Origin of the sequence: Streptomyces sp. NBC_01216 (assembly GCF_035994945.1) — a bacterium.
In the GTDB taxonomy this organism is placed as follows: Bacteria; Actinomycetota; Actinomycetes; order Streptomycetales; family Streptomycetaceae; genus Streptomyces.
Map to the genome: position 1 here is coordinate 5,418,624 of NZ_CP108677.1, position 57,150 is coordinate 5,475,773.

The following is a 57,150-nucleotide window of genomic DNA, read 5'->3' on the forward strand; positions in this document are numbered from 1 at the left end:
CTGACGTACCGCCCGTCGTTGTGCACCAGGGCTCCGGGGGCGAACGGCCGCAGCACCACCCCGTCGAGTCCCGGGGTGCGGTGCAGTTCGGCGTACGAGGTGGTGAGCAGTGGTCCGAACCGGTCGAGCCGGTAGCCGCCGACGTCGTCGGTGAGCATCCGGCCGCCCACTCCCGGACCGGCCTCCAGGACCGTCACACCGACTCCAGCGCTGGTCAGCCGGTGGGCGGCGGACAGCCCCGCGATGCCGGCTCCGACGATGACGACGTCCGTGTGGTGTGCGTGGCGTGCGGTACTGAGCACGTGCCCCTCCCCAGGTCGGCGCGGCTGGTGGGGGGCCTATGCCCCCAACAGACCCTCGGAATGCCCGAGTTCGCATTCAGGGACCGACAAGCCTAGGCAGCGCTCCCACGCCCGCCAGCCGCGCGCGCCGGGGTGCACGCAGCACGTGGTCGCACATGTGTACGCCCCTGTGCTCCCGGGGCGTGCGCCGTTCTCCCCGCCCCGTGATCCGCCGGCCCGCCGCCCCGGCAGGCTCAGACCGCCGCGCGGATCGACTCGTCGATCGTCGGGAACGCGAAGTCGAACCCCGACTCCAGCAGCCGCCGCGGCAGCACCCGCTGACTGCCCAGCACGTCCTGCGCGAAATCCCCGAGGACCCCGCGCAGGACCGGCGCCGGAACCGTGAAGAGCGTCGGGCGGCGCAGCACCCGCCCCATCGCGGCCGTCACCTCGTGGTTGGTGACCGGCTCGGGGGCCGTCAGGTTCACCGGCCCCGCGAGGTCGCCGTCGATCAGATGGCGCAGCGCCGCCACCTCGTCGTGCAGCGAGATGAAGCTCCAGTACTGGCCGCCGTCGCCGAGCCGGCCCCCGATCCCGGCTCGGAAGACGGGGAAGAGCCGTCCCCACGCCCCGCCCTCGCGGGCCACCACCAGCCCGGTGCGGGCGTACGCGACACGGATGCCGGCCTCCTCGGCCGGGGCCGCCGCGGCCTCCCACTCCACGCACACCGACGGCAGGAAACCCGCGCCCGCGGGCGCGCCCTCGTCCACCGCGCGGGAACCGGTGTCGCCGTAGTAGCCGAGCGCCGTGCCGCACACCAGGACCTTCGGCGGTTCGGCGAGCGAGGCGAGCGCCTGGGCGACCGCCGTCGTCCCCAGCACCCGGCTGTCGCGGATCTCCTTCTTGTACGCCTCGGTCCAGCGACGCGCGCCGACACCGGCTCCGGCCAGGTGGACGAAGGCGTCCACGCCGACGAGGCCGGCGGTGTCCACGTACGACCGCCGGGGATCCCACTCGACCTCGTCGGCGGCCCGTGCCGGGCGTCGGACGAGACGGAGGACCTCGTGGCCGTCGGCGCGCAGGGAACGCACCAGGGCCGTGCCGATGAGTCCGGATGCGCCGGTGACGGCCACCCGCGTGCGCGAAGGAGAGCGTTGCATGGGGCCCATCCTGCCCTCCGGTCCGTCGCCGGGACAGCGTGGCGGCCCGCCCGCGCGGCACCCGGCCGGGGGCGCCCGACGGACGCTCAGCGCGCGGGACCGCCCGCGGGGTCCGCTCCCGTGTCCGTCGCGGCGTTCCGGCCGGGCTCCGGGCCAAGCAGTCGCATGCCGCCCATCAGCTCCCGGAGGCACCGCACCGCGAGCCCGGCCGGGGCGCCCTCTCCCCGTACCGGCGCGTCCGTCTCCGCCCAGCTCTCCAGGGCGATCCGGATCGCGTCGGTCGCCGCCGCCGCCGCGAGCCGCACCGCCAGCGGGTCGGCGTCCGGTCCGGCGAGCGCGGCGACGACCTCGCGCAGCCTGTCCTCGGACTCCTGGTTCACCCGGTACCACACCGCCCGGAGCGCCGGGTCCTCGGCGGCGGCCCGCAGCAGGCCGCGCGTGCGGCGCAGGCCCTCGGCGGCCTCCTCGTCCGCCCCCGCGAGTGACTCGGCGACCGACCGTTCCAGCGCGTCGGGCAGGCATTCGCCCGGTGCGGCCGCGGCCAGCCGCTCCCGCCAGCGGTCCGCGCCGCCGGCGAGCAGCGGGGCGACGGCGTCCTGCTTGGAGCGGAAATAGCGGTAGAAGGTGCGCAGGGCGACCCCGGCCCGCTGTGCGATGGCCTCCGCGGTGGTGCCGTCGGGGCCGCGTTCGGTGAAGAGCTCGGCCGCGGCCCGTGCGATGTCGAGCTGGGTCGCGGCCTTGCGGCGCTCGGTCAGGGAGGGGGGCTTGGTGCTCACCGCACGAAGCCTACGCTTTCCTCTGCCAGGCGTGCACGAGATGCAACTATGGCAAATCATGTCACTCAGGCGTACCTTGTCATCGGCGTCGAGAGGCGTCGAGCAGCACCCGGAACGCTCGGGACACCCCGCCGTCGAGAGGTCGGACAGGACATGAACCGCTACGAAGGACGCCGCGCACTGGTCACCGGCGGAGGCTCGGGCATCGGCCAGGCCACCGTCCTGCGGATGCTCTCCGAGGGTGGTCGCGTCGTCGCCGCCGACGTCAGCGAGGCCGGTCTGAAGGACACCGTCGCCAAGGCGGGCGAGCACACCGGCCGTCTCACGGCGCTCGTCCTGGACGTCGCCGACGAGACCTCGGTACGCGAGGGCGTCGCCGCCGCCGTCGCGACGCTCGGCGGCCTGGACGTGCTCGTCAACGCGGCCGGAATCCTCCGCTCCTCACACACCCACGAGACCGGACTCGACCTGTTCGAGCAGGTCGTCCGCGTCAACCTCACCGGCACCTTCCTCGTCATCCGCGAGGCGATACCCGCCCTCCTGGAGGGCGACGGCCCGGCCGTGGTCAACTTCTCGTCCACGTCGGCGGTGTTCGCCCACCCCTACATGTCCGCCTACGCGGCCAGCAAGGGCGGCATCCAGGCCATGACCCACGCCCTCGCCGCGGAGTACGCCCGGCAGGGCATCCGCTTCACCGCCGTCCAGCCCGGCTCCATCTCCTCCGGCATGACCGACGGCACCGGCGCCAGTCGGCAGAGCGTCGGGCCCGGCCTGCCCGAGGACGCCGACCTGTCCCTCTTCATGAAGCTCGCTCCCGCCCTCGGCCAGGGCTTCGCCGGACCCGAGACCGTCGCCGGCGTCGTCGCGATGCTCGCCTCCGAGGACGGCAGGTTCGTCACCGGTACCGAGATCCGCGTCGACGGAGGCACGCACTTCTGACACCGGCGGCCGGTCGCACCGACCACGCCCCACACCGGCCGTGCCACGCACCGGCGGGGGACGGCGACGCTCGCCGGCCCCGGGCGGCTCAGAGCCTGTCGGCCGGGGCCACCCGACAGGCTCTAACCTCCGAAGCGCTCCCACAGCCGGGGGAATCGGGCCGCGAGCACCCCGTCGTCGTCCAGGTCGAAGGAGCTGCCCTCCGGTTCGGCCGGCTGGGCCGGAATCCCCAGGTCCGGTGCCTCCGCTCCGGTGAGCTGCTCATACGCCTCGTCCGCGGCGAACCCCAGCTCCTCGCCGTCCCCGTCGATCTCCTCGTCGAACTCGCCGATCAGCTCCGCCAGCGCGTCCGGATCGTGCATCGCCCCCTCGAAGACCTCCCGGCCCTGGCCGATCAGCCAGCACCGGAAGTAGTCGAAGGCGTCGTCGCTCGCGCCGCCCAGCAGCACGACCGCCGCGCCCCACAGCTCCCAGGAGTACGCCCGGTGGTAGCGGGCCTCGAAGTGTCGCGCGAAGTCGAGCACGGAGTCCGGGTCGAGCCGCAGGAGGCGCTCCACGAGCAGGTCGGCCTGCTCCTCGGGGTCGCCCTCGGCGGCCTCGCGGGTGGAATCGATGATCTCCCAGAACTCCGTCTCGTCCATCACGGACCAAGCATCGACCTTGGACGAGGGCGACGCACCCGGAAACAGCCAAAATGAATCCGGACAGGAGATGCCGTACTTTCCTGCCACGCTCGGTTCATGACGACGCACACCAAGCCGCTCAGCGGCAGGACCGCACTGGTCGCGGGCGCCACACGTGGCGCGGGACGGGGTATCGCCGTGGAGTTGGGCGCGGCGGGCGCCACGGTGTACGTGACCGGGCGCACCACGCGCGAGAAGGTCAGCGAGGTCGGCCGGACGACGGAGACCATCGAGGAGACGGCCGAGCTGGTGACGGCGGCCGGCGGCGAGGGCATCGCCGTGCCCACCGACCATCTGGAGATCGACCAGGTCGAGGCGCTCGTCGCGCGCATCGACAAGGAGCGGGGCCGGCTCGACATCCTCGTCAACGACGTCTGGGGCGGCGAGCACCTGCTCGAGTTCGGCAAGAAGATCTGGCAGACCGACCTGACGGACGGTCTGCGGATGATGGAGCTCGGCGTGCGGACCCACGCCATCACCTCACGCCTGGCGATTCCGCTGCTGATCCGCCATCCCGGAGGACTCGTCGTCGAGGTCACCGACGGCACCAGCGAGTACAACACCCGGTTCCGGGAGAACTTCTTCTACGACCTCACCAAGAACGCCCCGATCCGGATGGCCTTCGCTCTCGCCCACGACCTGAAGGACGTCGGCGGCACCGCCGTCTGCGTCACCCCCGGCTGGTTGCGTTCCGAACAGATGCTGGCAGCCTTCGGCGTGACCGAGGAGAACTGGCGGGACGCGATCGGGAAGGTCCCGGGCTTCGAGGTCGCCGAGTCCCCGGTCTACATCGGCCGCGCCGTCGTCGCCCTCGCCGCCGACCCCGACCGGTCCCGCTGGAACGGCCGGTCCCTGGACAGCGGCCGGCTCGCCAAGGAGTACGGCTTCACGGACGCGGACGGCTCGCAGCCGGACGCCTGGGGCTTCATGCTCGCCAAGGAGCAGGACGAGAACCTGTCGGTGGAGGGCTACCGGTAGAGCTCCGCGAGGGCGCGTGACGCCTCGGCGAAGCGGTCCCGCAGGGCCTCCGGGCCGAGGACCTCCGCCTCCGGGCCGAGGGAGAGCAGTTGACCGAAGGCGACCTCCTCGTCCTCCACGAGGAGCGTCGCCGTGACACGGCCCTCGGAGTCGGTCGAGCCGGCCGCCAGCGCCTCCTCGGCCGCCGCGCGGTCCGTCACGTACGGCAGCCGGCGCGCTCCCGCGGGCGAGAGACGGACGACGACCTCGGCGCGCAGGATCGAGCGGGCGAACTCCGCCGCTCGCTCCGCCCAGAAGGCCGGCAGGTCGAAGCCCTCGTCCCGTACGAAGCGCTCCCCGGTGACGGTGACGGCTGTGAAGCGGTCCACCCGGTACGTACGGAACGACGAGCCGGAACGCGCGCACACGTACCAGACCCCCGCCTTCAGGACGAGTCCGTGCGGGGCGAGGTCGCGCTCCACCTCGCGGTCGCCCCGCCGATACCGGGCGGTGAGGGTCCGGTCCTCCCAGACGGCCTCGGCGATCGGCGGCAGCATCTCCGGCCTCCGGGGCTGCTGGTACCAGCCCGGCGCGTCGAGCAGGAAGCGCCGCGCCGTCGAGTCCGGGGCGTCGCGCAGCGAGGGCAGCAGGGCTGCGGACACCTTCAGCCGGGCCGCCGAGGCCGCGTCCTCCAGGCCCATGTCCCGCAGCGCGTCCGGCAGCCCGGACAGGAACAGCGCCTCGGCCTCGCCGCGCGCCAGACCCGTCAGCCGGGTGCGGTATCCGCCGATCAGCCGGTATCCGCCGGCCCTGCCCCGGTCCGCGTACACCGGAACCCCCGCCTGCGAGAGGGCGAGGGCATCGCGGGTGATGGTCCGTTCCGACACCTCCAGCTCCTCGGCCAGTTCGGCCGCCGTCATCGACGTACGGGACTGGAGCAGCAGGACCATCTTGATCAGCCGGGCGGCGCGCATGGCCGCCATTGTGTCCCGCACCCGCACTCGCCGCCGCCCGGCGCTCCACCGAGCGGGAAGCGTGCCTGCGGGCTAACGTGCCCTCAGGTCAGCTTTGGAGCAGGGACACGCGCGACGACCAAGGACAGCTCATATGACCGCACAGCCTCGCGAGCAGTGGACGACACGAGCCGGATTCCTGATGGCGGCGATCGGCTCCGCCATCGGACTGGGCAACATCTGGAGATTTCCGGCTGTCGCCTACGAGAACGGCGGTGGAGCCTTTCTGCTGCCGTACCTGATCGCTTTGCTCACCGCCGGCATCCCGTTGCTGATCATGGAGTACACGATCGGCCGCAAGTACCGGATGTCACCCCCGGCGGCGCTCCGCCGGATGGCCCGGCCCGCCGAGGTCATCGGCTGGTGGCAGGTGGTGATCTCGTTCGTGATCGCCACCTACTACGCCGTCATCATCGCCTGGGCCGTGCGCTACGTCGGCTTCTCCGTGGGGCAGCAGTGGGGCGACGACCCCGAGGCATTCCTGTTCGGGGACTTCCTTCAGACGGCCGAGTCACCGGGCTTCATCTCGACCTACGTTCCGGGGGTGGTCTGGCCCCTGATCGCCGTCTGGGTCGTCGTGCTCGTCATCCTGGCGTTCGGTATCCGACGCGGTGTCGAGCGCGCCAACAGGGTGTTCATCCCGCTGCTCGTCGTCTTCTTCGTGGGCCTGGTGATCCGGGCCCTCACCCTGGACGGCGCCTCCGCCGGGCTGGACGCCCTCTTCTCACCCGACTGGTCGGAACTGTCGAACGGCAGTGTCTGGGTCGCCGCGTACGGGCAGATCTTCTTCTCGCTGTCGATCGGCTTCGGCATCATGGTGACCTACGCGTCGTACCTCGGGCGCAGGGCGGACATCAGCGGCTCCGCGATGGTGGCGGGCTTCGCCAACAGCTCCTTCGAGATCCTCGCGGGCATCGGTGTCTTCGCGACGCTCGGCTATCTGGCCACGGCCTCGGGAGTCGCGGTGGACGAGGTCGCGAGCGCGGGCCTCGGGCTGGCGTTCGTCGCGTTCCCGGCCGTCATCTCCGAGATGCCCCTGGGCGGCCTGTTCGGCGTCCTCTTCTTCTGCTCCCTGGTGGTCGCGGGACTCTCGTCGCTGATCTCCATCGTCCAGGTCGTCGTCTCCGCGGTGCAGGACCGGACCGGCATGCGACGGCTTCCCGCCGTCTTCGGTATCGGAGGACTGGTGGCGATCGTCTCGATCCTGCTGTTCCCGACCGACGACGGGGTGTTCCTGCTGGACGCCTCCGACCACTTCATCAACGCCTACGGCATCGCCCTCGCGGCCCTGGTCGCCCTCGTCGTCATCGTCTGGCTGCTGCGCAAGCTGCCCGAACTGCAGCGGAACGCGGACGCCACCTCGGCGATTGCCCTCGGGCACTGGTGGCGGATCTGCCTCGGCGTCATCACCCCGCTGGTGCTCGGCTGGATGATGGTCGACAGCCTCCGCAACGAGTTCGACGAGAACTACGAGGGGTACTCGACCACCTTCCTGCTCACCGCCGGGTGGGGGGTCGCGATCGGCGCACTGCTCATCGGCATCGTCCTCGCCCTGATTCCCTGGAAGGCGGGCGGAGAGGACATCGACCTCGATATGGAGGCACCGGTGGAAAGGAAGGAGCCCTGATGTCGGCAGGCGCCATCGTCATGATGATCATCGCCATCACCATCGTGTGGGGCGGGTTGATCGCGGCCATCATCCGGCTGCGACGGCACGCCCCCGAGCCGGAGCCCGCGCCGCCGGGGGTGACACCGGCCGAGTGAGGCCGGACGAACCCCCACGGGGGCGGACCCGCCGTCATGGCGGGTCCGCCCCCGTGGGAGGTACGGGACCGGTGCCGGTCCCCGGGGCCCTACAGGCCGTAGCGCTCGCGCGCCTCCTTCACGGCCGAGGCCGGGACCTCGCCGCGGCGGGCGAGCTGCGCCAGGGCCGCGACCACGATCGACTCGGCGTCGACGCCGAAGTGACGGCGCGCCGCGTCCCGGGTGTCCGACAGGCCGAAGCCGTCCGCGCCGAGCGAGGAGTAGTCCTGCTCGACCCACTGCGCGATCTGGTCCGGCACCTGGCGCATGTAGTCGGAGACGGCCAGGACCGGGGAGTCCACACCCTCCAGTGCCGTGCGGAGGTACGGCACCTTCTCCTCGCCACGCAGCAGCGCAGCGTCGGCTTCCAGGGCGTCGCGCCGCAGCTCCGTCCAGGAGGTCGCGGACCACACGTCGGCGCCCACACCCCACTCCTCGGAGAGCAGCCGCTGCGCCCGCAGCGCCCAGTGGATGGCCGTGCCGGAGCCGAGCAGCTGGATGCGGGGGGCGTTCGCGGGCAGCGTCAGACCCGCCGACTCCGCTGTGTTGAAGCGGTACAGACCCTTGACGATGCCCTCGTCCACACCGGACGGCTTGGCCGGCTGCGGCATCGGCTCGTTGTAGACGGTGAGGTAGTAGAAGACGTCCTGGTCCTCGCCCTCCGCCGCCTCGCCGTACATCCGGCGCAGGCCCTCCTTGACGATGGCCGCGACCTCGTAGGCGAACGCCGGGTCGTACGTCAGGGCTGCCGGGTTGGTCGCCGCGATCACCGGGGAGTGGCCGTCGGCGTGCTGGAGGCCCTCGCCCGTCAGCGTCGTGCGACCCGCGGTGGCACCGACCAGGAAACCTCGGCCCAGCTGGTCGCCGAGCTGCCACATCTGGTCGGCGGTGCGCTGCCAGCCGAACATCGAGTAGAAGATGTAGAAGGGGATCATCGCCTCGCCGTGCGTCGCGTACGACGACGACGCGGCGATGAAGTCGGCCATCGAGCCGGCCTCGGTGATCCCCTCGTTGAGGATCTGGCCGTTGACGGCCTCCTTGTAGTACATCAGCTGGTCGCGGTCGACCGGCTCGTACGTCTGTCCCTTCGGCGAGTAGATGCCGAGCGACGGGAACAGCGACTCCATGCCGAAGGTCCGGGCCTCGTCCGGAACGATCGGGACCCAGCGCTTGCCGGTCTCCTTGTCGCGGACCAGGTCCTTGACCAGCCGGACGAAGGCCATCGTGGTCGCCACCGACTGCGCGCCGGAGCCCTTGTCGAATGCCGTGAACGCCTTGTCGGCCGGGGCCGGCAGCGGGGCGAGCGCGTGGGTGCGGCGGGCGGGGGCCGGGCCGCCGAGGGCCGCGCGGCGCTCCTGGAGGTAGCGGACCTCGGGGGAGTCGGCGCCGGGGTGGCCGTACGGCACCACGCCGTCGACGAACCGCGCGTCGGGGATCGGCAGGCCGAGCAGGTCGCGCATGTCCTTGAACTCGTCCACCGAGAGCTTCTTCATCTGGTGGTTCGCGTTCTTGGAGGCGAAGCCCTCGCCGAGGGTGAAGCCCTTCACGGTCTGCGCGAGGATCACCGTCGGCGCGCCCCTGAACTCCAGGGCGGCCTTGTACGCGGCGTACACCTTGCGGGGCTCGTGGCCGCCGCGGGACAGGTGGAAGCACTCCAGGATCTTGTCGTCGCTCAGCAGCCGTGCCATCGCGACGAGCGCCGGGTCGGAGCCGAAGAAGTCCTGGCGGATGTAGGCGGCGTCGCGGGTCTGGTACGTCTGGACCTGGGCGTCCGGGACCTCACGCAGGCGGCGGACGAGGGCGCCGGTGGTGTCGAGCCGGAAGAGCTCGTCCCAGGCGTTGCCCCACAGCGACTTCACGACGTTCCAGCCGGCGCCGCGGAACTGGGCCTCCAGCTCCTGCACGATCTTGAAGTTGGCGCGGACCGGGCCGTCCAGGCGCTGAAGGTTGCAGTTGATGACGAAGGTCAGGTTGTCCAGACCCTCGCGGGCCGCCAGCGCGAGGGCGGCGGTCGACTCGGGCTCGTCCATCTCGCCGTCACCCAGGAACGCCCACACGTGCGAGGCGGAGACGTCCTTGATGGCGCGGTTGGTCAGGTAGCGGTTGAAGCGCGCCTGGTAGATCGCGGAGAGCGGGCCCAGCCCCATGGAGACGGTCGGGAACTCCCACAACCAGGGCAGCCGGCGCGGGTGCGGGTAGGAGGGGAGGCCCTTGCCGCCCGACTCCTGCCGGAAGTTGTCGAGGTGTTCCTCGGTGAGGCGCCCGTCGAGGAAGGCGCGGGCGTAGATGCCGGGGGAGGCGTGTCCCTGGATGTAGAGCTGGTCGCCGGAGCCGTCCCCCTCCTTGCCCTTGAAGAAGTGGTTGAAGCCGGTCTCGTAGAGCCAGGCGGCGGAGGCGAAGGTGGCGATGTGTCCGCCGACCCCGTGCTTGGCGCCCCGGGAGACCATCGCGGCCGCGTTCCAGCGGTTCCAGGCGGTGATCTTCCGCTCCATCTCCTCGTCGCCGTCGACGACGGGCTCCGCGGAGGTGGGGATGGTGTTGACGTAGTCCGTCTCCAGCAGCTTGGGCAGCGCCAGGCCGGCGCCCTCCGCGTGCTGGAGCGTGCGGCGCATCAGGTAGGCGGCCCGATGAGGGCCGGCGGCCTCGGTGACGGCGTCCAGGGAGGCCGCCCACTCGGCGGTCTCCTCGGTGTCACGGTCCGGGAGCTGGTCGAGCTCGCTCGGAATCTTGCCTACGGGACCGGTCATGATCGCCGCCTTCCGGACAGGTGGGGGTGGAGAAGGGGTGCCGTGTCCGGCAGGACAGGGCGAAGGGCCGGGGTGCGGCCCGCCGAAGACTGTATGTCGCCGATCGATGATCGATCAAAGGGTTGAAGGGGAAAACCCCTTCGAATCGAGAAAGTCGGCACAGGGTGCCGCGAAAGAGGGCACCCGGTGCCTCGTTTTCGCAGGTGAGGAGCCGGATGAGAAGGTGCGCGCACGAATGAGCGAGGCCCCGTCGGGGCGGGGCCTCAGGCGTCACGGGCCAGGAGGGACTCTCGCGACACGCTGAGAGCCTGTCGGGTGGCCTCTGGTCGGGCGGTCACGCCCTGGCACGCGCGCTGCCGGTGTTGCCGGATGCCCCGGTAGCTCCGCCGCAGCGGCATCCCGGCGCCGTGGAATCGCGCGCACCAGGCCGCGTCCGCCTGTCGATCGAAGATCACCCGACAGGCTCTTAGGCGCGCGGGGCGCAGCCCAGGACGTGGGCCTTGACGAGCGAGCCGATGTCCGGGTCGCCGCGTCGGAATGCCTCCACGAGCTCCTGGTGTTCCTCGGCGTAGGACTTCTGGACCGTGCCAAGCCAGCGGATCGACAGTGCCGTGAAGACCTCGATGCCCAGGCCCTCCCAGGTGTGCAGTAGCACGCTGTTCCCGGCCGCCTTCACCAGCTCGCGGTGGAAGGCCACCGTGTGCCGCACCTGCGCCGTCCCGTCCGCCGTACGGTCGGCCTCGTACAGCGCCGTCACGTGCGGTTCCAGCGTCGAGCAGTCGGCCGCGAGCCGCCCGGCGGCCAGCTCGGCCGCGATCTGCTCCAGCCCGGCCCGGACGGGGTAGCTCTCCTCCAGGTCGGCGGCGGTGAGGTTCCGCACCCGCACGCCCTTGTTGGGCGCCGACTCGATCAGCCGCAGCGACTCCAGCTCGCGCAGGGCCTCCCGGACCGGTGTCTGGCTGACCTCCAGCTCGGTGGCGATCCGCCGCTCCACGATCCGCTCCCCCGGCTTCCAGCGCCCGCTGACGATGCCCTCCACGATGTGCTCGCGGATCTGCTCGCGGAGCGAGTGGACGACAGGGATGGTCATGGAGCAGCTCCTTAGGGAGGGCGTTGACCTTTAGACAATACGGCGGCGCCCCCGTCCGGAAACACTGCCGGACGGGGGCGCCGCTGGTGAGGCTTGTTACAGCTCGGTAGCTTGCGCTTCCGGGCCGCGGGCCTCAAGGTCTCACAGCCCGAGCTCGACCTCGAACTCGCCGGCCTCGAGAATCGCCTTCACCGCGGTGAGGTAGCGGGCGGCGTCGGCGCCGTCCACCAGACGGTGGTCGTAGGACAGCGTCAGGTAGGTCATGTCACGGACGCCGATCACGGTGCCCTCGGCGGTCTCGATGACGGCCGGGCGCTTCACCGTCGCGCCGATGCCCAGGATGGCGACCTGGTTCGGCGGAACGATGATCGTGTCGAACAGCGCACCGCGCGAGCCGGTGTTGCTGATCGTGAAGGTCGCGCCGGACAGCTCGTCCGGAGTGATCTTCCCGGCGCGGACCTTGCCCGCGAGGTCGGCGGTGGCCTTGGAGATACCGGCGATGTTCAGGTCGCCCGCACCCTTGATGACCGGGGTCATCAGACCCTTCTCGGAGTCCACGGCGATGCCGATGTTCTCCGAGTCGAAGTACGAGACGGTGCCCTCGCCCTCGTTGATCCGGGCGTTGATGACCGGGTGGGCCTTCAGCGCCTGGGCCGCCGCCTTCACGAAGAACGGCATCGGGGACAGCTTGACGCCCTCGCGGGCGGCGAAGGACGCCTTCGCCTGCTCGCGCAGCTTCATCAGCTTGGTGATGTCGACCTCGACGACCGAGGACAGCTGGGCCTGGCCGTGCAGCGCCTTCATCATGTTGTCGCCGATGACCTTGCGCATGCGCGTCATCTTGACGGTCTGACCGCGCAGCGGGGACGCCTCGAGGGTCGGGGCCTTCGACGCGGCCGGAGCGGCGGCGGGGGCCGGGGCGGCCTTCTTGGCCTCGGCGGCGGCGAGCACGTCCTGCTTGCGGATACGGCCACCGACGCCGCTGCCCTTGACGGCCGTCAGGTCGACACCGTTCTCGGTGGCGAGCTTGCGGACCAGCGGGGTCACGTAGGCGCCGTCGTCCGCCGGCTCGGAGACCTGCGGGGCCGGGGTGGCGGCGGGGGCCGGAGCCACCGGGGCGGGGGCCGCGGGGACCGGAGCCGGAGCGGCAGGGGCCGGGGCAGGGGCCGGGGCAGGCGCCGCAGCAGCAGCAGCAGCGGGGGCCGGGGCGGCGGCGGGGGCCGGGGCGGGGGCCGGGGCGGCACCCGCGGCACCGATGACGGCCAGCTTGGCGCCGACCTCGGCGGTCTCGTCCTCGGCGACGACGATCTCCAGCAGGACACCCGACGCGGGGGCGGGGATCTCGGTGTCGACCTTGTCGGTCGATACCTCGAGCAGCGGCTCGTCGGCCTCGACGGTCTCGCCGACCGACTTGAGCCAGCGGGTGACGGTGCCCTCGGTGACCGACTCGCCCAGCGCGGGCAGCACGACGTCGGTGCCGGAGGCGCCACCGGCCGGAGCGGCGGCGGGCGCCTCGGCCGCGGGGGCCGGGGCGGGAGCGGCCGGAGTCTCGGCGGCCGGAGCGGCCGGAGCCTCCGGAGCGGGGGCGGCGGCGGGCTCGGCGGCCGGGGCGGCGGCGGGCGCGCCCGAGCCGTCGTCGATGATCGCCAGCTCGGCGCCGACCTCGACGGTCTCGTCCTCGGCGACCTTGATGGAGGCCAGGACACCCGACGCGGGGGCGGGGATCTCGGTGTCGACCTTGTCGGTCGATACCTCGAGCAGCGGCTCGTCGGCCTCGACGCGCTCGCCCTCGGCCTTGAGCCAGCGGGTGACGGTGCCCTCGGTGACGCTCTCGCCGAGCGCCGGCAGGGTTACGGAAACCGACATGGTTTCAGTTGCTCCTAACGGTGGAGTCTCCCCGGCTCGCGCGGAGCGTCGAGCGAGGGGAAGTGCGGAATGTGGTCGTCGCGCCCGTGTGAGCTGGTGCGTCAGTCGTGGGAGTGGAGAGGCTTGCCCGCGAGGGCCAGGTGAGCCTCGCCGAGTGCCTCGTTCTGCGTCGGGTGGGCGTGGATGAGCTGCGCGACCTCGGACGGCAGCGCCTCCCAGTTGTAGATCAGCTGCGCTTCGCCGACCTGCTCGCCCATACGGTCACCGACCATGTGGACGCCGACCACGGCACCGTCCTTGACCTGGACGAGCTTGATCTCGCCCGCGGTCTTGAGGATCTTGCTCTTGCCGTTGCCCGCGAGGTTGTACTTGAGGGCGACGACCTTGTCCGCGCCGTAGATCTCCTTGGCCTTGGCCTCGGTGATGCCGACGGAGGCGACCTCGGGGTGGCAGTACGTCACCCGCGGAACGCCTTCGTAGTCGATCGGTACGGTCCGCAGACCGGCCAGCCGCTCCGCCACCAGGATGCCCTCGGCGAAGCCGACGTGCGCGAGCTGGAGGGTCGGGACGAGGTCGCCCACGGCCGAGATCGTCGGCACGTTGGTGCGCATGTACTCGTCGACGACGACGTGGCCGCGTTCCATCGCGACGCCCTGCTCCTCGTAGCCCAGGCCGGCCGAGACCGGGCCGCGGCCGATCGCGACCAGCAGGACCTCCGCCTCGAAGGTCTTGCCGTCGGCCAGGGTCACCTTGACGCCGCTGTCGGTGTACTCGGCGGACTGGAAGAACGTACCGAGGTTGAATTTGATGCCGCGCTTGCGGAAGGCGCGCTCAAGAAGCTTGGAGCTGTTCTCGTCCTCGGCCGGGACCAGGTGCTTCAGGCCCTCGACGACCGTGACCTCGGTGCCGAAGGACTTCCACGCGGACGCGAACTCGACGCCGATGACACCGCCGCCGAGGATGATCGCGGACTCGGGGACGCGGTCGAGCGTCAGCGCGTGGTCCGAGGAGATGATCCGGTTGCCGTCGATCTCCAGGCCGGGCAGCGACTTCGGTACGGAGCCGGTGGCCAGGAGGATGTGACGCCCCTCGACGCGACGGCCGTCCACGTCCACTGAGGTCGGGGAGGAGAGGCGGCCGTGACCCTCGATGTAGGTCACCTTGCGGGAGGCGACCAGACCCTGCAGGCCCTTGTACAGGCCCGAGATCACGTCGTCCTTGTACTTGTGCACGGCCTTGATGTCGATGCCCTCGAAGGATGCCTTGACACCGAACTGCTCCGCCTCGCGCGCCTGGTCGGCGACCTCTCCGGCGTGCAGCAGGGCCTTCGTGGGGATGCAGCCGTTGTGCAGGCAGGTGCCGCCGAGCTTGCTCTTCTCGATCAGTGCGACGTCCAGGCCCAGCTGCGCTCCGCGCAGCGCCGCGGCATAACCGCCGCTACCGCCGCCGAGGATCACTAGGTCGAAAACGGTGCTGGCGTCGTTCGCCACGTCACGTCCTCCATGCATGTGCGCCGGTCGCCGGTCTCCGATGACCGGGCGGCGGCTGGTGTTCGGCCGCTTGTATGTCGGCCCTGTGGTGGGGGCCCTGTCCTGCCGGGAACCCATCTTCGCACTTGTTGACGGAAGGCGGGACGCGGGGCCGGTGTGTGAGACCGGGTGATCATCCGTACGCGCGGGTCACCGGGGTGGCGGAACGTACGGATTTCGTCCCGGGCGTACGTCCGCGCGCCGGAAACGGTGCCCGCCCCGGAGACACACGGCTCCGGCGCGGGAGACGCGGACGGCCCCGGGAAAAGGCTCCCGGGGCCGTGCCGTCGGCGGCCGGCCGGTCAGACCGTGCCGTCGGCGGTGCGCTCGGCCAGCTTCACCAGCGTGCGGACCGCGGAGCCGGTGCCGCCCTTGGGGGTGTAGCCGTACGGCGCGCCCTCGTGGAAGGCCGGGCCCGCGATGTCGAGGTGAGCCCAGGTGATGCCCTCGCCGACGAACTCCTGCAGGAACAGGCCGGCGACCAGGCCGCCGCCCATCCGCTCGCCCATGTTGGCGATGTCGGCGGTCGGGGAGTCCATGCCCTTGCGCAGGTCGGCGGGCAGCGGCATCGGCCAGGACTGCTCGCCGACCTCCTCGGCGATCTCGTGGATCGCGGTCCGGTAGTCGTCGTCGTTGGCCATGATGCCGAAGGTGCGGTTGCCCAGGGCCAGGACCATGGCTCCCGTCAGGGTCGCCACGTCGATGATCGCGTCCGGGTGCTCCTCGGAGGCCCGGGTCAGCGCGTCGGCCAGGACGAGCCGGCCCTCGGCGTCGGTGTTGAGCACCTCCACCGTCTTGCCGCTGTACATGCGCAGCACGTCACCGGGGCGGGTGGCCGAGCCCGACGGCATGTTCTCGGCCAGCGCCAGCCAGCCGGTGACGTTGACGGCGACGCCGATGCGGGCGGCGGCGACGACCGCGGCGAACACGGCGGCGGCGCCGCTCATGTCGCACTTCATCGTCTCGTTGTGACCGGCCGGCTTCAGGGAGATGCCGCCCGAGTCGTAGGTGATGCCCTTGCCGACCAGAGCGAGCGTCTTCTCCGCCTCCGGGTGGGTGTAGGCGATCCGGACCAGGCGCGGCGGGTTCTCGGAACCGACGCCGACGCCGAGGATGCCGCCGTACCCGCCCTTGGCCAGCGCTTTCTCGTCCAGGATCTGGACCTTGAGGCCGTGCTCCTTGCCCGCGGCCTGCGCCTCGGCGGCGAAGGCGGCCGGGGTCAGGTCGTTCGGCGGCATGTTGATCAGGTCGCGGGCGCGCTTGATCTCCTCGGTCAGCGCCTGGGCCCGCTCGGCGGCGGCCTTGTGGGCTTTGTCGCGCGGCTTGGCGCCGAGGAGGGCGACCTCGGCGAGCGGCTTGCGCGCCTCGCCGTTCTTGGCGTCCTGGTAGGCGGTGTAGGCGTAGGCGCCGAGCAGCGCGCCCTCCGCGACCGCCCCGGCGTCCTCGGCGGTGGCGATCGGCAGCGCGAACGCGGCCTTCTTCGAACCGGCCAGGGCGCGCGCGGCGGTACCGGCGGCGCGGCGCACGGTCTCGGTGTCGAAGCCCTCGCCGTCCTCGGGGGCGGTGCCCAGGCCGACGGCCAGGACGACGGGGGCCTTCAGGCCGGCGGGGGCGGGCAGCTTGGTCGCCTCACCCTCGGCACCCGACGCACCGAGGGTCTCGAGGACGGCGGCGAGCTTTCCGTCGAACGCCTGGTCCACGGCCTCGGCGCCCGGGGCGACGACCAGGGCCTTGCCGGACTTGGCGACGCCGACGACGAGGATGTCGGCGCGCAGCGTCGCCGCACCGGCGGTGCTGAGAGTGAGAGCAGTCACGGTGGTGAAATCTCGCTTCCATTGAGTTCTGTGGCGGTCGAGGGATGGGCCGACCGTGCCCGCCGCATAGTATTTCGGCCCGGAGAGCGCCGAGAACGAGCCTACGCTCGCTGTTCGCGTCCGCTCACGGCGACGGTGACGCGCTCGTCCGAGGTGTCTCCTCCACGTGTACCGCCGGGGCGGTGCCCGGGCCAAGGCCCGGGGCGTGATGCCGTCGCGCGAGGGGTGCCGCGGCGCGGGGCCCGCCGGGCCGGCGGCGCGGGCCTCTCACGAGGGGGTCCTCGCCCCCCGGGGAGGATGCCCCGGTCCTCTCGCCGTGGCCGGTGCCCCTTCTTCCGGTGGCGGTGCGGTCCGAGGCCGCCGGGACCGTGCCGGGGCCCGGCGACAATGGCGTGAAAGCGGCGGCCGTCAGCCCAGCGTCAGCGCGACCAGCACCGCGGTCGCCGCCGTCTCCTCCACCGCCCCGAACACGTCGCCCGTCACTCCGCCGAACCTCCGCACACACCGGCGCAGCAGCAGCGCAGCCGCGCCGAGGCCCGCTCCCGCGGCCAGCACGTACCGGACGGCGTCATACGGGGAGAACAGCGCGCCCGCCGCCGCGCACAGCAGCAGGACCAGGCCGGTGACCAGCGTCGCGGCACGCGCCGGGACGGTCGAGGCGACGATCGCGCCGAGCCCTTCCGGGCGGGCCGCCGGGACACCGGCGCGGGAGGCGTGGGTGAGCGCGAGACGGGCGACGGTGGCGGCGAGGGCGGCGGCGACCGTGCCGGGCGCCCAGCCCTCGCCGTACAGCCGGGAGAGGGCCGCGACCTGGGCGAGCAGTGTGAGGAGCAGCACGACGACGCCGAACGGTCCGATGTCGGACCGCTTCATGATCCGCAGGGCGTCCTCCGCGGGCTTCGCGCTGCCGAGCCCGTCCGCGGTGTCCGCCAGACCGTCCAGGTGCAGACCGCGGGTCAGCAGCGCCGGTACGGCGGTGGTGATCACGGCCGCGAGGAGCGGGCCCGCGCCGAGCAGCAGGAACACGCCGCCGAGCGCGGCCGAGAGGAGACCGACGACCAGGCCGGCCAGCGGGGCCCACAGCATGCCGGAGCGTGCCGCGTCCCGGTCCCAGCGGGTGATGCGGGCGGGAAGCACCGTGAGGGTGCCGAAGGCGAAACGCAGGCCGTCCATCGGGGCAGCGTAATCGGCGCCTCCGGCCGGTAAATTACGCGTATCCGACCAAAACATACAGAACAGAAGCGGGTGGCATGGGTCACTGGTTCACGCGCAACTTCATCGAGCCGGGCAAACTCCCGACGCTGCTCGCTCTGGTCTCCTTCCTCCTCACCTTCGTGATCACCCGGACGATCACCCGGCTCATCCGGGCGGGGAAGGGGCCGTTCCGGAACGTCTCCTCCGCCGGCGGGCTGCACATCCACCATGTCGTCCCGGGGGTCGTCCTCACCGTCCTCGGCGGCTTCGGCGCCGTCGCGAGCGACCGGCACGGGGCCGGGGCGGTGCTTTTCGCCATCGTCTTCGGGATCGGCGCGGGGCTCGTGCTCGACGAGTTCGCGCTGATCCTCCACCTCGACGACGTGTACTGGTCCGAACAGGGCCGCCAGAGCGTCGAGGTCGTGGTGCTCACCGCCGCGCTGGTCATGCTGGTCCTGGCCGGCTTCTCGCCCCTCGGAGTCAACGACGTCAGCAGTGACGAACGGCAGAGCCGCGTCACCCTGATCGCCGGCGTGCTGGTGAACGTCCTGTTCATCCTGATGTCGTTGGTGAAGGGGAAGTTCCGCATCGCCGTCATCGGGGCGCTCGTGCCGTTCGTCGCCGTCGTCGGTGCCGTCCGGCTGGCCCGCCCCGGGTCCTGGTGGTCCCGCCACTTCTACCGCCGCCGCCACCGGGCCCGAGCCCGCTCGCGCCTGCGTACCTACCGGCACGACCGGCGCTGGAACCGGGTGCGGCGAAAGGTTCAGGACGTGATCGGAGGCTTCCAGGAACGCGTCCCGACGCGGGACTCCGGGCCCCGCTCCGGTGCGGGCCCCGGCCCCGAGGGCGGCTGACCGCCGGCCCGCCGCCTGCGCCACCGGAGCCGGTCGGCGACCGCCGTGATCAACAGGACGGCCGTGATCGCCGCCAGGTGCTCCTTGCCCGCGAGGTTGTTCTTGACCAGCACCTCGGCGACCATCGCGACGATCACCGCCGCGCCGGTCCAGTACGCCCGGTAGCGGTGGCACACGTACACCGCCAGACCCACCACGGCCGCCGACGGGCCGGTGTCGGTCACCCGGGCGTCCGAGGCGGGCAGACCGAACGGGCTGTCGGGACCGAGCGCGACGGCGGCCCGCGCGTACAGGGTGCCGGCCGACGTCGCCGCGTAGGCGATCACCAGGGTCCGCCACCGCCCCAGCGCGAGCTCGGCGATCCCGAACACCACCAGGACCTGTGCCAGGGCGCCCCACACCGGCAGGTCGAGCGCCGGGACGAAGAGCGACAGCGGGGTCCGCAGCAGCGCCGCCCACCAGGGGTCCTCGGCCCGGACCGCGCCGACGTCCTGGACGGCCCGGTAGCCCCAGTCCTGGTTCTGCGCGATCTGGAACAGGCCGATGAGGCAGACCGCCGCCACCGTCATCGGTATCGCCCGCCAGGTGCGGGCGGTCAGCCGGGTCCGGACGACGGCCGCCAGCGGCCCCCACTCGCGGCGGGCGAAGCCCCGCGCCGCGGCTCTCACCGGCGGCCTTCCAGATGCCTGCGGTGCATCCACTTGGGCAGACCGGGAGCCTCCAGGAAACCCTCGGCGCGGCCGGCCGCGAGTCCGATGCGCAACAGGTCGGCGCTCTTCTCGAAGAGCATGAATCGAGGCTCCCAGATCGGTCGGTACTTGGCGTTGGCTCGGTACAGCGACTCGATCTGCCACCAGCGGGAGAAGAAGCCGAGCAGGGAACGCCACATGCGCAGCACGGGTCCCGCCCCGAGCTTCGAGCCGCGTTCGAAGACGGAACGGAACATCGCGAAGTTGAGGGAGACCTGAGTGATCCCGATCTCCTCGGCGCGCTGGAGGAGCTCGATGACCATGAACTCCATCAGGCCGTTCTCGGAGTCCCGGTCACGGCGCATCAGATCCAGCGAAAGTCCCCTCGGTCCCCAGGGCACGAAGGACAGCACGGCCCGCAGCGTGCCGTCCGCGTCGGCGCACTCCAGCATCACGCAGCGGCCGTCGCGCGGGTCGCCGAGCCGGCCGAGCGCCATCGAGAAGCCACGCTCGGTCGCCCCGTCGCGCCAGTCGTCGGCCTTGCGCAGCAACTCGTCCATCTCCTCGGCGGGGACGTCCTCGTGCCGCCGGACGCGGACCCGGTATCCGGCCCGCCTCACCCGGTTGAACGCCTGCCGGACCGTGCGCATGGCACGGCCGTCGAGGGTGAACTCCGCGGTCTCCACGATCGCCTCGTCACCCAGCTCCAGAGCGTCCAGACCGTGCCGGGCGTAGACGGTGCCCGCCTCCTCGCTCGCGCCCATCACGGCCGGGATCCAGCCGTGCTCCCGGGCCTCGGCGAGCCAGGGCTCGATGGCCCCCGGCCATGCCTCCGGGTCGCCGATCGGGTCGCCCGAGGCCAGCGAGACCCCGCCGACGACCCGGTAGGCGACGGCCGCCTTCCCGCTCGTCGACCAGACGACGCTCTTCTCCCGGCGCAGCGCGAAGTAGCCCAGCGAGTCGCGGTCGCCGTGCTTGTCCAGCAGGACGCGCAGCCTGCCCTCGTCCTCCTCGGTCAGCGGGTCGACCGCCCGGCGCGAGCGGAACGCGGCGTAGAGCACGGCGACGAGCAGCAGGGTGGACATCACGTTGACGGTGACGTCGACCCAGCCCGGGGCGGCGATCCCGTCGTAGGCCGTGTCGTCGGCGGCCAGCGTGATCAACCGCATCACGCCGTACCGCCAGCGGTCCAGGAAGGAGGAGCCGCCGGAGGAGGTGTCGGTCACGGTGACCAGCCCCGCGGCGAGCAGTGAGGTCACCAGCAGACCGCCGGTCGCCACGATCGCCGCGAGCAGCGGGTTGGAGCGGTCGCCCTTGGCGTAGAACTCCTTGCGGCCCAGCAGCAGCGCGAGGACGAAGGCCGCGGTGAGGGTGAGCGAGACCCAGTTCTGGGCGTGCCCCCGGATGTCGGGAAAGAGCATCGCGAGTGCGAACAGCAGCAGGAAGATCCCGCTGAGCACCATGTTGAGAATCCACGCGGCGCGCTTGCGGCGGCGCATGGTGACCGCCAGGAAGAGCGTGAAGACGCCCGAGGCGAAGCCCGCGGTCAGCAGGTACGGCGTGAAGTAGTCGTCCGTGTTGTGCCGGCGGAGGTCCTGCCCGAGCGAGACCCAGACGGCGCTCAGGAAGTTGATGAACGTGACGACACGCAGATACCAGACGGCGAACGCGGCGCTGCGCCGCGACCGGGCGGTTCCCCCGGGTGCTCCTTCGGCGGACAAACGGACCTCTCCCATGAAAAGCGATCATATGGGGCATCGCTCCTCGTGTCGGGGCGCCGGAGAGGGCCGCCGCACGTGGCGGAGCCGTCTCCGTCGCCCCGGCAGGCTCTCTCAGTCCACCCCGCCCGGAACGTCCACCGGCTCCCCGGGAGTGGTCGGCTCCTGGGAAAGCGGCTCCTCGGGCCGCTCCGGCAGCTCCGCCGCGAGTGCCGCGGCGGCCTGGACGAGGGGCAGAGCGAGCAGTGCCCCGGTTCCCTCACCCACCGAGACGCCGTGGTCGAGCAGGGGGTTGAGCGCCATCCGGTCCAGCGCCTTGGCCTGGGCCGGCTCACCGCTCACCTGGCCCGCCAGCCACCAGTCCGGCGCCCGGAACGCCGCCCGCTGCGCCACCAGCGCGCAGGCCGCGCCGACCACACCGTCCAGGAGCACCGGCATCCGGCGCACCGCGCTCTGCAGCAGGAACCCGGTCGTCGCGGCCAGATCCGCCCCGCCCACCGCCGCCAGCAGCTCCAGCTGGTCGCCGAGCACCGGCCGCGCCCGCCGCAGCGCGTCCCGTACGGCCGCGCACTTGCGCATCCAGGCCAGATCGTCGATCCCGGCGCCGCCCCGGCCGGTGACCACCGAGGCGTCCGTCCCGCACAGCGCCGCGATCAGAGTGGCGGCCGGCGTGGTGCCGCCGACACTCAGGTCGCCGAGCACCACCAGGTCCGTTCCGGAATCGGCCTCCTCGTCCGCGATCGCCATGCCGAGGCGGATCGCGGCCTCGGTCTCCTCGGCCGTCATCGCGTTCTCGACATCGATCCGTCCGCTCCCACGCCGCACCCGGTGCCGTACCACCTCGGCGGGCAGCAGCTCCGGGTCGCAGTCGAGACCCGCGTCCACCACCCGCACCGGCACCCCCGCCGCGCGGGCCAGCACCGCCACCGGGCTCTCGCCGTCCAGGACCGCGCGGACCAGCGCGTACGCGCCGCCGGCCGGGCGTCCGGACACTTCGCGCGAGGCCACCCCGTGATCGCCCGCGAACAGCACCACCCGCGGCTGCTCGATCGCGCGCACCATGACCGTGCCCTGCGCGGCGGACAGCCATTCGCCCAGTTCGTCGAGCCGGCCGAGCGCGCCGGGCGGGACGGTCAGCCGTTCCCGACGCTCTTCGGCGTCACGCCGAATCCCCCCGTCGGGGCGCTCGATCAGATCGGAGAAGTCGTCCAGGTTCACGGTTCCGCCTTGTGAGATCAGCGAGGGCCATCGATGATCCGCACCCTACCCGCGCAGGGTCAGCGCCTGGCCGGCGACGACCAGCAGGACGTGCTCGCACTCCGCGGCGAACGCCGCGTTCAGCCGGCCCAGCTCGTCCCGGAAGCGCCGTCCGGACGCCGTCGCCGGCACCACCCCCGCCCCCACCTCGTTCGTCACCGCCACGACCGTGCGACGAGTGGCCCGCAACGCCTCCACCAGCTCCGCGGTCCGGGCCTGGACCTCCTCCCGCCCGCCGTCCGCCCACCGCTCGTCGCCCCAGGCGCCGGCCCGGTCCATGACGTCCGTCAGCCACAGCGACAGACAGTCGATCAGCAGCGGCGGCCCCTCCCGCGCCAGCAGCGGGACGAGCTCGCAGGTCTCCTCCGTGCGCCAGGACCCCGGCCGCCGCTCCCGGTGCAGACGCACCCGCCGGTCCCACTCCGCGTCGTCCTCGCGCACCCCGCCGGTCGCCACGTACACCACCTCGGGGAACGACTCCAGGCGCCGCTCGGCCTCCACCGACTTGCCCGAACGGGCCCCACCGGTCACCAGGGTGCGGCGCGGCACGTCGGGCACCGCGTGGTACTCGCCGACGCACAGGGTCGTACCGTCCGGCACCGTCCGCGCCCCGGCCGCCGCCAGCCGCCGGTCGAGCTCGGCCCCCCACGGGGCGTCGTGGTCGAGGTGCACGGCCACGACGTCGGTGCCCGGCCCGATCGCCCCGGCCGCCCGCAGCCGGGCCGCCGCGTCGGGCCTGCCGGTGAGGTCCGCGAGGACCATGTCGTACGGCCGCGCGCGGTCGTCGTGCAGTCCCGCGGCGGCGCCGCCCGGCGGCAGGTAGAGCAGCCGCTCGCCGTCCGGGGCGGTCACCTCGTACCCCGTACCCGGGGAGTCCATCGGCACCGCGCGCACCCGGTGTCCGCTGATCAGGGTCAGTTCCCGCCCGTCCGGCACCCGTACCGCGGTCGGCAGGCCCGCCGGCACCTCGACGGCCGGACCGTCGTGCGGATGGGTCAGCAGCACCTGCCGCACACCCACCAGGGAGTGCCCCGCCCTGGCGGCGGCCAGCGCCGCTCCCGGCGTCAGATCCAGCAACAGCGCACCGTCCACGAGTACGGCTGTCGCGGCCCGCGCTCCGACACCGCGGGCGGTCGCGCAGACGGCGCACGGGCAGTCGGGGCGGGGGAGTCCGAGGGGGGCACCGGTGCCGAGCAGAGTCAGTTCCACGCACTGATCCTCCCGCGCCGCCGCGACGGGTGCGCGCCCGGCTACGCTGCGGGCAGGAAACCGATCATCCGGTGAACCCCAGGAGGCGGACATGGCATGGACGTGGCGTTTCGAGAAGTCCGACGGCACGGAGGTCCGGCCGGCGGTGGCGCCGGACGAGTTCACGACCCAGGGTGACGCCGAGTCCTGGATCGGCGAGAACTGGAAGGACCTCCTGGAGGGCGGCGCGGACCAGGTCGTCCTCTCCGAGGACGGCGCCCGGATCTACGGACCGATGCCCCTGGACGCGGAGGCGTAGCCGCCCCCTCGTGCGCCACCCGTCCCGCCGGGGAACCCCCGGCCCGGGACGGGTGGAACACCTCCGGGCGGAGGCCGCGCGACAGGACGTCAGCCCCGGACGCCGCACAGGTGCAGCAGGGCGGCCACCCGCCGGTACGGCTCGGTGCGGCCCGCCCGGTCCTCGGCTGCGAGCAGCCGCTCCAGCTCCTCCGCGGCGGGCAGCCCCACATCGCCCGCCACACTGTCGGTCAGCACCCGCACCCCGTACCAGGCGTGCAGCGGCGCCGCGATCCCGGCGAGCGTCGCCGTCAGCGCGTCGAGCCGGTCGGCGCGCACCGTGAGCCCGTTGTCGTCCGTGTACGTGTCCGATTCGAAGCCGGCCAGCGCGCCCGTCCAGTCCCCGGCCAGCGCCGGCCGCAGGGCCAGCGCCTCCGCGTTCCGCACGACCAGCGACAGCAGCCCGCCGGGCGCCAGCATCCGGGCCAGGCCCGCGATCAGCGCGTCCGGCTCGTCCGCGTACATGAGCACGCCGTGGCAGAGCACCACGTCGAAGCTGCCCGGCAGGAAGTGCACACCGGTCTCACGACCGTCCCCCTCGATCAGCCGGACCCGCTCACGGATCCCGGCCGGCTCGGTGGCCAGGGACTCACGGGCCGCCTTGAGCAGCTCCGGATCGGCCTCCAGACCGGTCACCGTGTGCCCGGCCCGGGCCAGCCGCAGGGTCTGCAGACCCTGCCCCATGCCCGCGTCGAGGACGCGCAGCCGCTGCCCGACGGGATACCGCGCGGATATCTGCTCGTCCAGCTGCCGCGCCACCAGTTCCTGCCGGACGGTGTCCCGCAGCCCCCCCTGGCCGGTCGGCCAGGGGGAGACGGCCGGAAGCACCGGACTGTCCGTGCCGGTGCCGCAACCGTCCCCGCTCAGGGCCGCTCTCCGCGCTTGACCTGCGGCTTCGGAAGTCGCAGTCGGCGCATCTGCAGGGTGCGCATCAGGCCGTAGGCCATGGCACCGCGCTTCGGCTCGTCCGGGAAACGCGCGTTCAGCTGCTTCTTCAGGCGGAGCCACAGCCCGATCGAGTCGATGACGATCAGGACGATCACGGCGAGCCAGAGCAGCAGCGAGATGTTCTGCAGCGTCCGGATCATGGAAAGGACCAGGATCACCACGGCCATCGGGAGGAAGAACTCCGCGATGGCGAAGCGCGAGTCCACGAAGTCGCGGACGAAACGGCGCACCGGACCCTTGTCACGGGCCGGCAGATAGCGCTCGTCACCACTGGCCAGCGCCTCGCGCTGACGGGCGAGATCGGCACGGCGGGCCTCGCGCTGGCGCTTGGCTGCCTCCTTGCGGTCGGTCGGCACCGTCGCGGCGCGACGGCGCTGGGTCTGCGCCTCGCTCCGCTTCGGCGTCGGGCGGCCCTTGGGGGCCTGCGGGTCGCGGGACTGCTTGGAGAGGTCCGCCGTCACCTGCTCGGTGGGGGCCTTCTCTGCGTTGGAACGGCTACGGAACACAAAACCCAAGGGTACGTGGTGCGAGGCATGGACCCCAGCCCCGCCGGGAACGATCCGCTAACAGCCCGCGTCCGTGGGGGTACGTGAGGACGACACGCGGGGTCTCCCGGAGGGCCGTCTACTCCCTGGGCCGGAGACCGCTCGCGGGCAGTCGTCCTTGGGGAGGAGCACATCCGCCCCCGAACAGTGCGGTAATAGAGGCAGGGACCGTACTGTGGATCCTGTTGGAGTGCTTGAGCCAAGTCCGTCAGAAGGGGGCGCGCGAAGCCCATGAGCGGTGTCATGAAGCGTATGGGGATGATCTTCCGCGCGAAGGCAAACAAGGCCCTTGACCGGGCCGAGGATCCGCGCGAGACCCTTGATTACTCCTACCAGAAGCAGCTGGAGCTGCTGCAGAAGGTCCGGCGGGGTGTCGCCGACGTGGCCACCTCGCGCAAGCGGCTCGAACTGCAGCTGAACCAGCTCCAGGGCCAGTCCGCCAAGCTGGAGGACCAGGGCCGCAAGGCGCTGGCGCTCGGCCGCGAGGACCTGGCGCGCGAGGCGCTGTCCCGACGGGCGGCGCTGCAGCAGCAGGTCAGCGACCTGGAGGTGCAGCACCAGACGCTGCAGGGCGAGGAGGAGAAGCTCACCCTGGCCGCGCAGCGGCTGCAGGCCAAGGTCGACGCCTTCCGTACGAAGAAGGAGACGATCAAGGCGACCTACACGGCGGCCCAGGCCCAGACCCGCATCGCCGAGTCGTTCTCCGGCATCTCGGAGGAGATGAGCGACGTCGGCGTGGCCATCCAGCGGGCCGAGGACAAGACGGCCCAGCTCCAGGCGAGGGCCGGTGCCATCGACGAGCTGCTCGCCTCGGGCGCGCTCGACGACCAGTCCGGTCTGGCCAAGGACGACATCCAGGCGGAGCTCGACCGGCTGTCCGGTGGTTCGGACGTCGAGCTGGAACTCCAGCGGATGAAGGCCGAGCTCGCCGGCGGCGGCTCCGCCTCGCAGCAGGCGATCGAGGGCGGCGACGGAACGGCCGCGCCGCAGGACCAGGAGCAGTCCCACCCCCGTTTCGACAAGCAGTAACGAGCTCTTCGAGGAGCGCATCATGATCGTGAGGATCATGGGGGAGGGCCAGTGGAAACTGGCCGACGATCGTTTCAACGAGCTGAACCGCCTGGACGCGGAACTGCTGGCTGAGATGGAGTCGGGCGACGCGGACGGCTTCCGCCACACGCTCGGAGCCCTGCTCGACGCGGTCCGCCGTCTCGGCGACACCCTTCCCGACGACTCGCTGGAGCCGTCGGAGCTGATCCTTCCGTCCGCGGACGCGACCCTCGACGAGGTGCGCGAGATGCTCTCCGACGACGGCCTCATCCCGGGCTGAGAGCCGGCACTCCACACCGTCCGGTGCCCCGCCGCTCCCCGGAGCGGCGGGGCACCGGACGGCCGGCCCGGAAGCACCGCCGCGTACCGCCGCCGCCCGCGCACCCCGTACCGTTGCTCGGCGTGACCCCTCCCGGCACCGCCTTCGACCGCTCCCGTGACTGGCTGCGCGCCCACCCGCTCGCCCTCGACGGGACGCTGGCGTTCGCCGTGCTGGTCTGTATGGTCGCCGGGTCCTTCGCCGACCCCCATGGCAGCCCCAACGGCCCCACCTTCGGCGACCGCGCCCCCGACGCCGCCGGCGTCGTGCTGATGGTGCTCGGGGCCGCCGCCCTCGTCCCGCGCCGCCGCCGCCCGCTCCCCGTCCTCGCCTTCACCTGCGCCGTCACCCTCGTCGAGCTGGTCAGCGACGACCGCCCCGCCCCGGTCGCCATGAGCGCCGTGATCGCGCTCTACACGGTCGCCGCCCGCACGGACCGCCCCACCACCTGGCGGGTCGGCCTCGCCACCATGGCCGTGCTCACGGCGGCGGCCATGTTCTTCGGCCCCACCCCCTGGTACGCCCAGGAGAACCTCGGCGTCTTCGCCTGGACCGGCATGGCCGCCGCCGCGGGAGACGCCGTCCGGAGCCGCCGCGCCGTCGTCGACGCCATCCGCGAGCGTGCCGAGCGCGCCGAACGGACCCGGGAGGAGGAGGCGCGGCGCCGGGTCGCCGAGGAACGCCTGCGTATCGCGCGCGACCTGCACGACGTCGTCGCGCACCACATCGCCCTGGTCAACGTCCAGGCCGGGGTCGCGGCCCATGTCATGGACAAGCGCCCCGACCAGGCCAAAGAGGCCCTCGCGCACGTGCGCGACGCCAGCCGCTCGGCGCTCGACGAACTGCGTGCCACCGTCGGTCTGCTGCGGCAGTCCGGCGACCCGGAGGCGCCCACCGAGCCCGCGCCCGGACTCGCCGTCCTCGACGGGCTGCTCGACACCTTCCGCAACGCCGGCCTGCCCGTCGCGCTGGCCCGGACCGACGAACGCGCCGGCCTGCCCGCGACCGTCGACCTCGCCGCGTACCGGATCATCCAGGAGGCGCTGACCAACGTGCGCAAGCACGCCGGACAGGATGCCAAGGCCGAGGTGAGCGTCGTACGGGTCGGCCGGACCGTCGAGATCACCGTCCTGGACGACGGCGCGCCCCAGCCGGTGCCGCCGGCCGGGACCGGCGGTCACGGCCTGCTCGGCATGCGCGAACGCGTCACCGCCCTCGGCGGAACGCTGACGGCCGCGCCCCGCTACGGCGGCGGCTTCCGCGTCCAGGCGATACTGCCGGCGACGGCCCGCGCGGGGGAGGACGGATGACGATCCGGGTGTTGCTCGCCGACGACCAGGCGCTGCTCCGCAGCGCCTTCAGGGTGCTCGTGGACTCCGAGCCGGACATGGAGGTGGTCGCCGAGGCCGCGGACGGCGCCGAGGCGTGCGCCAAGGCCCGCTCGGAGCGCGCCGACGTGGTCCTGATGGACATCCGGATGCCCGGCACCGACGGCATCGCAGGCACCCGCATGATCACCGCCGACCCCGGGCTCTCCGCGGTACGGATCGTCATGCTGACGACCTTCGAGGTCGACGAGTACGTCGTGCGGTCGCTGCGCGCCGGCGCGTCCGGCTTCCTCGGGAAGGGGGCGGAGCCGGAGGAACTCCTCCAGGCGATCCGCGTCGCCGCCGCCGGCGACGCCCTGCTGTCGCCGGCGGCGACCAGGGGCCTGATCGCCACGTTCCTGGCGCAGGGCGGCGGCGCCGATCCCGACGACGACGAGCCGGGGCGGTCGCGCTCGGAGCGGCTGGCCGCCCTCACCACCCGGGAACGGGAGGTCCTGGTCCTGGTCGCCGGGGGGCTCTCCAACGACGAGATCGCCGAGCGTCTCCGGGTCAGTCCCCTCACGGTCAAGACGCATGTGAACCGGACGATGGCCAAGATCGGCGCCCGTGACCGCGCTCAGCTGGTGGTCACCGCCTACGAATCGGGCCTGGTACGTCCGAAGGCGCGGTGACGGCGGCCCCCGGCGTACTCCAGACGCGGTATGCGGGGCGCCGGGAATTGGGCCCCGGGGGCGAGGACCCGGCGCCTCTCATGGCGGAGGGTGGACGAGGGCATCCCTGGGGCATTCCCCGGCGCCCGCCCGCCGAGCACGCCACAGAAGAGAGACCGCATGTCCTGGCTGTCCAGATTCAGCCTCGCGCAACGGGCCCTGATAGGGCTGATGTCCATCGTCGCCGTCGTCTTCGGGGCGATCGCGATCCCGCAGCTGAAGCAGCAGCTGCTCCCCTCGATCGAACTCCCGATGGTGTCGGTCCTGGCCCAGTACCAGGGTGCCTCCCCGGACGTGGTCGAGAAGCAGGTCGTCGAGCCTCTCGAGTCCGCGCTGAAGGGCGTCGACGGCATCACCGGCGTCACCTCCACCGCCTCCGAGGGCAGCGCCGTCATCATGGCCGGCTTCGACTACGGCGACGAGGGCACCAAGCAGCTCGTCGCCGACGTCCAGCAGGCCGTGAACCGGGCCCGGGCGGTCCTGCCCGACGGCGTCGACCCACAGGTCGTGGCCGGCTCGACCGACGACATCCCGACGGTCGTCCTCGCCGTCACCTCGGACAAGGACCAGCAGGCGCTCGCCGACCAGCTGGAACGGACCGTGGTGCCCGCACTGGAGAACATCGACGGCGTCGGGCAGGTCTCCGTCGACGGCGTCCAGGCCCTCCAGGTCTCGGTCACTCCGGACGACGCGAAGCTCGCCGCAGCGGGCCTCGACACCGCGAGGCTCGCCGAGGCGATCAGGTCGGGCGGCGGCACGGTGCCCGCGGGCTCCTTCTCCGAGGACGGCAAGAGCCTCACCGTCCGGGCCGGCGGCGGCTACACCTCGCTGGCGCAGATCCAGGACCTGCGGATCAAGCCCGCCAAGGGCAAGGCGGTCCGCCTCGGCGACGTGGCGAAGGTCGAGCAGCGGGAGTCCTCCCGGGTCTCGATCACCCGCACCGACGGACGGCCCAGCCTCGCGGTGCTGGCCACCATGGACAAGGACGGCAGCGCCGTCGCCATCTCCGAGGAGGTCGAGGAGAAGCTGCCCGGCCTCCGCGAGGACCTGGGCGCGGGTGCCGAGCTGACCGTGGTCTCCGACCAGGGCCCGGCCGTCGCCAAGTCGATCTCCGGGCTGACGACCGAGGGAGCGCTCGGTCTCGTCATGGCCGTCCTGGTGATCCTGGTCTTCCTCGCCTCGATCCGCTCCACCCTGGTCACCGCGGTCTCCATCCCGCTCTCGGTCGTCCTCACCCTGATCGTCCTGTGGACCCGCGACCTGTCGCTGAACATGCTGACTCTCGGCGCGCTCACCATCGCCATCGGCCGGGTCGTCGACGACTCGATCGTGGTCCTGGAGAACATCAAGAGGCACCTCGGCTACGGCGAGGAGCGCCAGGCCGCGATCCTCACTGCCGTCCGTGAGGTGGCCGGCGCGGTCACCTCCTCGACGCTGACCACCGTCGCGGTCTTCCTGCCGATCGGTCTGGTCGGCGGTCTGGTCGGCGAGTTGTTCGGCTCGTTCAGCCTGACGGTCACCGCCGCCCTGCTGGCCTCGCTGCTGGTCTCGCTGACCGTCGTCCCGGTCCTGTCGTACTGGTTCCTGCGGACCCCGAAGGACACGTCCGAGAACCCGGAGGAGGCCCGCCGCCTGGCCGAGGAGAAGGAGGAACGCAGCCGCCTCCAGCGCCTGTACGTGCCCGTCCTGCGCTTCGCGACCCGCCGCCGTCTCACCAGTGTGGCGATCGCGGCCGTGGTCCTGGTCGGCACCTTCGGCATGGCCCCGCTGCTCAAGACCAACTTCTTCGACCAGGGCGAGCAGGAGGTGCTCAGCATCAAGCAGAAGCTGGCGCCCGGCACCAGCCTCGCCGCCTCCGACGAGGCCGCGAGAAAGGTCGAGAAGGTCCTGGCCGCCACCGACGGCGTGAAGGACTACCAGGTCACGGTCGGCTCCTCCGGCTTCATGGCCGCCTTCGGCGGCGGCACCGGCGCCAATCAGGCCTCGTACCAGGTGACCCTGGAGGATTCGGCGTCCTACCGGAAGACCCGCGACGCCATCGACGCGGCGCTGGAGAAGCTCGACGGCGTCGGCGACACCACGATCGCGGCGGGCGACGGCTTCGCCAGCCAGGACCTGAGGGTGGTCGTGAAGGCCGCCGACGCGGAGACGCTGCGGAAGGCGTCCGAGGCGGTCAAGGCCGAGGTCGCCACGCTCGACGACGTCACCGACGTCCAGAGCGACCTGTCCCAGTCGGTGCCGCGGATCTCGGTGAAGGCCACGGCCAAGGCCGCGGACCTCGGACTCGACGACACGACCCTCGGTCTGGCGGTCGCCCACGCGGTCCGCGGTACTCCGGCCGGCCGGGCCGTCCTCGACGGCACCGAACGCGACGTCGTCCTGACCTCAGCGAGGCCCGCCACGACCATGGCCGAGCTGAAGGCGCTGCCCTTCGGCCCGGTGACGCTCGGCGACATCGCCGAGGTGAGGATCGTGCCCGGCCCGGTGTCCATGACCCGGATCGACGGTGCCCGCGCGGCGACCGTCACCGCCAAGCCGACCGGCGACAACACGGGCGCGGTGAGCGCGGCGCTCCAGACGAGGATCGACGCCCTCAAGCTGCCGGAGGGCGCCACCGCGTCCATCGGCGGTGTCTCCGAGGACCAGTCCGACGCGTTCCTGAACCTGGGCCTGGCCATGCTCGCGGCGATCGCGATCGTGTTCATGCTCCTGGTCGCGACCTTCCGGTCGCTGGTCCAGCCGCTGATCCTGCTCGTCTCCATCCCGTTCGCGGCGACCGGCGCCATCGGTCTGCTGATCGTGACCGGTACCGCGATGGGCGTCCCGGCGATGATCGGCATGCTGATGCTGATCGGCATCGTGGTGACCAACGCGATCGTGCTGATCGACCTGATCAACCAGTACCGGGCCCAGGGCCTGGGAGTCGTCGACGCGGTCGTCGAGGGCGGCCGTCACCGGCTGCGCCCGATCCTCATGACGGCGCTCGCGACGATCTTCGCGCTGCTGCCGATGGCGCTGGGCGTCACCGGTGAGGGCGGCTTCATCGCCCAGCCGCTCGCGGTGGTGGTGATCGGCGGCCTGATCACCTCGACGCTGCTCACGCTGCTGCTCGTCCCGACGCTCTACGCGATGGTCGAGCTGCGCAAGGAACGCCGCGCGAGGAGGAGGGCGGCCAAGCGCGAGGTCCCGGCGGAGGTTCCGCCGCGGGCGGAGGACGCGGACCTGCTGGAGGTCTGATCCGTCACTCCGGGCCCGCCGCGGGCGGGCCCGGAGAACGCCGGAGGGCGCCCCGCACACAGGCGGGGCGCCCTCCGGCGTTCTCCGGGGCCGGTGTCCGGCCCCGGAGGTGTCACGGAAGCGCCAGCATCCGCTCCAGGGCGAGCTTCGCGAAGCTCTCCGTCTCCTGGTCGACCTCGATCCGGTTGACCAGCTTGCCCTCGGCCAGCGACTCCAGCGCCCAGACCAGGTGGGGGAGGTCGATCCGGTTCATCGTGGAGCAGAAGCAGACGGTCTTGTCGAGGAAGACGACCTCCTTGTCCGGGTGCGCGGCGGCCACCCGGCGGACGAGGTTCAGCTCCGTGCCGATCGCCCACTTCGAGCCGGCCGGGGCCGCCTCCAGCGTCTTGATGATGTACTCGGTGGAGCCCACGAAGTCAGCGGCGGCGACGACCTCGTGCTTGCACTCCGGGTGGACCAGCACGTTCACGCCGGGTATCCGCTCGCGGACCTCCCGGACCGAGTCCAGCGAGAACCGGCCGTGCACCGAGCAGTGGCCCCGCCACAGGATCATCCGTGCCGCGCGCAGCTCCTCGACGGTGAGACCGCCGTTGGGCTTGTGCGGGTTGTAGAGGACGCAGTCCTCCAGCGACATGCCCATCTCGCGCACCGCGGTGTTGCGGCCCAGGTGCTGGTCCGGCAGGAACAGGACCTTCTCGCCCTGCGCGAAGGCCCAGTCCAGCGCCCGCTCGGCGTTGGACGAGGTGCAGATGGTGCCCCCGTGCTTCCCGGTGAACGCCTTGATGTCGGCCGAGGAGTTCATGTACGAGACGGGAACGACCTGCTCGGCGACGCCGGCCTCGGTCAGTACGTCCCAGCACTCCGCGACCTGTTCGGCGGTGGCCATGTCGGCCATCGAGCAGCCGGCGGCGAGGTCCGGCAGCACGACCTTCTGGTCGTCGGAGGTGAGGATGTCCGCGGACTCGGCCATGAAGTGCACGCCGCAGAAGACGATGTACTCGGCCTCCGGGCGCGCGGCGGCGTCGCGGGCCAGCTTGAAGGAGTCGCCGGTGACGTCGGCGAACTGGATGACCTCGTCACGCTGGTAGTGGTGGCCGAGGACGAAGACCTTGTCCCCGAGCTTCTCCTTGGCCGCGCGGGCGCGCTCCACCAGGTCCGGGTCGGAGGGGGAGGGCAGGTCGCCCGGACACTCCACGCCGCGCTCGCTCTTCGGGTCGGCCTCGCGGCCGAGCAGCAGCAGGGCGAGCGGGGTGGGCTGAACGTCCAGGGGCTGGGCGGTGGTCACGTCACGCACCCTTTCTTTTCCAAAATCAGTGCGGCTCGGCCGCTCCAGTGGAGCCGGTGCGCTCATCCGCACCGGAGGCTTTTCGTCTAAATGACGCTATCTATCATAACCGCTTCACGTCAGTTTGACGATGTCCATAGTGTCGATGTGACGAATTCGGGCGCGACGGATCGGCGCTGGTTCGGACGGCGATGTGCGAGCATGAAAGGGAAAGACACGCACTCGGCCCGGAATGAATCCGCGGCCCCGCCGGTTGCAACCGTCGGCAAGCAGTCTCCGTACAACCCGGGAGAGAAGCAGATGTCCGTATCGGACGAGAAGACCACTGTCAGCGACGGCATCCTCCTGTCTGACGCCGCCGCGGCCAAGGTCAAGGCCCTGCTCGACCAGGAAGGCCGCGACGACCTCGCGCTGCGCGTCGCCGTTCAGCCCGGTGGCTGCTCGGGCCTGCGTTACCAGCTCTTCTTCGACGAGCGCTCGCTCGACGGGGACGTCGTCAAGGACTTCGACGGCGTCAAGGTCGTCACCGACCGCATGAGCGCCCCCTACCTCGGCGGTGCCTCCATCGACTTCGTGGACACCATCGAGAAGCAGGGCTTCACGATCGACAACCCGAACGCCACCGGCTCCTGCGCCTGTGGCGACTCGTTCAGCTGAGCCGACGTACGACGGCGAAGGGCGGCCCCGGAGTTCCGGGAGCCGCCCTTCGCCGTACCGCACCGGCGCTACCGCGCGGGCACCTGCTCGCCGCTCGCCGCGTCCGTCACGGTCCGGCCCGCCAGCGGCCGGTCCAGCGTGACGGTCCTCGTCACCTCCACGGCCATCGCGACGCACGCCCGGCCGGGATCGACCGGCCGCTCCGTCACCCCCACCGTGACGCTGTCCGCGCTCTGCCCGGCCGACACCGTGTAGTCGCTGCACACGCCGCCCCAGAAGGTCACCGACAGCTTCGTGCCGCCGGCGTCCACGCGGTACGACTCGATCCGCCGGGCGGGCGCGGTGCCCTCCGGCGGGGACGGCTTCGCCGGGGGCGCCAGGTACTCCGCCGCCACCGCCGTCCGCACCACGCTGTACGGCCGCGCTCCGGCCGCCGGCTCCACCGTGAAGAACCAGGACGGGACGAGGGCCCGCTCGCCGTCCACGTACTGCGAGGCGAGCCCGAAGACCGCCCCGGTCACCTTCAGGACCGGCCGCGGAGCCGGCGTGCACGGCAGATCCGTGCCGATCGCGCCGTCGGGACCGGCCTCGGGCCCGCCGTCGGCCCGCGTCCGCGCGGGCGGATCGGTCGCGCAGCCCCCGATGCCGTGCCGTCCCGGCCCCGAGGACGCCTCGTTCAGCTCGTCCAGCGCCTTCCCGGCGCCGATCACCGGATAGACGGCGCCCTTCGCCGGCTCCTTCAGCTGCCCGCTGCCCGCCACCAGGGAACCGTCGGGGCCGACGTGGACGCCGGTCGACCACCCGTAGGTCGGCAGTCCGCCGACGACCGGCTCGGCGTTCACCACCCGCACCGAGCCACCCATGAGCTGGGTCGCGTCCACCTTCGCGTCGTCCTGGCCGATCGCCTTCAGGACGGGAGCCGCCGCGGCCTTCGCCGCCGCCTCGCTCACCGGCGTCCCACCGCGCGAGGGCTTCGCCTCGCCCGGTGGCGGACACGCCGGGCCCTTCAGGCAGCTGTCGCCGACCGGGCCTCCGTCGTACCGGGAGAAGGTCCAGCTGCCGGGCGCCTCCTCGGCGACCTCCAGCCGCAGCCCGGAACCGTCCTTCTCCGGGGCGATCCGCCACACGCCGTCCCGCAGCGCCGGAGTGCCCGCGAGGCCCAGCGCCTTCGCCAGCCGGGTCACCTCCGCCGCGGTGACCCGGCCCTCGGACCGGTGGACCGCGGCCGAGGAAGGACCTTGGGGCAGGGGGCCCTCGGCCTCGTAGACGGCTCCGCCGCCGTGCGGGTCCGGCTCGCCCGGCGCGATGCCGGGGCCGGGGTCGTCGCCCGCGTTCTTGGCGTCCAGGCGCAACGGCGGGGGAGAGCCGGCCTCCCGCCCCGCCGCCGCGTCGGACGCGCCGCCATCACCCTCGGACGCCGTGGTCGCGAGGTACACGCCACCGCCGCCGGCCAGCAGCACTCCCGCTGACACCGATGCGATCAGCAGGGAGCCACGCCCGCGTCGCCGGTTCTCCGTACCGCTCACCACTCGCTCCTTCATCCCGGTGGAAGACACCGATGGGACGGAACGGGCGAGCGACTGGTTCCGTCCCTCAGGCGCCGTACTCCGAGGTGGCGTCGATCAGCCGCGCGGAGGCCGCCGGGACGACGACGCCGTGGATCAGCGCCGGGGACACCGAGACGGGGGTGTCCACCGCCGGAACGACCCAGTGCGGGGCCATCCGCGCGCTGTCGCCGCGCAGCTGGGCCAGGCTGAACTCGGACTCCTGATGCTCGCGAGGAGCAGGGTACGTGGACATGTCCGCACCGTACGCACGCCACGGCTTCCCGGAAAAGACCTACTCTGGGGTAGTTTCCACTGTTCGGCAGTGACCTCCTCACCCGGTAGCGTGAGCTGTCAATCTCTTCCGTCCCGCAGGAGCGCCCAGCCGTGCGTATCGCAGTCACCGGCTCCATCGCCACCGACCACCTGATGACCTTCCCCGGCCGATTCGCGGACCAACTCGTCGCGGACCAGCTGCACACGGTCTCGCTCTCGTTCCTGGTCGACAACCTCGACGTGCGCCGGGGAGGTGTCGGTCCCAACATCTGCTTCGGAATGGGCCAGCTCGGCGGCCGGCCGATCCTCGTCGGCGCGGCGGGTTACGACTTCGACGAGTACCGCGCCTGGCTCGACCGGCACGGTGTCGACACCGGATCGGTACGGATCTCCGAGGTCCTGCACACCGCCCGGTTCGTCTGCACCACGGACAGGGACCACAACCAGATCGGCTCCTTCTACACGGGCGCGATGAGCGAGGCCCGGCAGATCGAGCTCAAGGCCGTCGCCGACCGCGTGGGCGGCCTGGACCTGGTGCTGATCGGCGCGGACGACCCCGAGGCGATGCTGCGCCACACGGAGGAGTGCAAGGCGCGCGCGATCCCCTTCGCCGCCGACTTCTCCCAGCAGATCGCGCGCATGGAGGGTGAGGAGATCCGCACCCTCCTCGACGGCGCGACCTACCTCTTCTCCAACGAGTACGAGAAGGGGCTCATCGAGTCGAAGACCGGCTGGAGCGACGAGGAGATCCTCGGCCGCGTCGGCCACCGCGTCACCACCCTCGGCTCGCGCGGCGTGCGCATCGAGCGGGTCGGCGAGCCGCCCATCGAGGTCGGCTGCGCCGAGGAGGACGCCAAGGTCGACCCCACGGGCGTCGGCGACGCCTTCCGCGCGGGCTTCCTGACGGGCCTGGCCTGGGGTGTCAGCCTGGAGCGCGCGGCCCAGGTCGGCTGCATGCTCGCGACGCTCGTCATCGAGACCCTGGGCACCCAGGAGTACACCCTGCGCCGCGCCCACTTCATGGAGCGCTTCACCAAGGCATACGGGGACGAGGCCGCCACCGAGGTCCAGGCACACCTGATCTGAGCCGCGCCGCTCCGCCGGGCCTGTCCCGGCCCCGCCCCGTGCCGGTCCGGCCGCACGGGGCGGGGCGGCACGGACCGGCCCCGGTGCGGCCGGGCTACGCCAGGCGCCGCACCACATAGGCCGCGCCGCCGCGCGGGGAGGACTCCTCGCCCACGTACTCCTGGCCGCGCATCTCGCACCAGGCGGGGATGTCCAGCCGCGCCGCCTCGTCGTCCGACAGGACCGTGACCGTGTCGCCCACCGGGACGTCGCCGATCACCCTGGCCAGCTCGATCACCGGCAGCGGACACCGCTTGCCCAGGGCGTCCACGACCCGCCCGCCCGGCGCCGGCGCCGTGACCGGCGCCGCGGTCGTCTCCGGAGCGCCGAGCCGCTCCCGTACCGCCGCCACCACGCCCGGCAGCACCGCCAGGAACCGGTCCACGTCCTCCTCCCGCGTGCCGGCCGGCAGCGACACCCGCACATTGCCCTCGCTCAGCACCCCCATCGCCCGCAGCACATGGCTGGGTGTCAGGGTCGAACTCGTGCACGACGAACCGGATGAAACGGAGAAACCCTCCCGATCCAGCTCGTGCAGCAGCGACTCCCCGTCGACATAGAGACAGGAGAAGGTGACGAGATGGGGGAGCCTGCGCACCGGGTCGCCCACCACCTCCACGTCCGGCACCAGCTCCGGTACCCGGCTCCGGATGCGCTCCACCAGGACCCGCAGCCGCGCCGACTCGGCCGCCGCCTCCGCCCGCACCGCCCGCAGCGACGCCGCCGCGGCCACGATCGCCGGCAGGTTCTCGAAACCGGGTGCCCGGCCCGACTCCCTCTCGTCGGAGGGCCCCTGGCCGGCGAAGCGCACGCCCTTGCGGACCGCGAGCAGGCCCACCCCGGGCGGGCCGCCCCACTTGTGCGCGCTCGCCGTCAGTAGCGACCAGGCGCCCTCGGCCGGGCCCCAGCCCAGCGACTGGGCCGCGTCCACCAGCACCGGCACCCCCACGGCCCGGCACGCCTCGGCGACCTCCGCCACCGGCTGCGCGGTGCCCACCTCGTGGTTGGCCGACTGGAGGCAGGCCAGCGCGGTCCCGGTGTCCAGCGCCGCCGCGAAAGCCGCCGACTCCACCGCGCCCGACCGCCCGACGGGGACCTCCGTCACCGTGCCGCCGACCGCGGCGTGCGCCTGCGCGGCGTGCAGGACGGAGGAGTGCTCCACCGCCGAGACCACCAGACGGTTCCCGACACGCCGACGCCCCGCCAGCGCTCCGGAAATCCCGGCGTGAACCGCGCGCGTCCCCGAAGGAGTGAACACGAGCTCGTCGGGACGGCACCCCACGGACTCCGCCGCGGCCTCCCGCGCCGCGTCGAGCAGCAGCCTGGCCCGCCGCCCCTCGCGGTACAGCCGGGCGGGATCGGCCCAGCCCTCGTCCAGGGAGGCAAGCAGCGCCTGGCGGGCGACGGGGTGCAGTGGAGCGGCGGACGCGGCGTCGAAGTACGGCATCCGCCCACGCTAACCGGCCTTCGCTAAGCCTCCGTCAGATACCCCGCCCGCACGGCCGGTCGAACGGCGTCCGGTCCTCCCGGAGCCCGCCGCGGAAGGGAGGGGTCCATCCCTTCGGGGAGTCGGACGGCGCGTTGGGCACCCTCCCCGCGCGACCCCAAATAGCGTCCAGTAGGGTTTGGTCCGCATAAACATCCAAACCCCTGCCCGCGGCCGGGGCGGCGACCGACCAGCGAGACGGCCGTAGCCGACCAGCGCGGGCCGAGACTCTCGGGAAGGCGCTACGTGAGTCCCAACGGCTCCGACCGCTCGTCGCGGCGCCCGATGCGGCGGAAGCTGCCGCAGGTGCTGACTGCGGGCCTGATCCTGGCGACAGCCACCGGCTGCTCGTACAACTGGGAAGACTTCCCCCGCCTTGGTATGCCCACCCCGGTAACGGAAGAGGCGCCTCGGATCCTCTCCCTCTGGCAGGGCTCGTGGGCGGCAGCGCTCGTCACGGGCGTCCTGGTGTGGGGACTGATCCTGTGGTCCGTCATCTTCCACCGGCGCAGCCGCACCAAGGTGGAGGTACCTCCGCAGACTCGGTACAACATGCCCATCGAGGCGCTGTACACGGTCACTCCGCTCATCATCGTCTCCGTGCTCTTCTACTTCACCGCGCGCGACGAGTCGAAGCTCCTGTCGCTCGCAGACAAGCCGGCCCACACCATCAACGTGGTCGGCTACCAGTGGAGCTGGGGCTTCAACTACATCGAGAACGTGCCCGGGGTGGAGGGTGACGCGCAGACGGCCCCGAACCTCGACGCCATTCCGGACAAGTTCCAGGACGACTTCCCGGCGAACGCCGGTGGCGTCTACGACGCCGGTATCCCCGGTGACCGGAACCCGCAGACCGGCAACCCGGGTCCGACCCTGTGGCTGCCCAAGGGCGAGAAGGTCCGGTTCGTCCTGACCTCCCGTGACGTCATCCACTCCTTCTGGGTGGTCCCCTTCCTCATGAAGCAGGACGTCCTCCCCGGTCACACCAACGCCTTCGAGGTCACCCCGACGCAGGAAGGCACCTTCCTCGGCAAGTGCGCCGAGCTGTGCGGTGTCGATCACTCCCGGATGCTCTTCAACGTCAAGGTGGTCTCCCCGGAGCGCTTCCAGCAGCACCTGAAGGAGCTGGCCGAGAAGGGGCAGACCGGCTACATCCCGTCGGGCATTGAGCAGACGGACCCGGCCAGGAACGCGGAGAAGAACCAACTGTGAGCATCCTCAACGAACCCCAGGGTGCCGCCGCAGCTGAGGACTCGTACGAGAACGAGCTGCCCGTGCGGCGCAAGCAGCCCGGCAACGTCGTGATCAAGTGGCTGACCACCACGGACCACAAGACGATCGGCACGATGTACCTGGTCACGTCGTTCGCGTTCTTCTGCATCGGCGGTCTGCTGGCGCTCTTCATGCGCGCCGAGCTGGCCCGTCCGGGTACGCAGATCATGTCGAACGAGCAGTTCAACCAGGCGTTCACGATGCACGGCACGATCATGCTGCTGATGTTCGCGACGCCGCTGTTCGCCGGATTCGCGAACTGGATCATGCCGCTCCAGATCGGTGCGCCCGACGTGGCGTTCCCGCGGCTGAACATGTTCGCGTACTGGCTGTACCTCTTCGGCTCGATCATCGCGGTGGCCGGCTTCCTCACCCCGCAGGGTGCGGCCGACTTCGGCTGGTTCGCCTACTCCCCGCTGTCGGACGCGGTCCGCTCGCCGGGTGTCGGCGCCGACCTGTGGATCATGGGCCTGGCCTTCTCCGGCTTCGGCACGATCCTCGGTTCGGTCAACTTCATCACCACGATCATCTGCATGCGCGCTCCGGGCATGACGATGTTCCGCATGCCGATCTTCACCTGGAACGTGCTGCTGACCGGTGTGCTGGTCCTGCTCGCCTTCCCGGTCCTGGCGGCGGCGCTGTTCGCCCTGGAGGCGGACCGCAAGTTCGGTGCCCACGTCTTCGACGCGGCCAACGGCGGAGCCCTGCTGTGGCAACACCTCTTCTGGTTCTTCGGACACCCCGAGGTGTACATCATCGCCTTGCCGTTCTTCGGCATCGTCTCCGAGATCATCCCGGTCTTCAGTCGCAAGCCGATGTTCGGCTACATCGGCCTGGTGGCCGCCACCATCGCGATCGCCGGTCTGTCCGTGACCGTGTGGGCCCACCACATGTACGTGACCGGCGGCGTCCTCCTGCCGTTCTTCTCCTTCATGACGTTCCTCATCGCCGTACCGACCGGCGTGAAGTTCTTCAACTGGATCGGAACCATGTGGAAGGGCTCGTTGTCCTTCGAGACACCGATGCTCTGGACGATCGGCTTCCTGGTCACCTTCACCTTCGGTGGCCTGACCGGTGTCATCCTGGCCTCGCCGCCGATGGACTTCCACGTCTCGGACTCGTACTTCGTCGTGGCGCACTTCCACTACGTCGTGTTCGGCACCGTGGTCTTCGCGATGTTCGCCGGCTTCCACTTCTGGTGGCCGAAGTTCACCGGCAAGATGCTGGACGAGCGGCTGGGCAAGATGACCTTCTGGACGCTGTTCATCGGCTTCCACGGCACCTTCCTGGTGCAGCACTGGCTGGGCGCCGAAGGCATGCCGCGCCGCTACGCGGACTACCTCGACGCCGACGGCTTCACCACGCTGAACACCGTCTCGACGATCTCGTCCTTCCTGCTGGGCCTGTCGATCCTGCCGTTCTTCTACAACGTGTGGAAGACCGCCAAGTACGGCAAGAAGATCGAGGTCGACGACCCGTGGGGCTACGGCCGTTCGCTCGAATGGGCGACGTCCTGCCCGCCGCCCCGGCACAACTTCCTCACCCTGCCGCGGATCCGCTCCGAATCCCCGGCGTTCGACCTGCACCACCCCGAGATCGCGGCCGTCGACCAGCTCGAGAACCACGGTCCGCAGAAGGCCCTCGCGGGTGAGAAGGAGGCCGGCAAGTGAAGATCCAGGGCAAGATGTTCATCTGGCTGAGCGTCTTCGTGCTCGCCATGGCCATCCTCTACGGCGTGTGGTCGAAGGAGCCGGTCGGCACGACGGCCCTCTTCCTGGCCTTCGGCCTGTGCATCATGATCGGCTACTACCTGGCCTTCACGGCCCGGCGCGTGGACGCCCTGGCGCAGGACGACAAGGAGGCCGACGTCGCGGACGAGGCCGGGGAGGTGGGCTTCTTCGCCCCGCACAGCTGGCAGCCGCTCTCGCTGGCCGTCGGCGGCGCCCTGGCCTTCCTCGGCGTGGCGATGGGCTGGTGGATCCTGTACTTCTCGGCTCCGCTGATCCTCGTCGGCCTCTTCGGCTGGGTGTTCGAGTTCTACCGCGGTGAGAACCAGAACCAGTAGCGGCACCGTCCCACCCGCAGGACCCCGAGGGGCCCGGACACTTCGTCACCGAAGTGGCCGGGCCCCTCGTTTGCAGCACTCGGCGCGCTGGGCGCGTGGATTGTTCTTACGGTGATGTCATGAACGACACGCCGCGCATTCGGACTGTTCTGAGCTGCACTCTTATGGCCCTCACGTTCACCGCCGCCGGCAGCGCCTGCTCGGGTTCCGAGGACCATCCGCTGTCGGCCAAGCCGTACGACGCGGGGCAGCAGATCTCCTTCAGCGCTCCGACGGACGGCAAGAAGGCCGACCCGGACAAGCCGCTGGAGATCACCGTCAAGGACGGCGAGGGCCGCATCACCGACGTGACGGCCCTCGACGAGGCCGGACACCACCTGGCGGGCGAACTCACCGCCGACGGGCAGCGCTGGCGCTCCACCGGCGCGCTCACGGCGGGCGGCCGGTACACCGTCAGGGTCTCCACGGAGAACGAGGACGGCGCACCCGGCACCCGTACGTACACGTTCGAGACGGCCCCGGCGGAGCGGGCGCTGCTCGTCGCGTTCGGCCCGGAGGCGGGCACCTACGGGGTCGGGCAGCCCGTCACGGCCGAGCTGAGCCGCCCCATCGAGGACAAGGCGGCTCGCGCGGTCGTCGAGCGGGCGCTGAAGGTGCGATCCACGCCCGCCGTCGAGGGCGCCTGGCACTGGGTCGACGACAAGAAGCTGCACTACCGTCCGAAGGAGTACTGGCCCGCCGGCGCGTCGATCACGGTCTCCGGGAACCTCGACGGGGTGAAGATCGGCGACAAGCTCTACGGCGGCGCGTCGAAGCCGCTCAAGCTGACCATCGGCGACCGGATCGAGGCCCTCGCGGACGCGGGCTCGCACTACATGACCGTGAAGCGCAACGGAGAAGTGATCAACACCATTCCGGTGACCACCGGCAAACCGGGCTTCTCCACCCGAAACGGCATCAAGGTCGTCCTCGGCAAGGAGTACTACGTCCGGATGCGCGGCACCAGCGTCGGCATCGCGGAGGGCAGCTCCGAGTCGTACGACCTGCCGGTCTACTACGCGACCCGTGTCACCTGGAGTGGTGAATACGTCCACGCCGCACCCTGGTCCGTCGGCTCGCAGGGAGTGGCGAACGTCAGCCACGGCTGCGTCGGCATGTCGACCGGCAACGCGGCCTGGTTCTTCGAAACCGTCCGTCCGGGTGACATCGTGCAGACCGTCAACAGCATCGGCGAGACGATGGACACCTTCGGCAACGGCTTCGGCGACTGGAACATGCCCTGGGACAAGTGGCGCCAGGGCAGCGCCCTGACCGGCGCCGCCGGAGGCGCGGCGACCGCCGTGACCACCAACACCGCGCGTCTGCGGCCGTCCGTCTGACCGGCCGCCGCGCCCGGCGCCCGCCGAGTGCCCGCCCGGGTGCCCTCGGGCCGTGCGGAGGCCACCCGGCCGGCTCTCAGATCCCGTCGGGTGGCCTCCGGTCGACAGGCTCTCAGAGGGACAGCGCGAGCCGGGAACGCAGCAGGTCCGCCAGGGAGGCCGCGAAGTCGACGGGGTCGACCGGGAGGGTCACCGTGGCGTCCGCGCGGCTCCAGGTGGCCAGCCAGGCGTCCTGCGGGCGCCCGATCAGCAGCAGCACCGGCGGGCAGCGGAAGATCTCGTCCTTGATCTGGCGGCACACGCCCATCCCGCCCGCGGGGACGGCCTCGCCGTCCAGGACACAGACGTCGACGCCCCCCTCGTCCAGGTGCTTCAGCACCGCCGGGAGTGTCGCGCACTCGATGAACTCGACCGGGGGAACGTCGGCCGCGGGCCTGCGTCCCGCCGCGAGGCGTACCTGCTCGCGGGTGTTCGCGTCGTCGCTGTAGACCAGGACCGTGGCGCTCGACTGCATCGTTCCTCCGTGAAGGTCATCAACCGATGCGGCGGAGCCTACTCCTCCCCACAGGCCGTCAACACCGCTTCGACGCCGTACGGGAGGGTCCTTCGCTGGGCCGTTCGGGCTGGACAGGACCCCCTGACACTCCGAACGGCACCCCCCGGAGTGAGGTCGGGATAAGCGACCGACATAATGTCGGTCGTGGCGACAGTAACGACAGTAGAAACCGGGCACGCGCACCCGTCGGTCAATCGACCGAACCTCACCAGCGTCGGGACCATCATCTGGCTGAGTTCCGAGCTGATGTTCTTCGCGGCCCTCTTCGCGATGTACTTCACCCTGCGATCGGTGACGGGACCCGAGTTCTGGGCGGAAAAGGCCTCGGCCTTGAACTTCCCGTTCTCGGCGACCAACACCACGATCCTGGTGCTCTCCTCCCTCACCTGCCAGCTCGGCGTCTTCGCCGCCGAGCGGGGCGATGTGAAGAAGCTCCGGACGTGGTTCATCATCACGTTCGTGATGGGTGCGATCTTCATCGGCGGCCAGGTCTTCGAGTACACCGAGCTGGTCAAGCACGAGGGGCTCTCGCTCTCGTCCGACCCCTACGGCTCCGTGTTCTACCTGACCACCGGCTTCCACGGCCTGCACGTGACGGGCGGTCTCATCGCCTTCCTGCTGGTCCTGGGCCGGACGTACGCCGCCAAGAGGTTCACTCACGAGCAGGCAACCGCCGCCATCGTCGTGTCCTACTACTGGCACTTCGTCGATGTCGTCTGGATCGGCCTCTTCGCCACGATCTACATGATCAAGTAATCGGGCCCGGCCCGAGCACATCCAGCAAGCACCGACGCAGAAGATCCTGACACCGGGGTAATCCGTGAAAAAGCTCTCCGCACGACGACGCCATCCGCTGGCGGCGGTCGTCGTCCTACTTCTCGCGCTGGCGGCCACGGGGGGGCTGTACGCCGCGTTCGCGCCCGCGGGCACGGCGAAGGCCGATGAAACCGCCCAGTCCCTCGCCATCGAGGAGGGCAAGAAGCTCTACTCCGTCGGCTGCGCCAGCTGCCACGGAACCGGCGGTCAGGGCACCTCTGACGGCCCCTCGCTGGTCGGCGTGGGCTCCGCCGCCGTGGACTTCCAGGTCGGCACGGGCCGCATGCCGGCCCAGCAGCCCGGCGCCCAGATCCCGAAGAAGAAGGTCATCTACTCGCAGGCTGAGATCGATCAGCTCGCGGCGTACGTCGCCTCCCTCGGTGCCGGCCCGATCACGCCGAAGGAAAGCCAGTACAACCCGGACGGAGCCGACGCCGCCCGCGGTGGCGAACTGTTCCGCACGAACTGCGCCCAGTGCCACAACTTCACCGGTGAGGGCGGCGCGCTGACGTACGGCAAGTACGCCCCGAACCTCGAAGGCGTGAGCCCGAAGCACCTCTACGAGGCCATGCAGACCGGCCCGCAGAACATGCCTTCCTTCCCCGACACCACGATGCCGGAGAAGGAGAAGAGGGACATCATCGCGTACGTCAAGGCCGTCAACAGCGACGAGGCCGACAACCCCGGCGGACTCAGCCTGGGTGGCCTCGGCCCCGTCAGCGAGGGTCTGTTCGCCTGGGTGTTCGGTCTGGGTGCGCTGATCGCCGTTGCCGTCTGGGTCGCGGCCCACACCGCTAAGGCCAAGAAGTCATGAGTAGCCAAGAGATTCCAGAAGAGAACCTGCCCGCAGCGCAGGACACCGCGCACGGCGCGGTCATGGTCGCCGACGACCCGTTCGCCGACCCGGGCCTCCCGCCCCACAAGCCCCGCATCCAGGACATCGACGAGCGGGCCGCCAAGCGGTCCGAGCGTGCGGTCGCCTTCATGTTCACGCTGTCGATGCTGGCCACGGTCGGCTTCATCGCCTCGTACGTGATCTTCCCGGTGGACAAGATCGTGTACATCTGGCCCTTCGGCCGGGTGTCCGCGCTCAACTTCTCCCTGGGGCTGACCCTCGGTGCCGCGCTGTTCTTCATCGGCGCGGGCGCGGTCCACTGGGCCCGCACCCTGATGTCCGACGTCGAGATGACGGACGAGCGTCACGCCATCCAGGCCGACACGGAGACCAAGGCGAAGGTCATGGCCGACTTCGCCGTCGGCGCCTCCGAGTCCGGCATGGGACGGCGCAAGCTGATCCGCAACACGATGTTCGGTGCGCTGGCGCTCGTTCCGCTGTCCGGCGTCGTGCTGCTGCGTGACATGGGTCCGCTGCCGGAGAAGAAGCTCCGCAGCACCATGTGGGCCAAGGGCCTCCAGCTGATCAACATGAACACGCACGAGCCGCTGCGTCCCGAGGACGTCGCGGTCGGTTCGCTGACCTTCGCCATGCCCGAGGGTCTGTCGGAGCACGATCACGACTTCCAGACCGAGATCGCCAAGGCCGCCCTGATGATCGTCCGGATCCAGCCGGAGGACATCAAGGACAAGCGCGAGCTCGAGTGGTCGCACGAGGGCATCGTCGCCTTCTCGAAGATCTGCACCCACGTGGGCTGCCCGATCTCGCTGTACGAGCAGCAGACGCACCACGTGCTCTGCCCGTGCCACCAGTCCACTTTCGACCTGTCCGACGGCGCCCGCGTCATCTTCGGCCCGGCCGGCCACGCTCTTCCGCAGCTGCGGATCGGCGTGAACGACAAGGGCTTCCTGGAGGCGCTCGGCGACTTCGACGAGCCCGTCGGCCCTGCCTTCTGGGAGCGCGGATGAGCACTGTGACCGATTCGAAGAAGAAGGCACCCGCCGGTGAGCGGGTCGCCGACTGGGCCGACGGCCGTCTCGGGATCTACTCCCTGGCCAAGGCCAACATGCGGAAGATCTTCCCGGACCACTGGTCCTTCATGCTCGGTGAGATCTGCCTCTACAGCTTCATCATCATCATCCTGACGGGCGTCTACCTGACGATGTTCTTCCACCCGTCGATGAACGAGGTGGAGTACCACGGCAGCTACATCCCGCTCCAGGGCCAGCTGATGTCCGAGGCGTTCAACTCGACCATGCACATCTCCTTCGATGTGCGCGGTGGCCTGCTCATCCGGCAGATCCACCACTGGGCGGCGCTGATCTTCCTCGCCGGCATGTTCGTGCACATGATGCGCGTGTTCTTCACCGGCGCGTTCCGCAAGCCGCGTGAGATCAACTGGCTGTTCGGCTTCCTGCTGTTCTTCCTGGGCATGTTCACCGGCTTCACCGGCTACTCGCTCCCGGACGACCTGCTGTCCGGCACCGGTGTCCGCTTCATGCAGGGCGCGATCCTGTCCGTGCCGATCATCGGCACGTACCTGTCGATGTTCCTCTTCGGCGGGGAGTTCCCCGGCGGCGACTTCGTGGCCCGCTTCTACTCGGCCCACATCCTGCTGCTGCCCGGCATCATGCTGGGTCTGGTGGTCGCCCACCTGATCCTGGTCTTCTACCACAAGCACACGCAGTTCGAGGGCCCCGGCCGGACGAACAAGAACGTCGTGGGCATGCCGCTGCTGCCGGTCTACATGGCCAAGGCCGGAGGCTTCTTCTTCCTGGTCTTCGGTGTCATCGCGGTCATCTCGGCGATCGCCTCGATCAACCCGATCTGGGCGCTCGGCCCGTACCGCCCGGACCAGGTGTCCACCGGCGCCCAGCCCGACTGGTACATGGGCTTCGCCGAGGGCCTGATCCGTGTCATGCCGGGCTGGGAGATCAACCTCTGGGGCCACACGCTGGTCCTGGGCGTGATGATCCCGCTGGCGATCTTCCCGGCGGTCCTGGCGGCGATCGCGGTCTACCCGTTCATCGAGTCCTGGATCACGGGCGACAAGCGCGAGCACCACATCGCGCAGCGCCCGCGCAACGCTCCGACGCGGACCGCCTTCGGTGTCGCCTGGATCACCGCGTACATGATCATGCTCATCGGTGGTGGAAACGACCTCTGGGCCACCCACTTCCACCTGTCGCTGAACTCGATCACCTGGTTCGTCCGGATCTTCTTCTTCGTCGGACCGGTCCTCGCGTTCATCGCCACGAAGCGGATCTGCCTCGGCCTCCAGCGTCGGGACAAGGACAAGGTGCTGCACGGTCGCGAGTCCGGCATCATCAAGCGCCTGCCGCACGGTGAGTTCGTCGAGGTCCACCAGCCGCTGAGCCAGGGCGAGCTGTACCGCCTCACGTCGCACGAGCAGAACCGGCCGGCCGAGCTCGGACCGCTGGTCGACGAGAACGGCGTGGAGCGCAAGGTCGGCGCGCTGGAGAAGCTCCGGGTCAAGCTCAACCGGAGCTACTACGGCGCGGACAGCCAGATCGTCAAGCCCACCGCCGAGGAGTACGAGGAGATCACCAGCGGCCACGGCCACCACTGATCACCTGACCTGAAGTCGCCACAGCGGGAGCCCCGTCCATTCGATGGACGGGGCTCTTCGCCGTCCCGCCGGGTCGATAGGGTGGGATCACCACCGAGACGTGCCGAATCTGGAGCTGCCATGAGCGCTGCTAGCCCCGCTGGTGGGGGCACCACCAGCGAAGCGAGGGGGAGACCGACCACGGCGGGCCGCTCCTGGCCCGGTGTGCTGAACACGCTGCTGGACGGCGGCGACCTCGGCAGCGAGGACTCCGCCTGGGCCATGGACCGCATCATGAGCGGCGAGGCCACCGACGTGCAGATCGCGGGCTTCGCGGTCGCGCTGCGGGCCAAGGGCGAGACCGTCGACGAGATCTCCGGCCTCGTCCGGACGATGTACGCGCACGCGCGCACCATCGAGGTTCCCGGCCGTTCGGTGGACATCGTCGGCACCGGCGGCGACGGCGCGAAGACGGTCAACATCTCGACCATGTCGGCGATCGTGGTGGCCGGCACCGGCGCCAAGGTCGTCAAGCACGGCAACCGGGCGGCCTCCTCCGCGTCCGGCGCCTCCGACGTGCTGGAGAAGCTCGGCGTCAACCTGGAGCTCACTCCCCAGCGGGTGGCCGAGGTCGCCGAGGAGGCCGGCATCACCTTCTGCTTCGCGGTGAGGTTCCACCCGGCGCTGCGGCACGTCGCCACCGCCCGCGGTCAGCTCGGCGTGCGGACGGTGTTCAACTTCCTCGGCCCCCTCACCAACCCGGCCAGGGTCCGGGCCCAGGCGACCGGTGTCGCCGACCCCCGGATGGCTCCGATCATGGCCGGCGTGCTCGCCGAACGCGGTTCCTCCGCCCTGGTCTTCCGCGGTGACGACGGTCTGGACGAGCTGACCACCACGGCCACCTCCCGCGTGTGGGTGGTCCGGGACGGCTCGGTGCGCGAGGAGGCGTTCGACCCCCGGGACGTCGGCATCGAGCTGGTGCCCGTGGAGGCGCTGCGGGGCGCCGACGCCTCGTACAACGCCGACGTCGCCCGCAGGCTGCTCGCGGGCGAGACGGGTCCGGTGCGGGACGCGGTCCTGCTGAACTCCGCGGCGGCGCTGACGGCGCTCGACCCGGGGGAGGGCACCCTCGCGGAGCAGTTGAGCGCGGGCATCGCCAAGGCGGCGGAGTCCATCGACTCGGGGGCGGCACGCCGGGCCCTGGAGCGCTGGGTCGCCGCCAGCAACGCCTGACGAGTGGTCGCCGGGCCCCGCTTCGGCGGGGCCCCGCTTCGTTCCGGGATCCGGACACGGGTTGCGCGGGAGCGATCACGTGGCATAACTTCGGGTCAGGTCATGAGTGACAGCGTTCAGGCCCCGGCTTGCTGTCCGGCAACCCTCCGTCCGTGGCGGGGTGCCCCGGGTGAAGACCAGGCCGTGGACAGCAAGGTCCGCGGCAAGCGCGGACCCCTGCGGAACCCTGGGGTCCTTGGTCCTCGAGGGAGCAGTCTCGTGAGCAAGCGAATGCGCTAGGGCTCCGGCCCTTTTCCCACCCCTCCGTACGGCCCTTCCACGCCGTACGTCGAGGCGTCCCCCGTGAGCGGCATCCTTCGTCGTGCCCCGCGGGCTTCTCACGTCACCTCCCCCGCGATGGCGGGGGACACCCCGTCCCGCAGGGAGACCTCGCCATGTCCGCACGCCCGCACGCCCTCATCGCCGACGCGACCGCCACGCCCGCCATCGTGCCCGGCACCTACACCGTCCCCGGGCCCGCGGTCGTCGGCGCCGACGCCGACGCCGCCGAAGGCTGTTGCGCCGAGCCTCTGCCGGTCCTCGGCCGGGACGTCACCGTCCCGCTGGTGACCGGGGGCGAGGTCACCTACGCGGCGCTCGACTACGCGGCCAGCGCCCCGGCGCTCCAGCGGGTCTGGGAGGACGTCGCCGCGTACGCCCCCTACTACGGCAGCGTCCACCGGGGCGCCGGCTACCTCTCCCAGCTGTCCACCGACCTGTTCGAGAGCAGCCGGGCCACCGTCGCCGAGTTCCTCGACTGCCGCCCCGGCGACCAGGTCGTCTTCACCCGCTCGACCACGGACTCGCTCAACCTGCTCGCCGCCGCGCTCCCGGCCGACTGCCGGGTCTTCGTCTTCGAGACCGAGCACCACGCCTCGCTGCTGCCCTGGCGGGACGCCCAGGTCACCTTCCTCGACGCGCCCCGCACCCCGGAGCAGGCCGTCGAGACCCTGGAGCGGGCCCTCGCCGCGCGGGCACCGCACGGCCCCGCCCTGGTCTGCGTGACGGGCGCGTCCAACGTCACCGGGGAACTCTGGCCCGTCGGGGAACTGACCGCCGCGGCGCACGCCCACGGCGCCCGCGTCGTGCTCGACGCCGCCCAGCTCGCGCCCCACCACCCCCTGTCCGTCCGGGAGTCGGACGTGGACTGGGTCGCCTTCTCCGGCCACAAGCTCTACGCCCCGTTCGGCTCCGGCGTCCTCGCCGGCCGCGCCGACTGGCTCCAGGACGCCGCACCGTACCTGGCCGGCGGCGGCGCGTCCCGGAAGGTCGCCCGCCGCGCCGACGGGGGAGTGGACGTCGAGTGGCACACCACCGCCGCCCGCCACGAGGCCGGCTCCCCGAACGTCATCGGCGTCTACGCGATCGCGTCCGCCTGCCGGGCGCTGACCGAGGCAGGCTTCGACACCCTCGTCGCCCGCGAGCAGCGCCTGATCGCCCGGGTCCTGGACGGCCTGGCCGAGGTGCCCGAGGTGACGGTGCTCTCGCTCTTCGGGGAGGGTTCCGCCGGACCCGCGCCCACCCGGGTCGGCGTGGTCTCCTTCGTGGTGGCGGGCTGGAACAGCTCCCACTTCGCCGCCGCGCTCTCCGCCGAGTACGGCATCGGTGTCCGCGACGGCCTGTTCTGCGCCCACCCGCTGGTGCGGACCCTGCTCGGCGGCGACCCGGAGGACGTCGGTGAGTGCGGTGCCCCGGAAGCCGCGCCGGGCGACCGGGGGGCGTCGCTCAACGCCATCCGCGTGAGCTTCGGCGCCGGCACCCCCGACGAGCACGTGGAGCGTTTCGTCGGAGCCGTGAAGGAACTGGTCCGCGACGGCGCCCGGTGGAAGTACCGCACCGAGGACGGCCGGTGCGTCCCGGACCGCGGCTGAGCACCCACCCGTACGAGTGAAGGGGGCCCTCCTCCGGGAGGCCCCGTGCCGGAGCGGTGTTACGACTCCAGGCCGATGGCGAAGGCCGCTTCCAGGTCGTGCTGGGAGTACGTGCGGAACGCGACGTGCGTGTCCGTGGCCTCGACACCGGGGATCTTGCTGATCCGGCCCGGGATGACGTCCGCCAGGTCGTCGTGCTGCGGTACGCGCACCATGGCGATCAGGTCGTACGTCCCGGTGACCGAGAAGACCTCGCTGACGCTGTCGAGCGAGGCGATGGACTCGGCGATCTCGGGGATGCGGTCCACGCTGGTCTTGATGAGCACGATCGCGGTGATCACGGCTGGCATACTCCCTCGGTCGCCGCGGCTGGGAGCCTCACTCTAGTCCCACGTCAGGCGAGCCTCGCCGTGGGCGGGCGCGCCCCGCTCGGGCCGCGCCGGGTGAGGCGGGCCCGTCCCGACGGGGTGGGCCTCGTCCGGCGCGGCGGTGTTCAGCTCGCCGCGCTGCCGTCCCCGTCCCGGTCGGGAAGCACCGCCCGGCCGCTCCACCGCCGGTACCGGCCCCAGGCGTAGAGGAAGCCCACGGCGAAGCCGATCACGTGCGCCAGGTACGCGACCCCGGGGCCCGCCCCGGCCGTACGGGCCGCCGTCCACTGGAGCGCGAACCAGAAGATCAGCACGATCCAGGCGGGGAAGCGCAGCGGCAGGAAGAGGAGGAAGGGGAACAGGCTGGTGACCCGGGAGCGCGGGAAGAGATAGAGGAAGGCGCCGAGCACCGCCGAGATCGCGCCGGACGCCCCCACCAGGGTCTGCGCGCTGTCCGCGTAGGCCGCCGCGTAGCCCAGCAGGGCCAGACATCCGCACACCAGGTAGAAGAGCAGGAACGGCCCCCGTCCCATCCGCTCCTCGGCCATCGCGCCGAAGACGTAGAGGAACAGCATGTTCCCGAGCAGATGCAGCCAGTTGCCGTGGACGAAGAGCGCGGTCAAGGGGGTCAGCAGGGTGCGTGGCCCGCCGCTCGTCAGCTCCGCCGGGACGACGCCCCAGCGGTGGAAGTAGGCGCTCTGGGCGGCCAGGGACGCGTCCCCGGTGCCGTGCGCCGGATTCAGTCCGGACACCGGACCGATAAGGAAGACCAGGCAGCACGCGGCGATGAGGCCGTAGGTCACCGTCGGCCCGTTCCGGACGCCGTGCCACGCCCCGGAGGCCGCTTCCCGCCAGTCGATCATGGACAGATCATGACATACCGGGGTCGACCTGGACAGAGTGCCTCGCCGGAGGGGCAGGTGCCCCGCCTCCGAGTCCTGCTCCGCCTGGGCGGGGGATACCCCGATGGCCGTAGGGTACGGGCATTACATCCGCAGTTCGACGGCGCACCGCGGCTCCCGCACCTGGTACCACGCACCAAGAAATGAGGACGGCACGATGACGGCGATTCCCCAGCCGACCGCCGAGACCCGCTGGCGCTGCACGCTCTGCGGAAATCTGACCCGCTTCGACGTGACACGCTCCTCCAAGGTCGTGGAGTACATCCATCTGGACCTTGCCGGGGAGTCCAAGGTGGAGGAGCGCGACGTGGTCAGTGAGACCATCGAGTCGGTCCGCTGCCGCTGGTGCAACGCGGTGGATCAGATCGAACTGGTGGACAGGCCGGGCAGCGCTTCCTGACGGAGCGGTGCGAACGACAGTGGGGTGACGGATCGTGGAGCAGCCCACGCGTGGTGAGGAGTCGGCCGGCGCGTCGGGTGACGCCGCCGAGACGCTCGACCGCCCGCTGCCGGAGGGCGTGCGTCGCAAGGTCGTCGCGCTGGTCGCGGACGCCTTCGGCGGGCTGACCGTCGCGGAGCTTCCGGCACCGCTGCGCCAGTACGCGCGCTTCACCGCGAGCCGTCGGGCCAAGTTCGCCGGCAACGCCATGGCGGCGTCGCTGGCGAACGACCCGCTCTTTCGGCAGCGCATCGGCGAACTGGTCAGGGACGCCCAGCCGGAACTCGCCGCATCGGTCGAGTCCGGTGCGCCGCCGGCCGCCGCCGATCCCGTCGACGTCGCCGCGGCGGCCTACGTCCTGCGCCCCGCGGGCTGGGTCAAGCTGGTCGCCGCCGCAGGCGAGGAAGCCCAGCGCGCGGACGCCGAGCGGGCCGACGAGGCGGGTCGGCGCGAACTGGAGCGGCTGCGCGAGGAGGTCGCCGCCGCCAAGGAGCGCGGCCGGAGTGAGACCGAACAGCTGCGCCATGACCTGGAGGCGACCCGCAGGGAAGCGGAATCGCTTCACCGCAAGCTGCGCAGCGCCCAGAGCGACGTGAAGCGAGGCGAGGCGGCGCTGCGTCGCAGTCAGGCCGAGATCGACACGGCGCGGGCCGAGGCCGCCGCGCGGGTGTCGGCGGCGGAGAGCGAGACCCGGCGGCTCAAGTCCCGGCTCGGCGAGGTCGAGGCGGCCCTGGAGGCCAGCCGCCGCGCCGCCCGCGAAGGGCGTTCGGTGGAGGACATGCGGCTGCGGCTGCTGCTGGACACGGTGCTGGACGCGGCGCAGGGGCTGCGTCGCGAGCTGGCGCTGCCGCCCGCCTCCACGCACCCCGCCGACACGGTCGACGCGGTGGAGCCCGGCCGGATGTCGCCGAAGGACATCGCCGCCCGCGCCCTGTCGGAGACCGATCCCGCGCTCCTGGACCAGCTGCTCGAACTGCCGCAGGCCCATATGGTCGTGGACGGGTACAACGTCACCAAGACCGGCTATCCGACGATGCCGCTGGAGAAGCAGCGGCTGCGGCTGCTCGGCGGGCTGTCCGCGCTCGCGGCCCGCTCCGGTGCCGAGATCACCTGTGTCTTCGACGGGGCGGAGCTGGCCGCCCCGGTGCTGCTCGCGCCGCCGCGCGGGGTGCGGGTGCTGTTCTCGAAGCCGGGCGTCACCGCCGACGAGCTGATCAGGCAACTGGTGCGCGCGGAGCCGCCCGGCCGCCCGGTCGTGGTGGTCTCCACCGACCGGGAGGTGGCCGACGGAGTGGCGAAGGCCGGCGCACGGCCGGTCGCGTCCGCCTTGCTGCTGAAGCGGCTTTCGCGCGCCTCGTGAGGTCTGTCAACACCTGCGCCTCATGTCCGAATTGTGGACGACGCATGGTCGACGACCCGTCACTCACCGTGCGCCGCCTGAGAATTTTGTGCTCTGTGAGCGAGATTTTGCCCCTGAGGATTTGAACTGATCACAAGTCGGTCACTAGGGTCTGGCCTCGAACCTTCGCACGGTTGATCGTCCATCCGGGATGACAGTGAAGGAACCGCCTGCCGCAGCCTGGTCGGCGGCTCGAGGAAGAAGGAGATCGCCTTCGTGGCGTCCCACCGTCGTCCCAAGCAGCCGAGCCGCACCCGTGTGACCGTGCTCACCGCGACCGCCGCCGCCGCCGTCGCACTCACGGCCCAGACCGGCGCCCAGGCGGCTCCGAAGCCGAAGATCGACGAAGTGAAGTCGAAGGTCGACAAGCTGCACCACGAGGCCGAGGAGGCCACGGAGCAGTACAACCTCGCCGAGGAGCGCCGCGGCAAGCTCCAGGACGAGATCGGGGCGATCCAGGACAAGGTGGCCCGCGGTCAGCAGGAGCTCAACACCCTCCGCGACTCCATCGGTTCCGTCGCCAGCGCCCAGTACCGCTCCGGCGGCATCGACCCGGCGATCCAGCTCTTCCTCTCCTCCGACCCGGACACCTACCTCGACAAGGCGTCGGCGATCGACCAGCTCGGTGCCAAGCAGGCCGATGTGCTCCAGTCGATCCAGGCCAAGCAGCGGACCCTCGCCCAGCAGCGTGCGGAGGCGACGACGAAGCTGGGCGACCTCGAGGAAGTCCGCAAGACCCTCGGCGAGAAGAAGAAGGCATTCCAGGGCAAGCTCGCCGAGGCGCAGAAACTGCTCAACACGCTGACCGCCGCCGAGAAGGCCAAGCTGCGGCAGGACGAGCTCCGCGCCAGCCGGGCCGCGGGTGACCGCGTCGACCTCGGCAACGAGGTGCCGGCCTCCCAGCGCGGCGCCGCGGCGCTCAACGCCGCCGCCACGCAGCTCGGCAAGCCGTACGTCTCCGGAGCCGAGGGCCCCAACTCGTACGACTGCTCGGGTCTGACGATGTGGGCCTACCGCCAGGCCGGCGTCTCGCTCACCCGCACCACCTACACCCAGCAGAACGACGGCGTGAAGATCGGCCGCAGCCAGCTCAAGCCGGGCGACCTGGTCTTCTTCAACAACCTGTCGCACGTCGCCCTGTACGCGGGCAACAACACGATCCTGCACGCCCCCAAGCCCGGCGCCGTGGTCCGCTACGAGTCGATGAGCTACATGGGCACGTTCCAGTTCGGTGTGCGCGTCTGACGCCTCCGGACACCGTCGTCCGGGGCTCCTTCCGGAGCCTCCGACACGACGCCCGATCGGGTGGTTCGCGGCGTACGCGGCGAACCTGACGCCCCGCCGGTGACCTGTGGTCTCCGGCGGGGCGTCACTTTGGGTAGCCGGCGGCTTCGTTGGAGCGGGGCGGATCACCGGCTACTGTCTGCCGCGCCAGTCTGCGTAGAAGCCGAACGGAGCGCGACACGTGGCGTCCCACCGCCGACCCGCGAGGGTCACCGTCCTCACCGCCGCCGCGGCCACCGCCGCCACGGCCTTCGGCGCCGTTCCCGCGAGCGCTGACCCGGGCGGCGCCCCGGAGCCACCCCGGGCCGCGGTCGACCGCCTCCTCGCCGAGGCCGAACGCGCCACCGAGGTCTACAACGAGGCCGATGAGCGGGCGGACGCCCTGCGCGGGACCGTCTCCCACGCGCGGGACAGCGTGGCCCGCGGCCAGGAACGGATCAACCTCATGCGGGGCGCGCTCGGCACGGTCGCCGGCGCCCAGTACCGCTCCGGCGGCATCGACCCGGCCCTCGCCCTGCTGCTCTCCTCGGACCCCGACTCCTACCTGGAGCGGGCCTCCGTGCTCGACCGGGCGACCGCACGTCAGGGCGCCGCGCTCGGCAGGCTCCGGCGTGAGCAGCGTCGCCTGGACCAGGAACGGACCGAGGCCACCCGGCTGCTCGCGGAGCTGGAGCGCAGCCGCACCCGGGTCGCCCGGCACAAGCGCACGGTCGAGCGGAAGCTCGCCGAGGCGCGACGGGTGCTGCGGACCCTCAGCGTGACCGAGCGGGCCGAGTTCGACGGTTCCGCCCGCGCCTCGCGGTCCGGCCGCGAGGAGGCCCCGCCGTCGCTCGCCGGCCTCGCCCCCGGCTCCTCACGGGCCGCCGCCGCCGTGCTCGCCGCCCGCGCCGCACTCGGCAAGCCCTACGTCTGGGGCGCGACGGGGCCGTCGGCCTTCGACTGCTCCGGCCTGATGGTCTGGTCGTACCGGCAAGCCGGGATCAGCCTGCCGCGGACATCCTCGGCGCAGCGGAACGCGGGGCGGCGGGTGCCCCTCTCCGAGGCCCGGCCCGGGGATCTGGTGACCTACCGCGGCGACGCCAGTCATGTGGCCATCTACGCCGGCGACGGCCAGGTGATCCACGCTCCGTACCCCGGCGCACGGGTGCGGTACGACCCGGTCGGGATGATGTCCCACGCCACGGTGACCCGGGTCTGACCGCGGACCCGGCCCCTACCGGCCCGCACACCCCACCGGGGCACCGGCCGTACGATCGAAGGCGTGGCGGGTCAGGGACGTGGAGCGGTGCGGCGGACGGCCGTCTGTCTGCTGGTGACCCTGTTGGCCCTCGCCGGGTGCGCGGGGCCCGGCTCCGACGGACCGGCCGATCCGGCGGTCCGGGAGATCCAGAGCCTCCTGGACCGGCGTGCCAGGGCGCTGCTCGCCCGTGACGAGGCGGCCTTCGTCGCCGGCCTCGACCCCGCGCTCGCGCCGTCCGCGCTCCAGGAGTTCGAACGGCTCGCCGACGTCCCGCTCGGCACCTGGGAGTACCGGGTGACCGAGGTGGACCGGACGGGCGGGGACCGGGCCACGGCACACGCCGCCCTCGGCTACCGGCTCGACGGCTACGACTCCGCGCCGGTCACCACCGAGCGCGT

Annotated in this window: 52 protein-coding genes and 1 riboswitch (2 of these 53 running past the window's edge); of the genes, 28 read left to right on the forward strand and 24 right to left on the reverse strand. The window is 71.5% G+C overall.

Annotated features, from left to right (window positions below):
- From OG393_RS24280 to OG393_RS24290, 3 genes are all read right to left on the reverse strand, one after another.
- Window positions 1-302: the start of an NAD(P)/FAD-dependent oxidoreductase gene (locus OG393_RS24280; RefSeq protein ID WP_327376809.1), read on the reverse strand. The gene continues 1,006 nt to the left of window position 1, outside the view; 302 of the gene's 1,308 nt are visible here — the first part of the coding sequence; the start codon lies at window positions 300-302; the stop codon falls past the left edge of the window.
- 233 nt (window positions 303-535) lie between these two features.
- On the reverse strand, window positions 536-1,450 hold the full coding sequence (locus OG393_RS24285) for a TIGR01777 family oxidoreductase (protein WP_327376810.1): 915 nt from the start codon (window positions 1,448-1,450) through the stop codon (window positions 536-538).
- 77 nt (window positions 1,451-1,527) lie between these two features.
- Window positions 1,528-2,217 (reverse strand): TetR/AcrR family transcriptional regulator, encoded by a 690-nt coding sequence (locus OG393_RS24290; protein ID WP_327376811.1) that lies wholly within the window; start codon window positions 2,215-2,217, stop codon window positions 1,528-1,530.
- A 153-nt stretch (window positions 2,218-2,370) separates the two neighbouring features.
- Between OG393_RS24290 and OG393_RS24295 the strand changes: the two genes are divergently transcribed.
- Window positions 2,371-3,156, forward strand: coding sequence for an SDR family NAD(P)-dependent oxidoreductase (locus OG393_RS24295; protein ID WP_327376812.1), 786 nt, complete (start codon window positions 2,371-2,373; stop codon window positions 3,154-3,156).
- Between the two features lie 122 nt (window positions 3,157-3,278).
- Here the strand turns inward: OG393_RS24295 and OG393_RS24300 are convergent, their stop codons facing one another.
- Window positions 3,279-3,797 carry a DUF4240 domain-containing protein gene (locus tag OG393_RS24300; protein ID WP_327378531.1) on the reverse strand — a complete coding sequence of 173 codons (519 nt, stop codon included), beginning with the start codon at window positions 3,795-3,797 and terminating at the stop codon, window positions 3,279-3,281.
- A gap of 99 nt (window positions 3,798-3,896) precedes the next feature.
- Between OG393_RS24300 and OG393_RS24305 the strand changes: the two genes are divergently transcribed.
- Window positions 3,897-4,817: an SDR family oxidoreductase gene (locus OG393_RS24305; protein ID WP_327376813.1), complete on the forward strand. Its 921-nt coding sequence runs from the start codon at window positions 3,897-3,899 to the stop codon at window positions 4,815-4,817.
- Here the strand turns inward: OG393_RS24305 and OG393_RS24310 are convergent.
- Window positions 4,808-5,770 (reverse strand): helix-turn-helix transcriptional regulator, encoded by a 963-nt coding sequence (locus OG393_RS24310; RefSeq protein ID WP_327376814.1) that lies wholly within the window; start codon window positions 5,768-5,770, stop codon window positions 4,808-4,810. The two genes, OG393_RS24305 and OG393_RS24310, sit on opposite strands and share 10 nt — an antisense overlap.
- Window positions 5,771-5,903: 133 nt before the next feature.
- Between OG393_RS24310 and OG393_RS24315 the strand changes: the two genes are divergently transcribed.
- The gene (locus tag OG393_RS24315; protein ID WP_327376815.1) at window positions 5,904-7,436 is read left to right on the forward strand and encodes a sodium-dependent transporter; all 1,533 of its coding nucleotides are present in this window, start codon (window positions 5,904-5,906) and stop codon (window positions 7,434-7,436) included.
- Window positions 7,436-7,573, forward strand: coding sequence for a methionine/alanine import family NSS transporter small subunit (locus OG393_RS24320; RefSeq protein ID WP_327376816.1), 138 nt, complete (start codon window positions 7,436-7,438; stop codon window positions 7,571-7,573). Before OG393_RS24315 ends, OG393_RS24320 begins: the two co-directional genes overlap by 1 nt.
- Before the next feature lie 89 nt (window positions 7,574-7,662).
- Here the strand turns inward: OG393_RS24320 and aceE are convergent, their stop codons facing one another.
- From aceE to OG393_RS24350, 6 genes are all read right to left on the reverse strand, one after another.
- On the reverse strand, window positions 7,663-10,359 hold the full coding sequence (gene aceE, locus OG393_RS24325; protein ID WP_327376817.1) for a pyruvate dehydrogenase (acetyl-transferring), homodimeric type: 2,697 nt from the start codon (window positions 10,357-10,359) through the stop codon (window positions 7,663-7,665).
- A gap of 466 nt (window positions 10,360-10,825) precedes the next feature.
- Window positions 10,826-11,449, reverse strand: coding sequence for a GntR family transcriptional regulator (locus OG393_RS24330; RefSeq protein ID WP_327376818.1), 624 nt, complete (start codon window positions 11,447-11,449; stop codon window positions 10,826-10,828).
- Window positions 11,450-11,590: 141 nt separating this feature from the next.
- Window positions 11,591-13,315: a 2-oxoglutarate dehydrogenase, E2 component, dihydrolipoamide succinyltransferase gene (sucB, locus tag OG393_RS24335; protein ID WP_327376819.1), complete on the reverse strand. Its 1,725-nt coding sequence runs from the start codon at window positions 13,313-13,315 to the stop codon at window positions 11,591-11,593.
- A 101-nt stretch (window positions 13,316-13,416) separates the two neighbouring features.
- Entirely contained in the window at window positions 13,417-14,805 is a 1,389-nt protein-coding gene (lpdA, locus tag OG393_RS24340; RefSeq protein ID WP_327376820.1) for a dihydrolipoyl dehydrogenase, read from the reverse strand.
- Window positions 14,806-15,146: 341 nt separating this feature from the next.
- The gene (locus OG393_RS24345) at window positions 15,147-16,658 is read right to left on the reverse strand and encodes a leucyl aminopeptidase (RefSeq protein WP_327376821.1); all 1,512 of its coding nucleotides are present in this window, start codon (window positions 16,656-16,658) and stop codon (window positions 15,147-15,149) included.
- A gap of 408 nt (window positions 16,659-17,066) precedes the next feature.
- The gene (locus OG393_RS24350; RefSeq protein ID WP_327376822.1) at window positions 17,067-17,831 is read right to left on the reverse strand and encodes an adenosylcobinamide-GDP ribazoletransferase; all 765 of its coding nucleotides are present in this window, start codon (window positions 17,829-17,831) and stop codon (window positions 17,067-17,069) included.
- 77 nt (window positions 17,832-17,908) lie between these two features.
- Here OG393_RS24350 and OG393_RS24355 point away from each other — a divergent pair, with 77 nt between their 5' ends.
- A complete protein-coding gene (locus tag OG393_RS24355; RefSeq protein ID WP_327376823.1) occupies window positions 17,909-18,706 on the forward strand; it encodes a hypothetical protein in 798 nt (265 codons plus the stop codon).
- Here the strand turns inward: OG393_RS24355 and OG393_RS24360 are convergent.
- The 4 genes from OG393_RS24360 to OG393_RS24375 form a co-directional block, all read right to left on the reverse strand.
- Window positions 18,616-19,374, reverse strand: a complete 759-nt coding sequence (locus OG393_RS24360; protein WP_327376824.1) for a hypothetical protein — start codon at window positions 19,372-19,374, stop codon at window positions 18,616-18,618. The two genes, OG393_RS24355 and OG393_RS24360, sit on opposite strands and share 91 nt — an antisense overlap.
- Window positions 19,371-21,131, reverse strand: coding sequence for a phosphatidylglycerol lysyltransferase domain-containing protein (locus OG393_RS24365; RefSeq protein ID WP_327376825.1), 1,761 nt, complete (start codon window positions 21,129-21,131; stop codon window positions 19,371-19,373). The genes OG393_RS24360 and OG393_RS24365 overlap by 4 nt, the downstream gene beginning before the upstream one ends.
- A 96-nt stretch (window positions 21,132-21,227) precedes the next feature.
- A complete protein-coding gene (cobT, locus tag OG393_RS24370) occupies window positions 21,228-22,331 on the reverse strand; it encodes a nicotinate-nucleotide--dimethylbenzimidazole phosphoribosyltransferase (protein ID WP_327376826.1) in 1,104 nt (367 codons plus the stop codon).
- Window positions 22,332-22,376: 45 nt separating this feature from the next.
- Window positions 22,377-23,579 (reverse strand): bifunctional adenosylcobinamide kinase/adenosylcobinamide-phosphate guanylyltransferase, encoded by a 1,203-nt coding sequence (locus OG393_RS24375; protein WP_327376827.1) that lies wholly within the window; start codon window positions 23,577-23,579, stop codon window positions 22,377-22,379.
- Window positions 23,580-23,670: 91 nt separating this feature from the next.
- Between OG393_RS24375 and OG393_RS24380 the strand changes: the two genes are divergently transcribed.
- Window positions 23,671-23,877, forward strand: a complete 207-nt coding sequence (locus OG393_RS24380; RefSeq protein WP_327376828.1) for a hypothetical protein — start codon at window positions 23,671-23,673, stop codon at window positions 23,875-23,877.
- A gap of 89 nt (window positions 23,878-23,966) precedes the next feature.
- Here the strand turns inward: OG393_RS24380 and OG393_RS24385 are convergent, their stop codons facing one another.
- The gene (locus OG393_RS24385) at window positions 23,967-24,743 is read right to left on the reverse strand and encodes a class I SAM-dependent methyltransferase (RefSeq protein WP_327376829.1); all 777 of its coding nucleotides are present in this window, start codon (window positions 24,741-24,743) and stop codon (window positions 23,967-23,969) included.
- 35 nt (window positions 24,744-24,778) lie between these two features.
- A complete protein-coding gene (locus tag OG393_RS24390; protein WP_327376830.1) occupies window positions 24,779-25,369 on the reverse strand; it encodes a DUF3043 domain-containing protein in 591 nt (196 codons plus the stop codon).
- A gap of 270 nt (window positions 25,370-25,639) precedes the next feature.
- On the opposite strand from OG393_RS24390, the gene OG393_RS24395 reads away from it, so the two are divergent.
- The 5 genes from OG393_RS24395 to OG393_RS24415 all read left to right on the forward strand — a co-directional run bounded on the left by OG393_RS24395 (window position 25,640) and on the right by OG393_RS24415 (window position 32,052).
- Window positions 25,640-26,437 (forward strand): PspA/IM30 family protein, encoded by a 798-nt coding sequence (locus tag OG393_RS24395; RefSeq protein ID WP_327376832.1) that lies wholly within the window; start codon window positions 25,640-25,642, stop codon window positions 26,435-26,437.
- 22 nt (window positions 26,438-26,459) lie between these two features.
- A complete protein-coding gene (gene pspAA, locus OG393_RS24400; RefSeq protein ID WP_327376833.1) occupies window positions 26,460-26,738 on the forward strand; it encodes a PspA-associated protein PspAA in 279 nt (92 codons plus the stop codon).
- A 122-nt stretch (window positions 26,739-26,860) separates the two neighbouring features.
- Entirely contained in the window at window positions 26,861-28,087 is a 1,227-nt protein-coding gene (locus OG393_RS24405) for a sensor histidine kinase (RefSeq protein WP_442817356.1), read from the forward strand.
- A complete protein-coding gene (locus OG393_RS24410) occupies window positions 28,084-28,776 on the forward strand; it encodes a response regulator transcription factor (RefSeq protein WP_327376835.1) in 693 nt (230 codons plus the stop codon). The genes OG393_RS24405 and OG393_RS24410 overlap by 4 nt, the downstream gene beginning before the upstream one ends.
- Before the next feature lie 159 nt (window positions 28,777-28,935).
- Window positions 28,936-32,052: an efflux RND transporter permease subunit gene (locus OG393_RS24415; RefSeq protein WP_327376836.1), complete on the forward strand. Its 3,117-nt coding sequence runs from the start codon at window positions 28,936-28,938 to the stop codon at window positions 32,050-32,052.
- A 112-nt stretch (window positions 32,053-32,164) separates the two neighbouring features.
- On the opposite strand, the gene nadA is transcribed toward OG393_RS24415, so the two are convergent.
- Entirely contained in the window at window positions 32,165-33,346 is a 1,182-nt protein-coding gene (gene nadA / locus OG393_RS24420) for a quinolinate synthase NadA (RefSeq protein WP_327376837.1), read from the reverse strand.
- Window positions 33,347-33,637: 291 nt separating this feature from the next.
- On the opposite strand from nadA, the gene OG393_RS24425 reads away from it, so the two are divergent.
- Window positions 33,638-33,994: a HesB/IscA family protein gene (locus OG393_RS24425; protein WP_018848827.1), complete on the forward strand. Its 357-nt coding sequence runs from the start codon at window positions 33,638-33,640 to the stop codon at window positions 33,992-33,994.
- Window positions 33,995-34,062: 68 nt separating this feature from the next.
- Here OG393_RS24425 and OG393_RS24430 read toward each other — a convergent pair whose 3' ends face one another.
- Both OG393_RS24430 and OG393_RS24435 read right to left on the reverse strand, forming a co-directional pair.
- Window positions 34,063-35,520: a hypothetical protein gene (locus OG393_RS24430; RefSeq protein WP_327376838.1), complete on the reverse strand. Its 1,458-nt coding sequence runs from the start codon at window positions 35,518-35,520 to the stop codon at window positions 34,063-34,065.
- 67 nt (window positions 35,521-35,587) lie between these two features.
- Window positions 35,588-35,794 (reverse strand): hypothetical protein, encoded by a 207-nt coding sequence (locus tag OG393_RS24435; protein WP_327376839.1) that lies wholly within the window; start codon window positions 35,792-35,794, stop codon window positions 35,588-35,590.
- Between the two features lie 131 nt (window positions 35,795-35,925).
- Here OG393_RS24435 and OG393_RS24440 point away from each other — a divergent pair, with 131 nt between their 5' ends.
- Window positions 35,926-36,900, forward strand: coding sequence for a carbohydrate kinase family protein (locus tag OG393_RS24440; RefSeq protein WP_327376840.1), 975 nt, complete (start codon window positions 35,926-35,928; stop codon window positions 36,898-36,900).
- A 94-nt stretch (window positions 36,901-36,994) separates the two neighbouring features.
- Here the strand turns inward: OG393_RS24440 and OG393_RS24445 are convergent, their stop codons facing one another.
- Window positions 36,995-38,386: a cysteine desulfurase/sulfurtransferase TusA family protein gene (locus OG393_RS24445; RefSeq protein WP_327376841.1), complete on the reverse strand. Its 1,392-nt coding sequence runs from the start codon at window positions 38,384-38,386 to the stop codon at window positions 36,995-36,997.
- Between the two features lie 285 nt (window positions 38,387-38,671).
- Between OG393_RS24445 and ctaC the strand changes: the two genes are divergently transcribed.
- The 4 genes from ctaC (at window position 38,672) to OG393_RS24465 (ending at window position 43,141) form a co-directional block, all read left to right on the forward strand.
- The gene (gene ctaC, locus OG393_RS24450) at window positions 38,672-39,637 is read left to right on the forward strand and encodes an aa3-type cytochrome oxidase subunit II (protein ID WP_327376842.1); all 966 of its coding nucleotides are present in this window, start codon (window positions 38,672-38,674) and stop codon (window positions 39,635-39,637) included.
- Window positions 39,634-41,367, forward strand: coding sequence for an aa3-type cytochrome oxidase subunit I (ctaD, locus tag OG393_RS24455; RefSeq protein ID WP_327376843.1), 1,734 nt, complete (start codon window positions 39,634-39,636; stop codon window positions 41,365-41,367). The genes ctaC and ctaD overlap by 4 nt, the downstream gene beginning before the upstream one ends.
- Window positions 41,364-41,762, forward strand: coding sequence for a cytochrome c oxidase subunit 4 (locus OG393_RS24460; protein ID WP_327376844.1), 399 nt, complete (start codon window positions 41,364-41,366; stop codon window positions 41,760-41,762). The genes ctaD and OG393_RS24460 overlap by 4 nt, the downstream gene beginning before the upstream one ends.
- Before the next feature lie 119 nt (window positions 41,763-41,881).
- On the forward strand, window positions 41,882-43,141 hold the full coding sequence (locus OG393_RS24465) for a L,D-transpeptidase (RefSeq protein WP_327376845.1): 1,260 nt from the start codon (window positions 41,882-41,884) through the stop codon (window positions 43,139-43,141).
- Window positions 43,142-43,253: 112 nt separating this feature from the next.
- On the opposite strand, the gene OG393_RS24470 is transcribed toward OG393_RS24465, so the two are convergent.
- Entirely contained in the window at window positions 43,254-43,655 is a 402-nt protein-coding gene (locus OG393_RS24470; protein ID WP_327376846.1) for a hypothetical protein, read from the reverse strand.
- 177 nt (window positions 43,656-43,832) lie between these two features.
- Here OG393_RS24470 and ctaE point away from each other — a divergent pair, with 177 nt between their 5' ends.
- The 6 genes from ctaE (at window position 43,833) to OG393_RS24500 (ending at window position 51,120) form a co-directional block, all read left to right on the forward strand.
- Entirely contained in the window at window positions 43,833-44,453 is a 621-nt protein-coding gene (gene ctaE / locus OG393_RS24475; protein ID WP_141296084.1) for an aa3-type cytochrome oxidase subunit III, read from the forward strand.
- Between the two features lie 64 nt (window positions 44,454-44,517).
- Window positions 44,518-45,327 carry a cytochrome bc1 complex diheme cytochrome c subunit gene (gene qcrC, locus OG393_RS24480; protein ID WP_327376847.1) on the forward strand — a complete coding sequence of 270 codons (810 nt, stop codon included), beginning with the start codon at window positions 44,518-44,520 and terminating at the stop codon, window positions 45,325-45,327.
- Window positions 45,324-46,376 carry a cytochrome bc1 complex Rieske iron-sulfur subunit gene (gene qcrA, locus OG393_RS24485; protein WP_327376848.1) on the forward strand — a complete coding sequence of 351 codons (1,053 nt, stop codon included), beginning with the start codon at window positions 45,324-45,326 and terminating at the stop codon, window positions 46,374-46,376. Before qcrC ends, qcrA begins: the two co-directional genes overlap by 4 nt.
- Entirely contained in the window at window positions 46,373-47,998 is a 1,626-nt protein-coding gene (qcrB, locus tag OG393_RS24490; protein WP_327376849.1) for a cytochrome bc1 complex cytochrome b subunit, read from the forward strand. The genes qcrA and qcrB overlap by 4 nt, the downstream gene beginning before the upstream one ends.
- A gap of 120 nt (window positions 47,999-48,118) precedes the next feature.
- Window positions 48,119-49,210 carry an anthranilate phosphoribosyltransferase gene (gene trpD, locus OG393_RS24495; protein WP_327376850.1) on the forward strand — a complete coding sequence of 364 codons (1,092 nt, stop codon included), beginning with the start codon at window positions 48,119-48,121 and terminating at the stop codon, window positions 49,208-49,210.
- A gap of 98 nt (window positions 49,211-49,308) precedes the next feature.
- Window positions 49,309-49,425, forward strand: a riboswitch (SAM riboswitch).
- 219 nt (window positions 49,426-49,644) lie between these two features.
- Entirely contained in the window at window positions 49,645-51,120 is a 1,476-nt protein-coding gene (locus OG393_RS24500; RefSeq protein ID WP_327376851.1) for an aminotransferase class V-fold PLP-dependent enzyme, read from the forward strand.
- Between the two features lie 59 nt (window positions 51,121-51,179).
- Here OG393_RS24500 and OG393_RS24505 read toward each other — a convergent pair whose 3' ends face one another.
- Both OG393_RS24505 and OG393_RS24510 read right to left on the reverse strand, forming a co-directional pair.
- Window positions 51,180-51,461: an Lrp/AsnC family transcriptional regulator gene (locus OG393_RS24505; protein WP_215067605.1), complete on the reverse strand. Its 282-nt coding sequence runs from the start codon at window positions 51,459-51,461 to the stop codon at window positions 51,180-51,182.
- Between the two features lie 152 nt (window positions 51,462-51,613).
- A complete protein-coding gene (locus OG393_RS24510) occupies window positions 51,614-52,351 on the reverse strand; it encodes a rhomboid family intramembrane serine protease (RefSeq protein ID WP_327376852.1) in 738 nt (245 codons plus the stop codon).
- 196 nt (window positions 52,352-52,547) lie between these two features.
- Between OG393_RS24510 and OG393_RS24515 the strand changes: the two genes are divergently transcribed.
- From OG393_RS24515 to OG393_RS24535, 5 genes are all read left to right on the forward strand, one after another.
- Complete coding sequence (locus OG393_RS24515) at window positions 52,548-52,790, forward strand: hypothetical protein (protein WP_327376853.1); 243 nt, start codon at window positions 52,548-52,550, stop codon at window positions 52,788-52,790.
- A gap of 34 nt (window positions 52,791-52,824) precedes the next feature.
- Window positions 52,825-54,189: an NYN domain-containing protein gene (locus OG393_RS24520; RefSeq protein WP_327376854.1), complete on the forward strand. Its 1,365-nt coding sequence runs from the start codon at window positions 52,825-52,827 to the stop codon at window positions 54,187-54,189.
- A gap of 255 nt (window positions 54,190-54,444) precedes the next feature.
- Window positions 54,445-55,473 (forward strand): C40 family peptidase, encoded by a 1,029-nt coding sequence (locus OG393_RS24525; protein ID WP_327376855.1) that lies wholly within the window; start codon window positions 54,445-54,447, stop codon window positions 55,471-55,473.
- A 220-nt stretch (window positions 55,474-55,693) separates the two neighbouring features.
- Window positions 55,694-56,710 carry a C40 family peptidase gene (locus tag OG393_RS24530; protein ID WP_327376856.1) on the forward strand — a complete coding sequence of 339 codons (1,017 nt, stop codon included), beginning with the start codon at window positions 55,694-55,696 and terminating at the stop codon, window positions 56,708-56,710.
- A gap of 63 nt (window positions 56,711-56,773) precedes the next feature.
- Window positions 56,774-57,150, forward strand: partial view of a hypothetical protein gene (locus OG393_RS24535; protein ID WP_327376857.1) — the beginning only. The gene runs 847 nt beyond the window's last position; the window shows 377 of its 1,224 coding nt (coding positions 1-377); the start codon lies at window positions 56,774-56,776; the stop codon falls past the right edge of the window.

Coding starts and splice junctions, on each gene's coding strand:
- OG393_RS24285 (WP_327376810.1), bottom strand. CDS start 1,450: ATGGGCCCCATGCAACGCTCTCCTTCGCGCACGCGGGTGGCCGTCACC.
- OG393_RS24295 (WP_327376812.1), top strand. CDS start 2,371: ATGAACCGCTACGAAGGACGCCGCGCACTGGTCACCGGCGGAGGCTCG.
- OG393_RS24300 (WP_327378531.1), bottom strand. CDS start 3,797: ATGGACGAGACGGAGTTCTGGGAGATCATCGATTCCACCCGCGAGGCC.
- OG393_RS24305 (WP_327376813.1), top strand. CDS start 3,897: ATGACGACGCACACCAAGCCGCTCAGCGGCAGGACCGCACTGGTCGCG.
- OG393_RS24310 (WP_327376814.1), bottom strand. CDS start 5,770: ATGCGCGCCGCCCGGCTGATCAAGATGGTCCTGCTGCTCCAGTCCCGT.
- OG393_RS24315 (WP_327376815.1), top strand. CDS start 5,904: ATGACCGCACAGCCTCGCGAGCAGTGGACGACACGAGCCGGATTCCTG.
- OG393_RS24320 (WP_327376816.1), top strand. CDS start 7,436: ATGTCGGCAGGCGCCATCGTCATGATGATCATCGCCATCACCATCGTG.
- aceE (WP_327376817.1), bottom strand. CDS start 10,359: ATGACCGGTCCCGTAGGCAAGATTCCGAGCGAGCTCGACCAGCTCCCG.
- OG393_RS24330 (WP_327376818.1), bottom strand. CDS start 11,449: ATGACCATCCCTGTCGTCCACTCGCTCCGCGAGCAGATCCGCGAGCAC.
- sucB (WP_327376819.1), bottom strand. CDS start 13,315: ATGTCGGTTTCCGTAACCCTGCCGGCGCTCGGCGAGAGCGTCACCGAG.
- OG393_RS24350 (WP_327376822.1), bottom strand. CDS start 17,831: ATGGACGGCCTGCGTTTCGCCTTCGGCACCCTCACGGTGCTTCCCGCC.
- OG393_RS24355 (WP_327376823.1), top strand. CDS start 17,909: ATGGGTCACTGGTTCACGCGCAACTTCATCGAGCCGGGCAAACTCCCG.
- OG393_RS24365 (WP_327376825.1), bottom strand. CDS start 21,131: ATGGGAGAGGTCCGTTTGTCCGCCGAAGGAGCACCCGGGGGAACCGCC.
- OG393_RS24380 (WP_327376828.1), top strand. CDS start 23,671: ATGGCATGGACGTGGCGTTTCGAGAAGTCCGACGGCACGGAGGTCCGG.
- OG393_RS24395 (WP_327376832.1), top strand. CDS start 25,640: ATGAGCGGTGTCATGAAGCGTATGGGGATGATCTTCCGCGCGAAGGCA.
- pspAA (WP_327376833.1), top strand. CDS start 26,460: ATGATCGTGAGGATCATGGGGGAGGGCCAGTGGAAACTGGCCGACGAT.
- OG393_RS24410 (WP_327376835.1), top strand. CDS start 28,084: ATGACGATCCGGGTGTTGCTCGCCGACGACCAGGCGCTGCTCCGCAGC.
- OG393_RS24415 (WP_327376836.1), top strand. CDS start 28,936: ATGTCCTGGCTGTCCAGATTCAGCCTCGCGCAACGGGCCCTGATAGGG.
- OG393_RS24425 (WP_018848827.1), top strand. CDS start 33,638: ATGTCCGTATCGGACGAGAAGACCACTGTCAGCGACGGCATCCTCCTG.
- OG393_RS24435 (WP_327376839.1), bottom strand. CDS start 35,794: ATGTCCACGTACCCTGCTCCTCGCGAGCATCAGGAGTCCGAGTTCAGC.
- OG393_RS24445 (WP_327376841.1), bottom strand. CDS start 38,386: ATGCCGTACTTCGACGCCGCGTCCGCCGCTCCACTGCACCCCGTCGCC.
- OG393_RS24465 (WP_327376845.1), top strand. CDS start 41,882: ATGAACGACACGCCGCGCATTCGGACTGTTCTGAGCTGCACTCTTATG.
- OG393_RS24470 (WP_327376846.1), bottom strand. CDS start 43,655: ATGCAGTCGAGCGCCACGGTCCTGGTCTACAGCGACGACGCGAACACC.
- ctaE (WP_141296084.1), top strand. CDS start 43,833: ATGTCGGTCGTGGCGACAGTAACGACAGTAGAAACCGGGCACGCGCAC.
- qcrA (WP_327376848.1), top strand. CDS start 45,324: ATGAGTAGCCAAGAGATTCCAGAAGAGAACCTGCCCGCAGCGCAGGAC.
- qcrB (WP_327376849.1), top strand. CDS start 46,373: ATGAGCACTGTGACCGATTCGAAGAAGAAGGCACCCGCCGGTGAGCGG.
- trpD (WP_327376850.1), top strand. CDS start 48,119: ATGAGCGCTGCTAGCCCCGCTGGTGGGGGCACCACCAGCGAAGCGAGG.
- OG393_RS24500 (WP_327376851.1), top strand. CDS start 49,645: ATGTCCGCACGCCCGCACGCCCTCATCGCCGACGCGACCGCCACGCCC.
- OG393_RS24510 (WP_327376852.1), bottom strand. CDS start 52,351: ATGATCGACTGGCGGGAAGCGGCCTCCGGGGCGTGGCACGGCGTCCGG.
- OG393_RS24515 (WP_327376853.1), top strand. CDS start 52,548: ATGACGGCGATTCCCCAGCCGACCGCCGAGACCCGCTGGCGCTGCACG.